Here is a 56694-nt window from a genome sequence, read left to right on the forward strand (position 1 = left end):
AAGAAGATGCCCATGAAGATCGCCGGGAAGAGGCTCGATGCGGCAAGGCCGAAGGCGAAGGCGACGACCTGCGCGACCCAGCCCGGCGGATAGATGCCGAGATAGCCCGCCACCAGGATCGCCGCCGTCGCCGCCCCGCGCGCCGCCAGCAGCTCGTTCTTGGCCGAGATGTCGGGCTTGAAGGTCGATTTGAGCAGGTCGTGGCTGACCGAGCTCGAAATCACCAGCAGCAGCCCCGCCGCCGTGGAAAGCGCCGCGGCAAGCCCGCCCGCCGCCATCAGGGCGATGACCCAGCCGGGCAGGTTCGCGATTTCCGGATTGGCGAGCACCATGATGTCGCGGTCGACGTAGACCTCGTTCTCGGTATCGGGATTGGGCGTGTTGGCAACTACCCGTTCGCCCGAAGGTCCGCGCTCGCCGGTGAATTCGGGCTTGCCTTCGAAAGCCTCGCCCGCGCGGTACTGCATGACCCCGTCGCCGTTCTTGTCCTGCCAGGCGATAAGGTCGGCGCCTTCCCAGTTGGTGAACCAGTCCTCGGCCTGTTCGTAGGGCGTGCCGTTGGTCTTATCGATGAAGTTGTAGATTCCCATCGCCCCGATCGCAGGGGCCGTGGTGTAGAGCAGCGCGATGAAAACGAGCGCCCAGCCCGCGGATTTGCGAGCATCGGATGCCTTGGGCACGGTGAAGAAGCGCACGATGACGTGCGGCAGCCCGGCCGTGCCGACCATCAGGGCGAGCGTGATGCAGAACATATCGATCGTGCTCTTGCGCCCCTCGGTGTAGGCTCCGAAGCCAAGGTCGACGAGCACGTTGTCGAGTTTCGCCAGCATATATTGCCCGGACCCGTCATTGACCTCGGACCCGAGGCCCAGCTGCGGCACGGGATTGTCGGTCAGCATGAAGCTGATGAAGAAGGCCGGCACCATGTAGGCGCAGATCAGCACGCAATATTGCGCAACCTGGGTGTAGGTGATCCCTTTCATCCCGCCGAGCACGGCATAGACGAAGACGATCCCCATGCCGATGATGACGCCCATGGTGATGTCGACTTGCAGGAACTGGGAAAAGACGATCCCGACCCCGCGCATCTGGCCCGCGATATAGGTGAAGCTGATGAAGATGAGGCAGATCACCGCCACCACGCGCGCGGTCTTGGAATAGTAGCGCGTGCCGATGAAATCGGGGACGGTGAACTGGCCGAACTTCCTGAGGTAAGGCGCGAGCAGCAGCGCCAGCATGACGAAGCCGCCGGTCCAGCCCATGAGATAGACGCTCGCGTCGTAGCCCATGAAGGCGATGAGCCCGGCCATCGAAAGAAAGCTCGCCGCGCTCATCCAGTCGGCGGCGGTGGCCATGCCGTTGACGACCGGGTTCACCCCGCCGCCCGCGACGTAGAATTCCTTGGTGGAGCCCGCGCGGCTCCACAGCGCGATCCCGATATAGAGCGCGAAGCTCGCGCCGACGAAGAGGTAGATGAGTGTCTGCGTTTCCATGGGTATTCGCCCCCTCAGTCGTCGAGATCGTATTTGCGCTCGATCTGCTTCATGCGGAAAACATAGAAGAAGATCAGCGCGATGAAGACGTAGATCGAACCCTGCTGGGCGAACCAGAAACCGAGCGGGTATCCGCCGAGCATGAACTGGTCGAGGAAGTCGCGCAAAAGGATCCCCGCGCCGAAGGAGCAGGCGAACCAGATCGCCATGAGCGCCACCAGCAGGCGCAGGTTCTCGCGCCAATAGGCACCTTCCGCCGCATTGGTCGTCCCGGTTTCGCTCTCGGGCGCAGCCTCGGTGTCCTTGTGAAGATCGCCGGGATCGGCGCCCGGCCCCGTGTCCGTCATGCCCGTGTCTGTCATGTGTCCTCCCCTGTCTCGCCTGTCGGTCGTGCCGCAGTGTGCCTTGAAGGCTAGGCGAGGCGGGACGGCGGGGGGAGAGCGACTTTAGTCTTAGCTCAAATCGCCTCGAGCGTGCCGAGCGTCACGCCCGCGGGAAGGCGCGAAAGCTGGGCCTGGAACAATTCGGCCGCCGCGATCGCGTCGGTCAGCGCGTCGTGTGCGGCGTATTCGGGCAGGCCGTAGCGCGCACGGGCTGGGCCGAGGCGGTAGGCTTCGCTGCCCGTCAGGCCGGGATTGAGATGCTGTTCGAGCCGCAAGGTGCAGATCGCGCGGGGCGGCACGGCGTGTCCGAACACCGCGCGCGTCGCATCGCCGAGCGCGGTGCGCTCGATCGCGGCGGCATGGGCGACCATCACCCGGCCCGCGAGCGCGCCGACGAGCCGTTCGATCACCTCGCCGAGCGGCTCGCCCGCCCCAGCGCGCTCCTCGCCGATGCCGTGGATCGTCACCGCCTTGCGGTCGAGTGTCGCATCGCTGCGGATGTCGCAGGAAACCGCTTCGGCCAGCGGGATGGCTGCAGCGGTGAAGGGGGTCCATCCGGCCTGCAGCAGGTGCGCGCCGCGCCTCAGCCCGTCGAGTTCGAAATCGAGCGCGAGCAGCGGCGCCTCGCGCACCGGGCAGTCCTCGCCGGGCCAGTCGGCAGCGGCATAGGCGGCGAGCGGGGCGACGCCGGACCGGGCGAGCGCCGCCAGCTCGCGCTCGAGCCGCCAGCGGGAGAAAAGGCTCACGCGATCCCGCCTGCAAGGTTGCGCCTGAGCGAATCGAGCCCGCGCCGGATCACCGCGAAGGCGTCCTTGAGATAGTCGCGTTCGAGCGGGGAAAGGTCGTCCGGGGCGATCCTGTTGGATGGCTCCTCGCCGCGCCCGATCGCGGCGGCCTGGCGCGCGATCCTGAGGTCGTTCACGAACAGCATCGCGTCGGCAAGGCTGCGCGCGTCCTCGCGGGCGAGCCGCCCGGCCGCCGCCAGTGCCTCGAGCCGGGCGATGGTCCCGACCTCCGCGATGCCCTCCGCCAGCGCGAGCGTGCGGGCAATGTCCACCACCGGCATGATCGCCTGGGCCTTGGCATCGAATACCCGCGTCCCGTCCGCCCCGCGTTCGAGCACGAGATTGCGGAAAATGCCGAGCGGCACGCGCGCGCGCAGGGCATCGCGCGCGAGGTAGCTGACGAACAGCGGGCTGGCGCGGCACGCCTCGACCACGTCCTCGCGTAGCGATGCGGCGAGCCCCGCTTCGCCGTGAAGGCAGCGAAGGTCGAAGAAGATCGTCGCTTTGAGCACCGCGTCCTCGTCGGGCCGGTCGATCCAGTGTTCGTAACGCTTGCGCCAGTCCGACAGGCGCAGCCGCTGGCGCGCCTCCTGCGCCATGATGCCGCCCTTGCAGAAGGCATAGCCGCATTGATCGAGCAGGCTGCACAACCGCCGCGCGAAGGCTTCGAACCAGTCCTCGCCGCCCGCATCGCATTCATCGGCGAGGATCAGCCCGTTGTCCTGATCCGAGCCGACCAGTTGTTCCTCCCGCGCGAGCGAGCCGAACGCCACCAGTGCATAGGCGCAAGGCGGCGGTCCGCGGCCCTCGGCTTCCATTTCGCGTTCGACGATCGCCGCCGCCAGGCGGTGGACCGCGTCGCCAAGTGCCGAGGTGAAGCGCATCGCCTGCACCGCATGGACTCCCGATCCGACCATCGCCGCGAAAGCCTGCGGGATGACCCGCGCGGCCTCGACCAGTTCGCCCGCGTCGCGCGCGCGGGCGATCGCCAGCCCCGTGTCGATCGCGCTGTTGCCGAGGCTTGCGAGGATGTCGGTCGCGCTCAGGATGCCCGCCAGCGCGCCCGAGTCATCGACCAGCGGGACATGGCGAAATCCGCCGCGCGCCATCATCGTCATCGCCTCGGCGAGCGCGCTGTCGGGCGACAGCGTCTGCGGCTGCGGGGTCATCGCCTCGCCGACAGGGCGGGCGAGGTCCATGCCCTGCGCCACCACCCGGCTGCGCAGGTCCTTGTCGGTGAAGATGCCGACCAGCGCGCCGCCTTCGCAGATCGCGAGCGTGCTGACGCCTTGCGCGTGCATCAGGCGCACGGCATCGAGGATCGAGGTCGCCGGGTCCGCCGTCACCGGCTCGCGCCGGCCCACGAGCTCGCCCACCCGTCGCGCGCCCAGCTCGAAGCCGCGCGCCTCGCGCCGCTCGTCGAGCGCGTGGCGGATGCGGTCGGCCTCGTCCGCGACGAAGAAGGCGCGGAACGCCGCGTCCTCGCCGCGCAGGGTGTGGAACAGCCCGGCGGGGATCGCGTAAAGCAGCGTGTCCTCGATTGCGCGGGCGGTGTTCCTCACCTCGCCCCCGCGCAGCAGCGAGGGATAGGCGAAGCAGGAGCCCTGGCCAAGCCGCGCGGTCAACTCCTCGCCCGCCAGCAGCAATTCGACCGCGCCCGAGCGGACGAGATAGAGCCGGTCATTGGTCGATCCCGCCTCGAGCACGGTCTCGCCGCGCTTGCGATAGCTGACCTCGACCGCGCGCGAGACGCGGGCGAGCCAGTCCTCGGCCAATTCGCCGAAAGGCGGTGTGGCGCGCAGGAAGCGGGCGATCTCGGCGATTTCCATAGGCTGTGCTGCTGCCTCCCCCGCAAACGCTGGCGCGCGAGGATAGCAGCCGCACGGGCCGGGGTCGCTAAGACTTTCGCAGGGGGACTAGTCGAGCCCGAGCGCGTCGAGGTTCATCGTCGCCGCATTGTAGCTCGCGGTGGCGAGACGCCCGATGAGATCGGCCCGGATCGCGCGGATTTGCGCGTCGGCGGCGCGCTCCTCGCGCAGGTTGACGAGGAAGAAATCGCCCGCGCCGAGGCGGAAGCGCTTGCGCTCGGCCTCGACCATGGTGGTCGCCTGTTCGACCTCGTCGCCCGCCAGTTCGGCAAGCCTCAGCGCCGCGTCGAGATTGGTGAGGATATTGTCGAGTTCGACCGAGATTTCATCGGCGATACGGCGCTGTTCGAGCTGTTTTGCGCGCAGTTCCGCCTCGGCGCGGGCCAGCTTGCCGCGCGCCTCGCGCCGCTGGAGCGGCACGGTGAAGGTGAGGCCGACGACGGTGTCGGTCGAATCGAAGCTCGGCCCGCCATCGCCCACTGGACCGAAATCGCGAGACAATTCGACCCCGAGATCGAGCCGCGGTTTCAGGTCGTTGCGCCTGAGTTCGACGCGGTTTTCCGCGCGCTCGATCGCAAGGCGCAGGGTTTCGAGTTCGGGCCGCTCCTCGATGAAGAAGCGTTCGCGGTCGGCCATCATCTGCGCCATGTCGGGCAGTTCGCTGAGCAGGTCCGCGCTCGGCAGCTGTTCGCGCGTCGGCACGAACAGGTTGCCGTCCGCATCGCGCAGGTAGAAGGACAGCGAATTGGCCGCCGTCTGGAAATCGCGCTGCGCCTCGGCCAGCAGGCTGCGGCGGCGGATGAGGTTCTGCTCGTTCTCGGTCAGCGCGATGGCCGGCAGCGCGCCTTCGCGCACCTGCCGGGCAAGGCCGATCGCGCGCGCCTCGGCGATTTCGAGCAGTTCCTCGTAGACCCGGATTTCGCTGCCCGCGGCCACCCATGTCCAGTAGGCCTGCAGCGCCTCGTATTGCACGTTGAGCTGGACGAGCAGGATGTCGAGCCGCGCCTGGCTCGCCGCGAGCCGCGTGTCCTCGAGCGCGAAGCGGCGGTCGTCGATCGTGCTGTCGCGCAGCAGCGAGAGCAGCGCGCCGACCTTGAATTCGCCCAATTCGTTGGTGTTGAAGACGTTTTCGTAAATCGGGAAGTCGCCGTCCGAAAGCTTGTAGCTGCCGAACACCTTGGCACCGAGGGGGCGCAGCGGCTGGGTCGCCTTGAATTCGGCATAACCGCCCGAATAGAACCCGCTGACCCTATCGTAGGCTTCGGCATCGAGCATCAGGTCGAATGCCCCGTCGGCCGCCAGCCGGTCGCCGCGGGCGGCCGCCTCGCGTTCGAAGCTTTCGAGAATCGCTGGGAAAGTGAGCGCGGAGGAACGCAGAACTTCTTCGGGCAGGAGCGGGCCGGTGGTGAGCGCGACCTCGATCGGGTCGCCGACCGGCTCGATGTCCTGCGCCGTCGCGGGCGAGATGAACGCAAGCGCCAGCGCCAGCGCGCACGCCGCGCCCGTGCTGCGCCGCAGGAGGCCCGGGCGCCGCCCGGCCATCGTGTCGCGCATTCGCGGCATGGTCAGGCGCCGGACCCCGCCGCCTCCGCCCCGGCGGGAAGTTCCGGCGGGAAGTTGTTGAGCTGACGCCAGATTTCGTAGCCGACGGGCACGGTTTCGAGCAGGATCCACCCGCGCACCGACGCGCCGAAGCGGGCGTAGCGTTCCTTGGGCCAGGGATGCGGGTCCGACTTGTCCTCCGCGATCAGCACGCGGAAGCGTCCGTCTGCTTGCGCCGACTGGTCGACCGCGGTGACGATCCCGCCGAAGGTTCCGACCGCAACCGAGGGCCAGCCGCTGAACTGGACGACGGGCCAGCCTTCGAACTGGACCCTTGCCTTGTCGCCGACCTGGACGAGGCCGATGTCGCGCCCGTCGATGAAGATCTCGATCACGCGCTCGGCCGATTGCGGCACGAAGGTCGCAAGAGGGTCGCCGGCATTCACGATGGTCGCGACGTCACCCGCGTTGACGCTCTGGATGAAGCCGTCGCGCGGCGCGGTGACGAGCTGCGAGGACTGGCGCGAAAGGCTGACCTGCGTGCGGGCGAGGCTGGCTTGCGCCTCGGCGACGCCCTGGCGCATCTGGTCGACACGGATCTGCGCCTGTTCATAGTCGCGCCGCGCGGCGAGCCCTTCGCGGTAGAGCTCGGCCATGCGGCGCTCGTCGATCTGCGCGGTGGCGAGTGCGTTCTGCGCGGCCTGGAGCTGGATTTCGACTTGCTGGCGTTCGGATTCGAGCCGTTCGACCAGCTGCGGGTCGATGTCGGCGATGCGGGCGATGGGATCGCCCTTTTTCACCGAACTGCCGTCGCGCACGTAGAATTCCTCGATCCGGCCCGACACCAGCGCGTTGATTTCCTGCTGGCGTTCGTTCGGGTTCAGGGTGGTGACGACGCCCTGGCCGCTGGTCGTCTGGACCCACGGCACGTAGATAAGAAAGCCCACCGCGGCGATGAAGCCGAACAGGATGAGCAGGAACACCGTGCGCATGACGCGCGGCGTCTTGACGCTTTCGAGCGCGGTGAACTGGGGGATGTCCTGGGCGAGCACGGCCATGTCCTATTCTCCCACCACGTTCGCCGTGCCGCTGGTGCCTTCGGCCTTGAGCAGGCGCGGCCCGCCGGGGCGGCGCGGCGGTTTCTGGTTCACGGCGAGGCAGAAATCCTCGAAATCGGCGAAATAGCGCTGCTGCTTCGCCTCGAGGTAGAGGAAGCGGTCGAAACCGAGGTCGATCCGCCGGTTCGAGAAGCAGATGACGGTGGTGTATGCCTGTTCGCGCAGTTCGGTGACGGCGCGGGCCAGGTTCTCCTCGTCGAGCAGGTCGAACAGGCGGGAGAGGACCAGCACGCGCGGTTGTTCGAGCAGGGCGTTGGCAAGCTTCAATTGCTGCAATTCGACCGAGGAGAGCGGGTAGCCGGTCGAGGCGATCGGGGTGTCGAGCCCCTTCTCGAAGGTCGAGATCGTGTCGACCAGCCCGACCGTCTCGAGCGCGCCGATCATCCGCTTCGTCGCGCTTTCGGGGCAGGACAGGGCGAGGTATTCGCGGATCGTCATGCCCACGAAGGTCGGCCGGTCGAGCACGTGGATGTTCTTGCGAAGATTGTGCGCCTCGATGTTCATCAGGTCGATCCCGCCCATCGTGGCGAAGCCGCTCTGGGGAAGCTCGTGCATCTTCAGGAGATTGGTGAACAGCCGCTGGATCCCGTGATGGCTCGCCGCGGCCATGACGATCGCACCGGAGGGGATTTCGAGGTTGAATTCGACTTCCTCGTGCCGGGCATGGCCGCGCACGCCTTCGAAGACAAGGGTGTGATCGTCGCCGTGGATCGGGTCGGCGCCGGCGGGTTCTTCCTGCTGCACGTCGTAGAACAGCGACAATTCCTCGATCGCGGCGCACAGGTCGTAGAAATAGGTGAGGTAGGTGCCGAGCTGCGCGACCCCGAAGAAGGCGACCGACAGCACCAGCTCGGCGGCGACCAGCTGGCCGAGCGTGAGCTGGCCCTGGATCACCAGCCACCCGCCGAGACCCAGCAGCACCGCGCTCGCCAGGGCGTAGAGCACGAGGAAGGAGATCGTCTGCGAGAAATGCTGGCGGAAATGCCGCTTGCGCTCGGTCAGGTAATTGGCGGTGAAATCATTCGTCCGGTCGAAGGCGTAGTCGATCCGGCGCTGCGATTTGAAAAACCCGTTCGACCCGCCGATCGTCTCGACCCAGGCGGCGGTCGCGTGCTTGGCATGGCTGAGGTCGATCCCTGTGCGGATCGCCTTGCTTCCCCATACCGCCCAGATCACCCAGATCAGCCCGGCCATCACCAGTGTGAAAAGCAGGAACAGCGGGTGGTAGAGCGAGACGAGGATGAAGCCCACCACGATCTGCAGCACCACGGTGAAGCCGTTGATGAACAGCACGGGCGCGGCGATCTGGACGTTGATGACGTCGAAATATCGGTTGAACAGCGAGCCGCGATTGGCGTCGTTGAAGAAGGGGTTCTGCGCGTGGACCGAAATCAGCGCGATCTCCGCCACCATGCGGGCATAGAAACGCCGCGCGAACAGCTCCATCAGGTGGACGCGCAAGGCATAGAGCAGGCCCGAAAGCATCAGGAGGCCGAACAGCGTCAGCGACAGCATGATGAGCGGCGCAGTCAGCGCGGTGTTGGCGACCGTGTTGATCAGCATCTGCACCGAAATCGGGGTCGCCAGCGAGAGCAGGCTGATCCCGATCCCGTAGACGATCGCGAGCCAGTAGAAATTGCCTTCGGGCTTCAGGATCTCGAAGAACCGGCGAAAGAACTTCACCAGCGAGATGCGATCGCCATAGGTTGGGTTATGGGCTGCCATGTACGCTGCGCTTTCGTCCGGTCCGATGCCTTGGCCTGCAATAATGCCTGAAACCATCGCTTCGCGCACCCCCAGCCGGGAAAGCGCGCCGCGAGATACGTGATATTGTCAAGTTTCGCTCCCGCACAATGACAGGCCACGCGGGGCTATCCCCGCTCCGTCCGCTCGCGCGCGGACGAATGGAGGCGAAGTGACCCTTGTGCACCTGCGAAGTGTCGCGATTCATACCGATTATCAAGCCCGGATTGAAAAAACGTACCTTCGCCGCGCGAATTCGCCCCCGCAACAGGCCACCACAACAGGCGGTGTAACACGCCGCTATCGATGCTAGGGCGAGGATTGACGATTGCTGAACCGGACCTGTCCGCGCCATCGGGGCGGGCCATGGGGACAACGAGGACCACTAGGACGAGCAGCCCGGATGACCGACACAGACCCGATTTTTTCCGCGCTTGCCGCCGCGCCGGTCGTCCCGCTGGTCGACAGCGGCGATGCGAGCGAAGCGGTCGCGACCGCGCGCGCGCTTGTCGAAGGGGGCCTTGCCGTCCACGAAGTCGTCCTGCGCCGCGACGGCGCGCTCGGCGCGATGCGGGCGATGGCCGAGCGCCGGGCGGAAATCGGCGAGGGGCTCGTCGTCGGGGCGGGCACGGTCCTGACGCTCGACCAGGCCAAGGCCGCGCGCGATGCCGGGGCGCAGTTCATCGTCTCACCGGGCCTTGTCGATGAAATCGCGCTGTGGTGCATCGAGCAAGACCTCCCAGTCTTTCCCGGCACGGCCACGGCGGGCGAGGTCCAGCGCGCTTTCGCGCTCGGCCTGCGCGCAGTGAAATTCTTCCCCGCCGCGCTCGCGGGCGGCGTGCCGATGCTCAAGGCGCTGTCCTCGGTCTTCGGCGCGATGCGCTTCATGCCGACCGGCGGGATTTCGGCGGCGAACCTGCCAGAATACCTCGCCTTGCCGAGCGTCATCGCCTGCGGGGGAAGCTGGCTGACCCCGACGGACCGAATCGCGGCAGGCGATTACGAAGCGGTGACGCGCCTCGCCCGCGAGGCGGTGGCAATCGCCCGCAAGGCGCGGGGCTGAGCGGCCCCGCCAGGTGACGGGCCCGGCAAGACACCTGCTGCTGGTGGGCGGCGGCCATGCCCATGTCGCCGTGCTCGCCGACTGGATCAGGCGCGGCCCACCGCCCGGTGCGCGCGCGAAGCTGCTGACGCCGCACCCGGCGCTGCGCTATTCGGGCATGGTCCCCGGCTGGATGGCGGGCGAGCACGAGCGGCTGCGCGGGATCGTCGACCTTGCCGGGCTGGCAGCGGCGGCGGGGGTGGAACTGGTGCTCGGCCGCGCCGGTGCGATCGATCCCGAAGCGCGCGTGGTCACGACAGGGGCGGGGGAGCGGATCGCCTTCGATGTCGCCTCGCTCGACACGGGCGGGGTGGGTCATGCCTCGGCTATGCTGGGCGAAGACCCGCGCCTCCTCGAGATTCGCCCGATCGAGGCTTTCGTCGAACGCTTCGCCGTCTGGGCCGAGAGCGCGCGCGAGCGGCCCGTGCGCGCTGCAGTGGTCGGCGGCGGGGCGGGCGGGGTCGAACTCGCTTTCGGCCTCAGGAACCTCGCCGGGGCGCGGGTGCGGCCCGAGTTGACGCTGGTGGCGGGGCACGCGGGGCTGGTTCCCGCTCTGTCGGGCGCGGTGCGGCGAACCGTTGCGCGCGAGCTGGCGCGGCAGGGCATCGCGGTGCTCGCAGAGGATGCGCGGGTTCAGGGCGGCGCGCTGATGGCGGGCGATATGTCGCTCGAACCGCTCGACATCGTGCTCGCCGCTCTCGGCAGCGCGGCGCCCGAATGGCCGGGGGCGGGAGGACTTGCGACCGATGCGGCGGGCTTCGTCGCGGTCGACGCGTTCCAGCGCTCGCTTTCGCACCCCCATGTCTTCGCCGCCGGCGATGTCGCCGCGCGGACCGACCGCGAGGTGGCGCATTCGGGCGTCCACGCGGTGTTCACAGGGCCCAAGCTCGCGGCGAACCTCCGCGCCGCGCTGGAAGGCAGGGAGCCGCCGAAGAGCTATCGCCCCAGATGGAACAACCTCTACCTTCTCACCACCGGAAACGGGCGGGCGATAGCAAGCTACGGCCCCTTCGCCGCACGGGGCCGCTGGGTGGCTCGGCTCAAGCGATGGATAGACTTGCGCTGGATCGACACCTACGCAGGGCTGGCGCGAGAAGTGTAACAATGCCGTCTTCCCGGCCGTATCCGCCATCATGGGAGCTCTGATGAAGAAAGCGATCGTCGTCGCCCTGATCGCCGCGCTGGTGGCGGCCTATTTCGCTTTCGACCTCGGCGAATACCTCAGCCTCGAGGGGATCAAGGGGCTCGCGGGCCGGGTGGACGCGATCTATGCCGAAAACCCCGCGCTGGTGATCGGCGGGTTCTTCCTTGCCTATGTCGCGGTCACCGCCGCCTCGCTGCCGGGAGCGGCGATCATGACGCTGGCGGCAGGTGCGCTGTTCGGGCTGGCGCTCGGCACCGTCATCGTCTCCTTCGCCTCGACGCTCGGCGCGACGCTTGCTTTCCTTGCCTCGCGCTATGTCCTGAGGGACTGGGTCGAGGCGCGTTTCGGTGAGCGATTGAAGGGCGTGAACGATGGGCTGGAGCGCGACGGGGCGTTCTATCTCTTCACCATCCGCATGATCCCGCTCTTCCCGTTCTTCGTGGTCAACCTCGTCATGGGGCTGACGCGGATACGCATCTGGACCTTCGCCTGGGTGAGCCAGGTCGGGATGCTGCTGGGGACCATCGCCTACGTCAACGCGGGAACGCAGCTGGCGCGGATCGAGAGTACCAGCGGCCTGCTTTCGCCCGGCCTCATCGGTTCCTTCGTCGTGCTCGCCTTCGTGCCGTGGCTGGGCAAGCTCGTCGTCTCAGTGATCCGGCGGCGCCGGGTCTATCGCGGCTTTTCGAAGCCCCGCCGTTTCGACCGCAATCTCGTCGTCATCGGCGCCGGCTCGGCCGGGCTGGTCGCGGCCTATATCGCGGCGACGGTCAAGGCGAAGGTGACGCTGGTCGAGGGCGACAAGATGGGCGGCGATTGCCTCAACACCGGCTGCGTGCCGTCGAAGGCTCTGATCAAGAGCGCCAAGGCCGCGGCGACGATGCGCCATGCCGACCGCTACGGCCTTGTGCCGGTCGAGCCGCAGCTTGCCTTCCGCGAGACCATGGCGCGGGTGCGGCGCGTGATCGAGACGATCGAACCGCATGACAGCGTTGAGCGCTACGAGGGGCTGGGCGTCGATGTGGTCAAGGGCCATGCGCGGATCGTCGATCCCTGGACGGTCGAAGTGGACCGCTCGGATGGGGGGACGCAGCGCCTCACCACCCGCAGCATCGTGATCGCGACGGGGGCGGAGCCCTTCGTGCCGCCCATTCCGGGCATCGAGGAGAGCGGCTATCTCACCAGCGAGACCTTGTGGGATGCCTTTGCCGAAATGGACGAAGTGCCGGCCCGGGTGGCTGTGCTGGGCGGCGGGCCGATCGGGTGCGAGCTGTCGCAGGCGCTCGCCCGGCTCGGCGCCGAGGTGACGCAGGTCGAACAGGGCGAGAGGGTGCTGTCGCGCGAGGACGAGGAGGTGTCGGACCTTGCCCGCACGGTGTTGGAGGAAGCGGGCGTGACGGTGCTGACCGGCCACGAGGCGGTGCGCTTCGAGGACGGGGCGCTGATCGCGACCAGCGCCGAAGGCATGGCGCGGATCGAATATGATGCGCTTATCGTCGCGGTGGGGAGGAAGGCGCGGCTGTCGGGCTTCGGGCTCGAGGAGCTCGGCATCGACACCGACCGCACGGTGAACACCGATGAATTCCTCGCGACGAAATTCCCCAATATCTACGCCGCGGGCGATGTCGCGGGGCCTTTCCAGTACACCCACGCCGCGAGCCACCAGGCCTGGTATGCCAGCGTCAACGCGCTGTTCGGCCAGTTCTGGCGGTTCAAGGCCGATTACCGCGTCATGCCCGCCGTCACCTTCCTCGACCCCGAATTCGCCCGCGTCGGCCTTAATGAAAGCGAGGCGCGCGCGCAGGGCGTGGAATACGAAGTGACGCGCTACGACATCGACGATCTCGACCGCGCCATCGCCGAGAGCGAGACGCGCGGCTTCGTCAAGGTGCTGACCGTGCCGGGCAAGGACAGGATCCTGGGCGTCACCATCGTCGCCGCCCACGCGGGCGAGCTGCTGGCCGAATACGTGCTCGCGATGAAGCACGGCATCGGCCTCAACAAGGTGCTCGGCACGATCCATTCCTACCCGACCATGGCCGAGGCGAACAAATACGCCGCCGGCGACTGGAAGCGCGCGCACAAGCCGGAGGGGCTTCTCGCCCTGGTCGAGCGCTATCACGACTGGCGGCGCGGGTGAGCATGGACCTAATCGATCAGCTGCGCGGGGCGCTCGGCATCGCGGTGCTGCTCGGCATGGCATGGGCGCTGAGCGAGGACCGCAGGGGCCACCCCGGCTGGCGCTGGATCGCTGGAGCGCTCGCGCTGCAGGGCGCGCTCGCGCTGGTCATCGTGCGCGTGCCCTTCGTCTGGGCGGCCATGGGATATGCCAACGCCGCCGTGTCCGCGATCGAGCGCGCGACGCTCGAAGGCTCGTCCTATATGTTCGGCTATCTCGGAGGTGCGCCGCTGCCTTTCGAGCTCAAGGAGGGCGTCGCCGCGCCCCCGGTCATCATCGCTTTCCAGATCCTCCCGCTGGTGATCGTCTTTTCCGCGCTCGCCGCGCTGCTGTGGCACTGGGGCGTGCTGCGCGCGGCGGTGAACGGCCTGTCCTTCCTCCTGCGGCGGACGCTGGGCGTGAGCGGGGTCGTCGGCCTGTCGGGCGGGGCCAATCTCTTCCTCGGCGTGGTCGAAAGCCCGCTGGTGGTGCGCGCCTACTTTGCCCGCATGAGCCGGGCCGAGCTGTTCCAGGTCATGGTGCTGGCCATGGCGACGATCTCGGGCGCGATCCTGATCCTTTATGCCACCACCCTGTCGGCCACCGTCCCCGATGCGGTGGGCCACATGATCTCGGCTTCGCTCGTCTCGCTTCCCGCCGCGCTGCTGGTGGCGCGGCTGATGGTCCCCGGCGTGGCGGAGGATCCGGGAACCGAGGCGGATGCGGACGAGCCGGGGCTGAAATACGAATCCTCCATCGACGCGGTCGTGAAGGGCACGATGGACGGGATGCAGCTTTTCCTCGCGGTCGTCGCGGTCATCGTCGTCGTCTTCGCGCTGGTCTCGCTCGCCGACCAGGCGCTCGCGCTGCTGCCGATGGTCGCGGACGAGCCGCTGACGCTGAAGCGCCTCTTCGGCTGGCTATTCGCGCCCTTCATGTGGCTGATCGGCGTGCCGTGGGGCGAGGCGCAGGCGGCGGGCGCGCTGATGGGAACGAAGGCGATCCTCAACGAATATGTCGCCTATCTCGAACTTGCGGCGCTCCCCGAAGGCACGCTGTCGCCGCGCGGCCTGCTGATCGTCACCTACGCCCTGTGCGGCGTCGCCAACCTTGCGAGCGTCGGCCTGCTGGTATCGACCATCGGCACGCTCTGCCCCGAACGACGGGCCGAGGCGGCGGGGCTGGGTGTGAGGAGCTGGATCGCGGGCAATCTTGCGAGCGCGATGACGGGGGCGTGGATCGGGCTGGTGACGCTTGCGGGGTAAGGGGCGCCGGGTGAGGGGAAGGGTGGCCTGCTTTCCTACGCTGGCCGCCGGGGCTAATCCTCGCCCTTGTCGCCCCCGAATGGAGTGAAACCTTGCGAAAAGGCCCCGTTCTCCCTGTCCGTCCGCTTGCGTTTTTCACGCTATTCCCGAGCGAATTCATGGCTTTGCGCTCGCGTTGGGAAAGTGACAGGGTGTCACCTTTGTCACCTTTTTTAGTGTCGGGGAGGGGGTGAGCGCGTGTTCGATGCGAAGCTCCGCCCGCTGATCGACCCGCCGCTCAACCGTGCAGGCCGCGCGCTCGCCCGGTGGGGCATCAGCGCCAATGCGCTGACGCTCGCCGGGCTCGCGCTCGGTCTTGCCGGGGCCGGGGCAATCGCGCTGGGCGAAATCGGCGCGGGGCTCGCGCTCATCCTCGCCAATCGCCTGCTCGACGGGCTCGACGGGGCGGTGGCGCGCGCCAGCGGGCCGAGCCACTTCGGCGGCTATCTCGACATCGTCGCCGACTTCGCCTTCTACGTCTCGGTCCCGCTCGGCTTCGGCGTGCTGGCCGAGGCGAACACGTTCCCTGCGCTGGTGCTGGTGGCGAGTTTCGTGCTGACGGGCGTGAGCTTCCTCGCCTTCGCCACCATCGCCGCCGAGCGCGGCGAGGAAACCGAGGCGCACGGAAGGAAGAGCTTCTTCTATTCGACCGGGCTTGCCGAGGGCGCGGAAACCATCGCGGTGTTCGTCACCATGTGCCTTTTTCCCGGCTGGTTCGGCGCGATCGCCTATGGCTATGCCGCCCTGTGCGTCCTCACCGTGTTCCAGCGCAGCATGGCGGCATGGGCGGCTTTCCGGTGAAGCGCCTACAGCCGTTCCCGGATCGCGGCGGAAAGCACGCGCAGGCGCTCGGCATTGGCGCCCAGGTCGCTCTGCCCGACCCGGCTGACCGAGCGCAGGTCGATTTCGCCGTTTTCGATCCGCGCGACCACGTCGTCCTTGAAGCCGAACCAGAAGGTTTCCGCGACGCCCTCGACCCGGCCCGCCTCGGCATCGACGCGGATGTCGGCAAGGCCAATGTCCTCCATTGCCGCGCGCACCGCCTCGATTGCCTCGCCCTGCGCCGCATCAAAGGCAATGGGTGTGAGGTCGGGATAGGCCGCCGCGATGAAATCGGCATGGCTTTGCGAGGCGAGCGGTTCTTCCGCGCTTTTCCACATCGCCAATTCGCCGAGCGGCACGGAATAGTCGTTGAGCGGATTGGCGCCGAGGCGGCTGCGCATCTCCAGCGTTGCGGGAGAGAATTGCGGCGGCTCGGCGGTGTCGGTGGCGACATCGTGGATCGGGTTCGCGCTGCCTTTCGAAGCGGCGGAAAGGCCCAGCCCGACGAAGCCGAGCGCGATGACGAGCGCGCCCAGCGCCAGCGGCCAGCCGGTGCGCGGCGGCTTGCGCAGGATCATGACGAGCGAGACGAGCGCCAGCAGCGCCGTGGCCCCGATCAGCAGCAGCCCGCCGCCGAAGGTCAGCGCGAGCAGGCCGGTCTGCCAGCTCCACACGCCGAATTTCGTGCCGAGCGCGCTGACGGCGAGATAGACCGGGATGAACAGCGCAAGGCCGAGCGCGATTCGGGCGAGACGGGGCGACTTCGTTTCCATGGGCGCCTGTTTAGCGGCTCCGTCGCCCGGGGCAATGCGGCTTGCGACTTGCAATCATTAGCGTGTCCGGGCAATCCTGCGGAAACGCATTTCAATTCATGCGTTGTCGGGTCTGAGGTTCGCGGGGGGAGAGAGAGCGCAAGGGCACCACACTCCCGCTTTCAATGGCCTTTAACTTGGTTTAATGCCCGCAGCCTCGCGGGAGGTTCTAGTCCAAAGAGGGAAAATCTATCATGAAGCGTACCACTTTCCTGAGCGCCGTCGCGCTCGCCAGCCTCGTCACGCTGTCGGCCTGCGGCGGCGGCAACCAGGAGCCCGCGGCCCCGGCCGCCGAGGAAACCGAAGCCGCCGCTCCGGCTGCGGAAGAAACGACCGCGGCTGTCGAAGAAGAGGAAGTCGCTCCGGTCCCCGAGGTCGAAGCCAACGGCACCGTGCATGAAATCCAGATGCTGACCCGCGATCCCGACGGCAGCGGGCTGCAGGTGTTCAAGCCCAACCTGATCACCGCCGAAGTGGGCGACACGATCAAGTTCGTGCCGACCGACCCGACCCACCAGTCCTCGTCGATCCCCGAAATGCTGCCCGCCGGCGTCACCGGTTGGGAAGGCGAGATCAACAAGGAAGTCAGCTACGTCGTCCCGACCCCGGGCATCTACGGCTACAAGTGCGTTCCGCACTACGCCGCGGGCATGATCGGCATGGTCGTCGTCAAGGGCGAAGGCATGACCGACAATCTCGAATCCGCCAAGGCCGCGAGCCATCCGGGTCTTGCCGGGCGCAAGTTCAACGAGCTCTTCGAAACCGCCGAAAGCGAAGGCATGCTCTCGCAGTAAGCCTGCCGCCTTCATCGAAGGCTTCGAGGGGGCCGGCGCGGGAGACCGCGCCGGCCCCTTTCGTCGGGGCGCTTCCTTTCCGGAAAATCCGCAATTCCGCAGCCGGCGCGTGAAGGGTACGAACACGCGAAGGGTCTGATAGCGAAAGGAAGAGCGGTCATGCGGATACATTCTGCCCAAGTCCCCCTCCTCGCCGGGCTGGCCGCTCTGACGGCCTGTGGCGGAGAGGCGGATCGCGAACCGGCTCCGGCTCGGACGACGACGGTTGCCTCGACGCCGACACCCGCCCCGGCGAGCGAGTCCGGGCCCGATCTGGCGGAAGTGGCTCTCGCCGATCTCAGCGGCGATGCCGCGACCGGGAAGACGCTCTTCACCAAGTGCATGGCGTGCCATTCGATCGAAGACGGGGTAAACCGGGTCGGCCCACACCTGCACGGCGTGGTCGGGCGCGATGCGGGGTCGGTCGAGGATTTCAACTACTCGGATGCGAATCGGAACAGCGGCATCACGTGGAGCCGGGAAGTCCTGTTCGATTACCTCGTTGCGCCGCAGCAATACATTCCCGGCACGCGTATGTCCTTTCCCGGCCTCAAGGATCCGCAGGACCGTGCGGACCTCATCGCCTATCTCGAGGCGAACGGAGAAATCTGAGCGGGCTTGCCGGGAAGATCAGTCGAACCGGGGATCTCGGCGGCGTTGCCGATAGTGCAACCAATTGGGGCGGCAGGTCATGGCCCACCGCCCCGTCATGCCCCTCCCGTTCCGGGGCGGTAACTCGTCAGCCCCTCAGGCCGCGGTCGCCATCCGTGCCAGTTCGCATTGCGACCAGATTTCGGACAGCGCGTTGATCAGCCGGTCGATGTCGCCGTCGTCATGCACCGGCGAAGGCGTGAGTCGCAGCCGTTCCGTCCCGACCGGCACGGTGGGATAGTTGATCGGCTGGACGTAGATGCCGTGGTTGTCCATCAGCCAGTCGCTGATCCGCTTGCACTTGTGCGCATCGCCCACCATCACCGGGATGATGTGGCTCGGATTGTCGAGATGGGGGATACCCATCATGTCGAGCTTGCGCCGGACCTGCCGGACGCGCTCCTGATGCTTCTCGCGTTCTTCGTTGCTCTGCTTGAGATGCCGGATGCTCGCCGCCGCGCCCGCCGCCACGGCCGGGGGCAGGGCGGTCGAGAAGATGAAGCCGCTGGCGAAGCTGCGCACGAAATCGACGAGGTTCGCCGAGGCCGCGATATAGCCGCCCATCACGCCGAACGCCTTGCCGAGCGTGCCCTCGATCACGGTGATCCGGTCCATCAGCCCCTCGCGCTCGGCGATGCCGCCGCCGCGCGGGCCGTAGAGGCCGACCGCGTGAACTTCGTCGATGTAGCTCATCGCTCCGTGCTTCTCGCAGACATCGAGGATTTCCGCGATCGGGGCGATGTCGCCGTCCATCGAATAGACGCTTTCGAAGGCGACCAGCTTGGGAACATCGGGGCCGTATTCGGACAGAAGTTCGTCGAGATGCTCCACGTCATTGTGGCGGAAGATCTTGTACGGCGCGCGGCTGTAGCGCACGCCCTCGATCATGGAGGCATGGTTCAATGCGTCGGAAAACACGACGCAGCCGGGGATCTTCGCCGCCAGCGTCCCGATGCCAGCCCAGTTCGAGACATAGCCGCTGGTGAACAGCAGCGCCGATTCCTTGCCGTGCAGGTCGGCCAGCTCGGCCTCGAGTTCGACATGGTAGTGGTTCGTGCCCGAGATGTTGCGCGTGCCGCCCGCGCCCGCACCGCATTCGTCGAGCGTCGCGTGCATCGCTTCGAGCACCTTGGGATGCTGGCCCATGCCGAGATAGTCGTTCGAACACCACACGGTGACCGCCTGCCGTTCCTCGCCGTCGAGAAAGCGCGTCGCGTGCGGGAAGCGCCCACGGTGCCGCTTGATGTCGGTGAAGACGCGATAACGCCCTTCCTCGCGAACGCCATCAAGCTCGCTGGCGAAAAAAGCTTCGTAGTCCATGGGCAATCCCTTTTGATGCATTCTCATGTTCTGTCGTTCCGGATCGGCGGCACGGGGGCGGCAAGCGGTGCCTCGCGGCGGCGCGCGGGCAGGGCCCAGCCCCACAGCATACCGTCGCGGAACGGCAGTGCGAGAAAGACGTGTTCGAGCGCGCCGAGCACGCATAGGGTGAAGAGCAGGCTCGCCCCCACCATTTCCGCGCTCCCGACCGGGGCCGAGATCGCAAGCACGGCGAACCAGGCGGCAAGGCCCATGATCGCGAGGATCGAGAGGACCAGCAGCACCGTCATGCGGTTCGCGCCGAAATAGGTCTTGAGATAGTCGAGATGCGGCGGGAGCATTTCGGTCGTCGTGTTCGGCACGCCCACGAATAGATTGATCTTCGACGACAGGCGCAGGCCGAACATCAGCACGAAGACCGTCGCGCCGATCTGGTTGGGCGCATCCCACGACAGCGAGATCAGCAGCAGCGCGGTGAGCGCCAGCGCGACCTCGTGGTGCATCACCGTCGCGCTTGCCTGACGGAAGCGTTCGAGCCCGCGCACGCCCGGTGCGATGGGAACGCGCCGCGGACCCGCCGAAGCGCCGGTGAGAAAGCCGATTTCGTGCCAGCCCCACACAAGCAGCGCGCCGATGAAGGCGACGTAGACCGCCAGCACCGAGACCGATTGCGAGGCGATGAGGATCACGATCAGGCCGGCAATGCCGCCCGCGCCGCCGATCGCGAGGCTGCGCGAAAAGGTCGCGCGCTCGCGATTGTCGGCCCACGCGACGAGCCCCGTCGCGATGAACCAGACCGCCACCGTCACGATGAACGGGACGACATGACCGCTCCAACTCACCATGCGGGACGCAGCCTGACCGTTTGCGGCAGGGCGTTCGGCTTGGTGCGGTGGAAATACATCCGCGCGAAGGCCCAGCCCGCGCCCGCGACACCGCTCAACCGCTTGGCAAGGCCGCCGAGCCCGCCCTGTTCCTTGCCGTCCTCGATCCGGCCAGCGGCGAGGCGCAGGTCTTCCATCCGGCGGCGGAAGGCGGGATCGTCGATGTCGAGCTCGACCGGGAAGACCTGGCGGCTGATCTGGTTGCAGATCGAGAACACCTCGTAGTCGTATTCGGTCGGATCGACCCCCAGCGCCTTGTGGAAGGCGGGCCGGGCGTGGTCGCGCACATACATGGTCGCGTAGACCGAGAGCAGGAAGAAGCGCACCCACAGCTTGTTCGCGCCCTGCAGCAGCTTGGGGTCCGAGCGCAGCAGCATGGCGAAGGCTTCGCCGTGGCGGAACTCGTCGTTGCACCACTCGAGGAACCAGTCGAAGATCGGGTGGAACTTGTGCTGCGGGTTGCGCGCGAGATGGCGGTAGATCGTGATGTAGCGCGCATAGCCGATCTTCTCGGACAGGTAGACCGCGTAGAAGATGAACTTCGGCTTGAAGTAGGTGTATTTCTTGGTCTTCGTCAGATAGCCGAGATCGACCCCGATCCCGGCATCCTTGAGGCTTTCGTTGATGAAGCCGGCGTGGCGGCTTTCGTCGCGTGCGAGCAGTTTGAAGAGCTGCTTCACGTCCGGGTTCTTGGTCCGCTTGGCGATTTCGGCATAGAGCACGCAGCCGGAAAACTCCGAAGTCATCGAGCTGACGAGGAAGTCGGTGAATTCCTTGCGCAGTTCGGGCTCCAGTCCCTCGATGACGCCTTTGAAGCTCTCATTGTGGCGGAAGTGCTTCTTGTTGGGATCGCCGATCATCTCCTCGATCAGCGCGTCCCATTCCTCGCGCACCGGAGATACGTCGATCGCGTCCAACGCGTCGAAATCCGTGGTGTAGAAACGCGGGGTCAGCATCGTTTCCTGCGTGGCGAGCGCCATCGCCTCTTCGCTGGTCATCGGCTTGTAGGCGTTCATTTGATCCTCCCCGGATTGAAGCTGACCTCGTAGAGTTCCCTGAGGTCGAAATAGGCCGCGAGCCGGGTCAGGGCGCGGCCAAGAGGCCCGGCGCGCGTGACCGTCGCGGCGCGTTCGAACACGGCGCTTTCGCCGAAGGGTATCTGGATCGGGTCGCCGTGGACGCGGACCTTGTCGCCCGGCTCGAGCTCGACGTCGCCGGCCAGTTCGACATGGGCGTGGAAATGCTCCGAGCTCTGCTCGACCGTGATCGTGCAGGGAATGTCGAACTGCCTGGCGCTCGGCACGGGATGAACCCGGGCATATTCGTCGATCGGGTGCGATGCCATCACTTAACCCCTTCGAGCATATCGGCGAAGACCTTGCGATTATCCTTGCCGAAATAGTCGAGTTCGAGCGTGCTGCCGGTCGTCTCGTCAAGCAGGGTAAGGTTGCCGTTGTCCCATTCGATGAGGTCGAAGGGCACTTCGGCCCCGATCCCGCGGATGCGGCGCTGGTGGACGAGGCTGCGCACGGTCGAGCGAACGAAACCGCCATAGCCTACTCCGAAGCGCGCGACTTCCTCGCCGGTCGCCGCGTCCTCGACCCGGACCGAGCCGTCGGCCTCGTCGAAGAAGAACAGCTGGCGCGTCGCGGTCGCTTGCGTGCCCGCCTCGGCGCGGTTCACGACCGGATCGGAGGTCCGCTCGAAGAAGCCGAGTGTCACCGAAGCGGTCATGGCGAGGCTGATCGCGATCAGGCCGCCCATCAGCATCAGGGGAACGCGGTGGACGGTGATTTCGTCGTCTTCGTAGGTGCGAACGATCATGCGGGGGCTCCTTCCAGGCCTTTGTCCGAAAGTTCCTTCGTTCCCGAAAGGGACGCGCCGGATTTCGCGTGCGCGGCAGGGCCGTTCACTTGCCTAGCGCCGGGCGTGCCGGCTTCCTTGATCTCGGTCAAATTTCGCTCGATCGCGCCATGTGCCGCGCGCGCATCGGCAAGCAGCTTCGCCACTTTCTCGGGCTCGGGGATCCCGCGCAGCATCGGCTCGGGCCGGGCAAGGCGGAACGGGCGCACGTGCGGCCACAGCAGGAGGTAGCCGAGCAGCCTTTCGCCCTTCAGCTCGAAGGCGATGTCGCCGTGCTCCTTGCCGCGCATCTTCATGTTCGCCGCGGCGATCTGCTTGAGCGGGATGTTGATCCGCGTCTCGATCGCCATGCCGATACGCATGATAAGCCGCGTGTCGGTGAGGATGTAGAGCGTGCTGCGGACGCTCAGCCAGGCGAGCAGATTGAGCACGCCGAGCCCCGCAACGCACAGCCCCGCGATGATCGCGGCGCTCTGGTAATTGCCCATCGCAAGCGAAATCGCGACGAGGGCGGCGAAATAGATCGCGACGCTGCGGGTGTGAAACGCGGTCCGGGCAAGGACCGCCCTGTCGGGCCGGCCCTTCCACAGGATCCGTTCGTCCTCGGCCGGCGTGCCCATCGGGTCGCCGTGCGCCGTGGGCCCGGCATTTTCCAGCTCGGGCGGATCGAAGCGCGGCTTGGCGTGCAGCTCCGGATCCGCCGCGGGCAGGCCCTTTTTCGTATTCAGATCCACGGTTCCGCCCTTTCCGGCGTCGCGTACATATAGCCGCCGCCATAATAGGCCATGATCTTGTCCTCTTCGTAGCGAGTGACCTGGCCGGGAGTGTCGAGCCGCGGGACGTCCGCGAACTGCTCTGACGTGATCGCCGAAATCTCGACCTGTTCGGGCTTGTCGTCGAAGAAGCCCTTCTTCTGCACGACGCAAACGAACATCGGCGCGAGCACCTTGTCGCCCGCATTGGTCTCGATCTCGAGATAGCGGATGATGTGCTCGGACTGGTCGACCCAGACATCGCTCACCTTGCCCGCGACCTTCTTGTCGGCGGCGATGACGGGCCAGCCGACCAGCGCCGGGTCATTCGGCGAGATCGAGAGTTCGTGGCTGTTGCCGATCGGCACGATGCGCGGGCGACCGTCGTGGGTGAGATCGGGATAGTCGGCGCGCTTGGCATAGGCCGCCGGGCCGAGGCCGTCCTTCATCGGATTGCCGGTCGGAACCCAGGGGGCGCCGGCGGCGTGGAAGGCCTGCACCGCGGGGATGTTGACGTCGTCGCGCGGAACATCCTCGGGGATATACACGCCGCGCCCGTGCGGCAGGTTGAAGACCTTCTTCTCGCCCTGGGTCAGCGGCCAGGTGTCGACCCGGCCGGTCTGCTCGTCCTCGAGCGGGTATCCCTCACGACGGCTCTCGCGGTTGAGATAGACCACGAGGGCGATGAAGAAGACGAAAAAGAGCAGGAAGGCCAGCTCGGCTACGTCGAGTGTCCCGACGATATATGTGTTGTTCATTTCACATTCCTCTCAAGCAGAGTGCGACCGAGACGGGGTCCCTCGCGTTCCTGTCCGGTCATGTCGGGAATTCGCGCAGGCCGAACGGCTGGCCCGAGCGCTCCCTGGAAGCGAGGGTGGTTGAGCGACCCCGGCCGACAAGCGGCCCGATCGCGGCGAGGCCTGCCAGAAGCAGCAGGATTTCGAGGAGGTAGACCGAGGTGTAACCGGTCGCCCTCGTGGCGATGGCCTCTCCCACATCGCCGGTCATGACGAGCGCCGAGACGCCGTCACGAAGTGCACCGCCGAGCGCGATACCCGCGCCCGCTGCGGTCGCCTGGACCGCGCCCCATGCACCGAGCGCGAGGCCCGCGGTGGCGCTTTCGGCAAGGCTCATCGCCTCCATCAGCGTGCCGACCGAGAACAGGCCGAGCCCGACCCCGATTCCGAAGGCCCCGATGAACAGCATCAAGGGCGCGCCGAAGGGGGCGGCGAAAACCACGAACAGGAACGCGACCACGCCGGTGACCAGCCCGATCCCGGCAAGCCGCAGCGGGTCCCCGCCGAGTCCGAGCGCGCGGCCCGAAAGCATGAAGCCGATGAGGCTGCCGAACGCCCACGCCCCGGTGAGCGAGGTGGTCGAGCCGACCGAAAGACCGAGGATTTCCCCGCCATAAGGCTCGAGCAGCGCGTCCTGCATGGCGAAACCCGCCGCGCCGATGCCGATGGCGGTCAGCAGGCGGGCATTGCGCCCGTCGCGCACGAAGGAATTCCAAAGATCGCGGAACAGCGGCGTCTCGCGGTCGTGCGCAGTCGCCTTGGGATCGCGCGCTTCCTGCTTCCAGAGCGCGACGAGGTTGAGGATGATGGTCAGCACCGCGCAGCCCTGGATGACCTGGACCAGCTTGGTCGCGGTAAAATCCATCAGAACCCCGCCGATGACGAATGCGGCGAACATCATGCCGACGAGCAGCATGACGTAAAGCAGCGCGACTGCGCGGGGACGCTTATCCTCCGGTGCAAGGTCGGTCGCGAGCGCGAGGCCCGCAGTTTGAGTGATGTGGAAGCCTGCGCCCGTCATCAGGAAGGCGACGGCTGCGGCCACCATGCCAAGGTTGAACGCCTCGGGCTTGCCGAGCAGCAGCAGGGCGAAGGGCATGATCGCGAGGCCGCCGAACTGGGCGAGAGTGCCGGCCCATATATAGGGCACGCGCTTCCAGCCGAGGAAGGAGCGGTGGGTGTCCGACTTGTGCCCGATCAGCGCGCGAAACGGCGCGACCAGCAGCGGCACCGCGATCAGCAGCGCGACCAGCCATGTGGGCACGCCGATCTCGACGATCATCACCCGGTTGAGCGTGCCGTTCAAGAGCACCATCGCCATGCCGACGCTCACCTGGAACAGCGAGAGCCGCAACAGCCGCCCGAGCGGCAGGTCGTCGCTCGCCGCATCCGCGAAAGGCAGATAGCGGACGGCGACCTGCGTCCAGGTATCGGCAAGGCGAGGGCGTTGGTTCATCCGTGCCTCACGAGTTCCAGTGCCTGCGAGGTGTAGAAACCGCTCGAGACGCGCTTCGTGCGGCCGATCGACCAGCCCGAAAGCCGCGCCAGCCGTTCACGCACTTCGGCCTCGCGCACGGGCACGATGGCAGGCGAGCGGTCGCTCTTGGGAAAGACCTTGCCGATTTCGTGCATCGCGCCGAGCAGCTTCGTGCGCGGGGCGAAGGTGAACAGGATCGAGCCCGTGCAACGCTCGGCCAGCTGGGCGAGCGCGTCGACGAGGTCTTCGGGAGAATAGTGAATCAGCGAATCCATCGCGACGACATGGGCGAAGGTGCCGAGTTCGGGGTCGAGCATATCGCCCGCCATCCAGCGGATACGGCCGTGGCCGATGAAGGAGGGCGTGCGCTCGCGGGCGACCTCGACGAGCCCCGCGGCCACGTCGATGCCGGTCACTTCCGCGCCCCGGCAGGCCGCCTCGATCGCAAGCGCGCCCGTGCCGCAGCCTGCGTCGAGGATGCGCGTGCGCCTGAGGTCTCGCGGCAGCCAGGACAGGAGCGTGTTCCTCATCTCGTCGCGGCCCGCACGCACGGTCGCGCGGATGCCGCTGACCTTCGTGTCCGAGGTGAGGTCGATCCACGCCTGTCGCGCTGTACTGTCGAAATAGTTGGCAAGCGCCTCGCGCCGCTCGGCGTAGGGGCTCGCTTCGAAGGGGAGTGGGGAACGGGTAGCCATCATTCAAATCCCAGGAAGTCGAAGATGTCGCGGTCCTTCATCGGGCTCGCCAGCTGCGGTTCGACACCGTCCCACAGCATCTGCGCGAGCCTGAGATATTCGTTCTGGGCCTCGACCACTTCGGGGTCGTCGCCCATCTCGAAAAGCGTGCATTTCTTGAGCCGCGAGCGGCGGATCGCATCGACGTCGCGGAAATGGGCCAGGCGCTGCATCCCGATCCGGTCGCAGAAACGGTCGATCTCGTCGGTCTCGCGGCTGCGATTGGCGACCACGCCGGCGAGGCGCACGTCGTAATTCTTGGATTTCGCGCCGATCGCGGCGACGATCCGGTTCATCGCGAAGATGCTGTCGAAATCATTGGCCGCGACGACCAGCGCGCGTTCGGCGTGCTGAAGCGGAGCGGCAAACCCGCCGCACACCACGTCGCCCAGCACGTCGAAGATGACGACGTCCGTGTCCTCGAGCAGGTGGTGCTGCTTCAGCAGTTTCACCGTCTGGCCGACCACGTAACCGCCGCAGCCGGTACCCGCCGGAGGGCCGCCCGCCTCGACGCACATGACGCCGTTATAGCCTTCGAACATATAATCGTCGGGGCGCAATTCCTCGGAGTGGAACTCGACCGTCTCGAGCACGTCGATGACCGTCGGCATCAGCTTCTTGGTCAGAGTGAAAGTGCTGTCGTGCTTGGGATCGCAGCCGATCTGCAGCACACGGTGGCCGAGCTTCGAAAACGCCGCCGACAGGTTCGAGGAGGTGGTCGACTTGCCGATCCCGCCCTTGCCGTAGACCGCGAAGACCTTCGCGCCCTTGATCTCGTCGCGCGGGTCCATCTGGACCTGGACCGAACCTTCCCCGTCGGGTGGGGCGAATCTGGATTTGGGGTTGTGAAGGTTCATAGCGACAATATCCCTTTGTCTGTCATTCGGCCACGAAGACGCCTTCGAGGCGGTCCTCGAGCTCGTCACTCGCCTCACGCAGGGCGGCGAGCGTTTCCTCGTCGGGCTCCCACAGGTTGCGGTCGCACGCTTCGAGCAGGCGACCCGCGACCCGCGCGGAGCTTTTCGGGTTCAGTTCGGAAAGACGGCGGCGCATCTCTTCGTCGAGGACGAAGGTCTCGCTGATTTTCTGGTAGACCCAGGGCGCGACCTGGCCGGTCGTGGCGGACCAGCCGAAAGTGGCATTCACATGGCCCTCGATCGCGCGCACGCCCTCGTAACCGTGGTCGAGCAGGCCCTCGAACCACTTGGGATTGAGCGTGCGGGTGCGCGCCTCGAAATCGATCTGTTCGGCGAGCGTGCGGACCTTGGTGTTCCCGCGCGTCGCATCGAGAATGTAGACCGGGGCTTCGGACCCCTTTGCCTTGGCAACCGACCGCGTGACGCCGCCCAATCCGTCGACATACTGGTCGACGTCGTTGATCCCGACCTCGACGCTTTCGAGGTTCTGGTAGGTGAAATCGACATCGGCGAGCACGCTTTGTAGCAGTTCGCGCTGCTGCACCGGCGCGCCCTTCACGCCATAGGCGAAGCCCTTGTTCACCTCGAAGGCGTTGGCGAGTTCGTCCGGGTCGGTCCAGGCGCCGCCGTCGATCATCTGGTTGACGTTGGCGCCGTATGCCCCTTCCGCGTTCGAGAAGACCCGCAGCGCCGCCGTTTCCATATCGCAGCCGAGCTTTTCCATCTGCGCGAGCGTGTGCTTGCGCACGAAGTTCTGCTCGATCGGCTCGTCGGCCTGGCTCGCCAGCAGGGCGGCCTCGGCGAGCATCCGGGTCTGCATGGGGAGGAGATCACGGAAGATGCCCGAAAGGGTCGCGACTACGTCGATGCGCGGACGGCCCAATTCCTCGATCGGGATCAGTTCCGCGCCCGCGAGCCGCCCATAACTGTCGCGGCGGGGACGCGCGCCCATCAGGGTCAGCGCCTGCGCGATCTGGGTGCCTTCGCTCTTGAGATTGTCGGTCCCCCACAGCACCATCGCAATGCTTTCGGGGAAGGGCTGGCCGCTTTCGACATGGCGCGCGATCAGTCGCTCGGCCTGCTCCGCGCCCTGGATGCAGGCATAGCGCGTCGGCATGAGGAAGGGGTCGAAACCGTGGATGTTGCGGCCCGTCGGCAGCACTTCGGGATTGGCGACGATGTCGCCGCCGGGCGCGGGCGGGACATAGCCACCGTCGAGCGCGTGGATGAGCGCGCCGAGTTCGTCCGAGGAATCGAGCTGCTTGCCAAGGTCGCCGCGGTCGATCCCGGCCTCGGCCATCACGGCGGCCTCGACCATTGCATCGAGCATTTCCTCGCGTTCCGAGCCTTCCGGATTCCGACCGAAGACGTGGAGCCCGTGCGGGATCAGCGCCTCTTCGAGCTCGTAGAGCCGCTCGGTCAGCGTCTCGATTGCGCCGCATTCGATGTCGAGCGCATCGCACTGTTCGGCGATGATCGCTTCGAGTTCCGCACGTTCCTCTTCGTCGGCGGAGCCGGTCGCGCGCCAGCGATCGACGCTGGCTTTCAGTTCGGAAAGACCCTTGTAAAGCCCGGCCTGCGCCAGCGGAGGGGTCATGTAGCTCACCAGCGTCGCGGCCGAGCGGCGCTTCGCCAGCATACCTTCGGACGGGTTGTTGGCGGCGTAGAGATAGAAGTTCGGCAGGTCGCCGATCAGGCGTTCCGGCCAGCACGAACTCGACATTCCGGTCTGCTTGCCGGGCATGAATTCGAGCGCGCCGTGAGTGCCGAAATGAAGCACGCTGTGCGCCCCGAAATCCTCACGGATCCAGCGATAGAAAGCGCTGAAGGCGTGGGTCGGGGCAAAACCGCCCTCGAACAGCAGGCGCATCGGATCGCCCTCGTAACCGAAGGCGGGCTGGATGCCGACGAAGACATTGCCGAATTGGGCGCCGAGAACCTGGATATGGCTGCCGTCGCTCTGCTGCTTGCCGGGGGCGGGGCCCCAGGCCGCCTCGATCTCGGCGAGATATTTCTCGCGCCGCACATGGTCGTCGGCGGGAATGCGCGCGGCGACGTTCGCATCGGCTCCGTAAAGGTCGGCATTGCCTTCGAGGATCGCGGTCCGCAGGTCGTCGACCGTCTCCGGCACATCGACCGTGTAGCCCTCGGCTTTCATCCGGGTGAGCGTCGCATGGAGCGATTCGTAGACCGACAGGAAGGCCGCCGTGCCCGTCGCGCCCGCATTGGGCGGGAAGTTGAACAGCACCACCGCCACCTTGCGCTGCGCGCGCTGGGAACGGCGGTTGCGGATCAGCTTGATCGTGCGCTCGGCCAGCGCCTCGGCGCGTTCGGGGCAGCCCTGCATCGGGCGCAGCTTTTCGGAGGCCGGGCGCGGGCACTGCCGCTCGCACCCGCTGCAGAAAGAGCCGCCTTCGCCCGCGCGCCCGCCGAAGACGCTCGGCACGATCGCCCCGTCGAGTTCGGGCAGCGCGACCATCAGCGTCGCTTCCAGCGGCATCAGGCCCTGTTCGCCCTTGCGCCATTCCTCGATCGACTGGAATTCGATCGCGTGGGCGGCGACGTAGGGCATATCGAGGTCGCCCAGCACCTTGCGTGCGGCTTCGGCATCGGCATAGGCCGGGCCGCCGACCAGCGAGAAGCCGGTGAGGTTGACGATCGCATCGACCGTGGGCTTGCCGTCCCGGTCCATGAAGAATTTCTCGATCGCCGGGCGCGCGTCGAGCCCGCTGGCGAAGACCGGAATGACCTTGAGTCCGGCATCTTCGAACGCCTTGATCGCGCCGTCGTAATGGTGGCTGTCGCGGCCCAGCAGGTAGGAACGCAGCAGGATCAGCCCGACCGTGCCATTCTCGCCGCCGCCCTGTGGGAGAAGGCGCAGGCTTTCGGAAATGCGCTGCTTTGTGCGCGGGTGATAGACGCCGACTTCGGGATATTCGAGCGGCGCCTCGGCCTTCGTTTTCCCTCGCCGCGCCATACGCTCGCCCGCGGCGTAGCGGTCGATCAGGGCGCGGACCATCTGCTCGACATTCTCGTCCGAACCCGCGAGCCAGTATTGCAGCGTGAGGAAATAGGCCCGCACGTCCTGCGCGGTGCCGGGGATGAACTTGAGGATCTTGGGCAGGCGGCGCAGCACTTTCATCTGCCCTTCGCCCGAACTCGCGCCCTTCTTGCCCGAGCCGCGCAGCTTCTTGAGCAGCGCCATCGGCCCCTTGGCCGGCGCGTCCATGCGATAGGCGCCCATGCGGGTCAGCCGTACGATCTCGCCCGCCGACATCAGGCAGACCATCGCATCGCAGCTTTCCCGGCGCGCTTCGAGATCGGGCAGGATCGCGCGGACCTGGTCGTCGATGAAGATCATCGTGACGATGACGATGTCGGCTTCGGCGATCGCCTGCTTGCACGCGGCGAGCTGGTCCGGGCAGCGCTCCCAATCGGCCGCGGCATGGAGCGAGAGGTGGATATTGTCCTTGCACAGCGCCTCGCCCGCCCGGTCGACCGCGCCTTTGAGGTGGTTGTCGAGCGTCACGATCGTCACGCGCACCGGGGAATTCATGCGCAGTTTCGTGGGCGCTTCCGCCCGGGGTGTGGGAGCCTTACCGTGCATAATGCGCCTTCGCCTCGTAAAGGGTCTCGACGTCGATCGGCCAACGGCCGTGATCCTGTGCGAACGCCTCGGTGTTGCGCCGCGCCTTGCCGCGCACGAAGAAGGGGATCTTCTTCAGCTCGCGCTCGGCCTCGTCGGTCCAGCGATGATCGGCCTCGGGCTCCACCTCCGCCTCCGCCACGGCGACAGCGGCATTGTCCTGCGGCGCGGGTTCGTCATGCACCGGGATGCGCTGGGGCGAGGGGCTGTGCGCGGCGTGGTGGCTGGGCCCGTTCTCGTCGGAGAATTCGAAATCCTCGCGGAACATGGTGAGCAGGTGCTCCTCCAGCCCCATGACGAGCGGGTGGACCCAGGTGTCGAAGATCACGTTCGCGCCCTCGAAGCCCATCTGGGGCGAATGGCGCGCGGGGAAATCCTGCACATGGACGGGTGCGGAAATGACCGCGCAGGGCACGCCGAGCCGCTTGGCGATGTGCCGCTCCATTTGCGTGCCGAGCACGAGTTCGGGCGCAGCCTCGGCGATTGCGTCCTCGACTTCCATGTGGTCGTCGGTGATGAGCGGCTCGACCCCGTGTTCTTTCGCCGCCGCCCGGATGTCGCGGGCGAATTCGCGGTTGTAGCAGCCGAGGCCGCAGACCTCGAAGCCGAGCTCGTCACGCGCGATCCGCGCCGCGCTGACCGCGTGGGTGGCATCGCCGAAGATGAAGACGCGTTTACCGGTAAGGTAGGTCGAATCGACCGAGCGGCTCCACCACGGCATGCGGGATTGGGTGTCGCCGAGGGCAGGCGTGGGATCTGCACCTGCCAGCTCGGCGACTTCGGCGATGAAGGCGCGTGTAGCGCCTACGCCGATGGGGACGCTGCGAACGGCGGGCTGGCGGAACGTGCGTTCGAGCCAGCGGGCCGCTTCGTCAGCGATCTCGGGATAGAGGACGATGTTGAAATCCGCCTCGCCGATGCGGGTGATGTCGGCGGGCGTGGCATCCAGCGGCGCGACGAGGTTCACCTCGACGCCGAGCTGGGCGAGAATCTTTGTCACCTCGACGAGATCGTCGCGGTGGCGGAAACCGAGCGCGCAGGGGCCGAGAATGTTGGCCTTCGCCGCGCGACCTTCGAGCGGAGCGCGCTCCACGTCGCGCCGGGCGAGGCCGCGCACGATCTGGTAGAAGGTCTCCGCCGCGCCCCAGTTTTCCTTGCGCTGGTAGCTCGGCAGTTCGAGCGCGATCGCGGGGCAGGGCAGGTCCATCGCTTCGGCAAGGCCGGCGGGGTCGTCCTGGATCAGTTCCGCGGTGCAGGACGCGCCGACGATCATCGCCTGCGGATTGAACCGCGCGGCGGCATCGCGGGCGGCTTCCTGGAACAGCTCGGCCGTGTCCTTGCCGAGGTCGCGCGCTTCGAACGTGGTGTAGGTGACCGGCGGGCGGTGGTTGCGCCGCTCGATCATGGTGAAGAGGAGGTCGGCGTAGGTGTCGCCCTGCGGCGCGTGCAGGACATAGTGCAGCCCCTTCATCGCGGTCGCGATCCGCATCGCGCCGACATGGGGAGGGCCTTCGTATGTCCAGACCGACAGCTGCATCCCTACACCTCCAGCCTGTCGCGGCGGCGCAGGGGCCGGGCGAAGAGTTCGGCGAGGTCGCCCGCCTGGTCGAAGCCGTGGATAGGCGAGAAAACGAGCTCGATCGCCCACTTGGTCGTGAGGCCCTCGGCCTCGAGCGGGTTGGCGAGGCCGAGGCCGCACACGGTGATGTCGGGCCGGTCCTCGCGCACGCGGTCGAGCTGACGCTCGACGTGCTGGCCTTCGCTGATGCGGGCCGTGTCGGGAATGCGGGCGAGGTCGCGGGCGCAATGCGCGCGGTGGAGATAGGGCGTGCCGACCTCGACCGGGATCATGCCCAGTTCGGTCGTGAGGAAACGGGCGAGTGGCACTTCGAGCTGCGAATCGGGCAGGAAGCTGATCCGCTTGCCCTCGAGCTGACCGCGCAGGTGCGACATCGCCTTGCGCGCGCGCTCGCGGCCCGGCGCGACCACTTTCTCGAACAGGGCCTCGTCCACGCCGAATTCGCGCGCGGCGGCGGCGAGCCAGTCGGTCGTGCCTTCCGCGCCGAAGGGGAACATCGCATCGAGTCGCACCGCCCCGCGATCTTCCAGCGCCATAGCCGTGTCCGACAGGAAGGGCTGGGCGAGCAGGTAGCGGGTGTTGGCCCCGACCGCCGGCAGGTCGCGCGAGTCGCGCGGCGGCAGGACGCGGACATTATCGATGCCCATCTGGTCGAACAGGCGCAGGAACTGGTCCTCGACGATGTCGGGGAGCGAGCCGACGACAAGCAGCTGCTTTTCCGCATCCGCCTTTGCGCGCGGCATTTCGGGGACCAGCGCGGCGAGGCAGGCGTCTTCGCCTTGCGTGAAGGTCGTCTCGATCCCGCTGCCCGAGTAATTCAGGATGCGCACGCGCGGCATATACTGCTTGCCGAGGCGCTCTGCGGCCTTGGCGAGGTCGAGCTTGATGACCTCGGATGGGCAGGAGCCGACGAGGAACAGCGTCTTGATGTCGGGCCGGCGGGCAAGCAGGCGATCGACCACCCGGTCGAGCTCGTCCTGCGCATCGACCATGCCGGCAAGATCGCGCTCCTCCATGATCGCCGTGGCGAATCGGGGCTCGGCGAAAATCATCACGCCCGCCGCCGATTGAAGAAGGTGCGCGCAGGTGCGCGATCCGACCACGAGGAAGAAGGCGTCCTGCATCTTGCGGTGGAGCCAGACGATTCCGGTCAGCCCGCAGAAAACCTCGCGCTGCCCGCGTTCGCGCAGGATCGGGCGGGGCGAATCGGTCTTGGCGGTCGCGGCATCGTTGCAGCCTGCAAGGAGGGTCGTCTCGCTCATGCCGCCACTGCCTCTCCGACAGCGGCCTCGGCCGCGTCTTCCGCTTCGGCCTGGAGCCGCGCCGCGCGCAGTTTCAGCAGGAACTGGACCGCGTTGATGACATAGGCCGCATAGGCGGCGAGCGCGACGAACATCCGCTCATCGAGCGTGCCGTATTCGCCCAGCAGCATCACGAGATAGGCCGTGTGCAGCGCGATCACGAGCATGGAGAAGACATCTTCCCAGAAGAAGGCTTCGGCGAAGAGATACTTGCCGAACACGACCTTCTCCCAGATCGCGCCCGTGACCATGATGGTGTAGAGAACGAAGGTCTTGATGACGATCGAGACATCCGCCGCGAAGGCGCCTTCGCCGGTCATCAGGGTGCGGATGACGAGGCCGAGCGACACCAGGAAGACGAGGAACTGCAGCGGGGCCAGCACGCCCTGGACAATCGTCCAGGCCGACTCGTCCCGGCGCCGGCGCTCTTCCGGAGTGTAGAGCCCCCGCCTGATCCCCTTTTGCTCGTTCACCTGCGCCGCGAGGGCTGCAGGCCCGACCGGGGAGGGTTGATCCTTCCGAGTCATCTTATGCGATAGCCTCTGCTTTCAGTGTTGGAGACTATGCTCAATGTTAGGGGGGTGTCAACAAGATTGGACGTTCATTTCTGTTGACATTGGACACGTCCTGTCGGAGCCTGTTTGCGGAAACGCCGAAAAGGGCGTAGACCTCGGAGTCGCTGGTGCAGGGGGTCTGGGAGAGGAGTGCCCTCACGTATCGGCGGCGACGCGATCCGCGCCGTTCCCGGCAGGGGACGGGCCCGAGTGGGGCCCGCACCGGGAGTTTGGGAGGGTCAATTATATGGCACAAATGAAGAGCGCGGGCGTGTTCGGTGCGAGCTCCGCCGCTTTGCGCAAGGTGATCACCAACCCCCTCTATCGCGACCGGCGCAAGGACAAGTCCGATCCATCGACCGCCGATTCCCGTTCGGGCGATGCGATCAACACGATCATCGAAGGCGAGATCATCCCGCGCCTGATGATGGCCCATTCCTCCGGCGGCGAGGATGCGGTGGCCGAAGAGCGCCCGCGCGAGATCGAGCCCGCCGACGCGGCGCGCTTCGCGGTCCTGCCGCTCGAGCTCGAGGCCGATGCCCTGCTCGCCGAGATCGACCGTTTCGTGGGCAAGGGCGCGAGTGTCGATGCGATCTATCTCGACCTGCTCGCCCCCTCCGCCCGGACGCTGGGCGAGATGTGGGACCGCGACGAATGCGATTTCATCGACGTGACCATGGGCCTGTGGCGCCTGCAGGAAGTCATGCGCGAGGTCGCCATGCGCGTCCCGGGCGACTCGCAGCCGACCCTCGGGCGCAAGGTCGCACTGTTCTCCGCCATGCCGGGCGATGTTCACTCCTTCGGCACGCTGATGATCGAGGAAGTCTTCGCCCGCGCCGGCTGGGAAAGCGAGGCCCTGGTCAAGCCCGAACGGCGCGAACTGCTCGATCGCCTGTCGCGCAAGAGCTATGACCTTGTCGGCCTGACGGTCGCGCGCGACTGTCCCAGCTCGGCTCTCGCCAATCTCATCAAGGCCATGCGCAGCGTGTCCGCCAACCCGCACATCGCCGTCCTCGTCGGCGGGCGCGTCATCAACGAAAACCCCTCCATGGTCGCCGAAGTCGGGGCCGACGGAACCGGGATCGATGCGCGCGCGGCCCTTGCAACTGCGGAGAAGCTTGTCCATTCGGCGCACGCCGACGCGCAAGAGATCTCCTAGGCTTGAAAGTCCATGCTCACCCGCAAGCATTCGATCGAGGGTAAAAACCCTTTCGGCCATGCTGCCGAACTGTTCGACACCCTCGATGCCGATGCAGCGATGAAGCTTGCCATGGTGGCGGGCGACGTCACCCTCGTTCTCGACGACACGGGCACGATCCTCGACGCCGCCTTCGATCCCAAGGACTTCCCCGGTTTCGAAGGCTGGGTCGGGACGAACTGGATCGAGACCGTCACCGACGAGTCGCGGCCCAAGATCATGGAAATGCTTGCCGCAGCCCGGCGCGGCGAGGTCCAGCACTGGCGCCAGGTCAACCACCCCACGCGCGAAGGCGAGGTGCCGATTCGCTACGCGGTGCTGAGCGTCAACAAGGGCGAGCACCGCATCGCCTTCGGCCGCGACCTGCGCGAGGCGGGCAAGCTGCAGGCACGGCTGCTGCAGGTCCAGCAATCGCTCGAGCGCGACTACCTCAAGATGCGCCAGCTCGAGGCGCGCTATCGGATGCTGTTCGAGAGGTCGCATGAAGCGGTCCTGATCGTCGAGGCGTCGAGCCTGCGGATCAAGGAAGCGAACCCGGCAGCCCACGCCCTGCTCGGCGCGCGCGCGGGAAGCCTTCCGGGCAAGAAACTGCCCGGCGTGGTCGACAAGTCGGCGCGCGACACGTTGCAATCTCTGGTCGGGGCGGCGCTCGCGTCCGATTCGGTCAGCCCGGTGCCGATCAAGCTCACTCGCGGCGGGCGCGAGGTCCAGGTCTCGGTCGCGGGCTTCACCCAGGATCGCGGCCAGTTCCTGCTGGTGCGGCTGGTTCAGGCGGGCGAACAGGCTGCGGGCGAAGCCTCGCCGGTGCTCGATCTCGTCGATCAGATGCCCGATGCCTTCGTGGTGGCCGACGTCAATCTCGAAGTGGTCAGCGCGAACAACGCCTTCGTCGAAATGGTCCAGGCTGCGAGCCTCGACCAGCTGCGCGGACGGCATCTGTCCGAATGGGTGGGACGGCCCGGCATCGATCTCGACCTGATCGAAGGCCAGATCGACCAGCACGGCGCGGCCCGCAATGTCGGCACCGTCCTGCGTACCGGCGGCGAGGCGGAGGGCGAGCCGGTCGAGCTTTCCGCGGTCCGCTCGGCGGGCGATAACCCGCTTTACGGCTTCGTCATCCGGCCGATCGGGCGGCGTCTGCGCGACCTGCCGCCCGGCTCGCAGGACCTTCCGCGCTCGGTCGAGCAGCTGACCGATCTGGTGGGCCGGATGAGCCTCAAGGACATCGTGCGCGAGAGCACCGACCTTATCGAGCGGCTCTGCATCGAGGCGGCGCTGTCCTACACCTCCGACAACCGCGCATCGGCGGCCGAGATTCTCGGCCTGTCGCGCCAGAGCCTCTATTCCAAGCTGCACCGCTATGGCCTCGGCAACCTGCCGAGCGACCCCGAGTCGTAAACGGATTTGACACTTTTCCGCTGACCCTCCTGACAGGTTTTGCAGGGGATCTACGCGAATTCGGGGTATCGGAAAAAGTGAGTGTCAAAATAATTTGACGCACTTCACTGTCAGGCATAGCCTGTCCTCATGGAAACGACCGTAGCCTCGACTCGCCACGCGCCGATTCCCGCGCCGCGCGACGTCCTGCAATTGCTCAAGCCGATCACGTGGTTCCCCCCGATGTGGGCCTTCATGTGCGGTGCCGTCTCTTCCGGGGCGGGGCTGGAGGGCCGCTGGTGGTTCGTCGCCGGCGGCGTTCTGCTGGCCGGGCCGCTGGTGTGCGGGACGAGCCAGGCGGTCAACGACTGGTTCGACCGCCATGTCGACGCGATCAACGAGCCCGACCGGCCGATCCCTTCGGGTCGGATCGCGGGGCGCTGGGGCCTTTATATCGCGATAATCGGCTCGCTGATCTCGGCGGCGGTCGCGCTGGCGCTCGGCGAGCTGGTTTTCCTCGCCGCGCTGGTCGGCCTCGCGCTCGCCTGGGGCTATTCGATGCCGCCCTTCCGCTTCAAGACGAGCGGGTGGACCGGGCCGCTGGTGGTCGGGCTTACCTATGAAGGGCTCAGCTGGTTCACCGGGGCCACCGTCATGCTCGGCGCCATGCCGTCCAGCGAGGTGCTGATCGTGCTGGTGCTCTACAGCCTCGGCGCGCACGGCATCATGACCTTGAACGATTTCAAGGCCGTCGAAGGCGACCGCGCCACCGGCCTCAAGTCGCTTCCCGTCGTCATGGGCGTCGAGGGCGCGGCGATCGTCGCTTGCGCGGTGATGGCGGCGGCGCAGGTCGTGGTCATCGCACTCCTGATGGGCTGGGGCTATAGCATCTCGGCGAGCATTGTCGGCCTTGTCCTTGTCGCGCAGTTTCTCGCCATGCCCAAACTGGTCGGCGATCCGGCGAAATATGCGCCCTGGTACAACGGCGTGGGCGTCACGCTCTATGTTCTCGGGATGCTTGCCGCGGCGCTGGGTCTCGGGGGGTATATCTGATGCAAGCGGCCTCCACCTCGACCGAAACCCTAGCCGGTGCGGCCGAGGAGCGGGGCTTCGGCTGGCTGGGCATTGTCCGCATCGGGCTGGTGCAGGCATCGATCGGTGCGCTGGTGATGCTGGTCACGACCGTGCTCAACCGCGTCATGGTGGTGGAAATCGGGCTGGTTGCCGCAATTCCCGCCGGGCTTGTCGCATGGCATTACGCGGTCCAGCTCGCCCGGCCCCTGTGGGGGCACGGGTCCGACCGGGGCAGCAGCCGGACCGCGTGGATCATCGGCGGGGTGGCGGTGCTCGGCGCGGGCGCGCTAATGGCGACGCAGGCGACCATCCTTTTGTCCTCCTCCTTTGCGCTCGGCTTCGCGCTTGCGGTGCTGGCCTACACGCTGATCGGTGCGGGCGTGGGCGCGGCGGGCACGTCTGCGCTTGCCATGCTCGCCTCGGGCGTTTCTCCCCGGCGGCGCGCGGCTGCGGCTGCAGTTACCTGGATCATGATGGTCGCCGGCATCGTCGCCGCCGCCTTTTCGGTCGGCGCGCTGCTGGAACCGTTCTCGTTCGATCGCCTGCTGTGGGTCTCGGGCGGCGTGGGCCTTGCGATGCTGGGGCTGAGTATCTTGGCGACCTTCCGGCTCGAGCGGCAGGCTGGACGCTATGGCCATGCGGCTGACGGCGGGGAAGCGCCCGATTTCAAATCCGCCCTGTCCGAAATCTGGCGCGAACAGGCTGCGCGCCGTTTCACGGTGTTCATCTTCGTCTCGATGATCGCCTTTTCGATGCAGGATCTCATCCTCGAACCCTTCGCCGGGCTTGTTTTCGGCATGGCCCCTGGCGAATCGACGCAGCTTGGCGGGCAGCACCAGGGCGGCATCCTCCTTGGGATGATTATCGCCGGGGTGGGCGGCAGCGCCTTCGCCGGGCGACTGCCGGGCGAGTTGCGGCTCTGGGTCGTTGCCGGATGCATCGGCTCGGCGCTCGCGCTCGCCGCGCTCGGCGTCGCGGCAATGCACGGGCCGGGCTGGCCGCTCGGGGTCAATGTCTTCGTCCTCGGCTTTTCCAATGGCGTCTTCGCGGTCTCCGCGATCGGCGCGATGATGGGGCTGGCCGGGGCAGGGCGCACCACCCGCGAAGGGGTCCGAATGGGCGTATGGGGCGCGAGCCAGGCGATCGCCTTCGGCCTCGGCGGCCTTCTGGGAGCGCTGGGCGTCGATGTCGCCCGGCAGGTCATGGCGCATGATGGCAGCGCCTTCCGCTTGATCTTTGCCATCGAGGCGATCCTGTTCGTGATCGCGGCGGGGCTCGCCCTGCGCACGACAGGCACCAGCGCGGCTCCGCGACCGGAACCCGCGCGCGAAACGGAGGTGTTCGCATGAGAGAGACAATCTACGATGCCGTCGTCGTCGGCGGAGGCCCCTCGGGTGCCACGGCCGCGACCGATCTCGCCCTTGCCGGGCATTCGGTGCTGCTGCTCGAGCGGGGTGGGCGGATCAAGCCCTGTGGTGGCGCGGTGCCGCCGCGTCTGATGGAGGATTTCGACATTCCGCAAAGCCTGCTGGTCGCGCGTGCGCGCTCGGCCCGCATGATCGCGCCTTCAGGTCGGGCGGTCGATATGCCGGTGGGCGAGATCGGCTATGTCGGCATGGTCGATCGCGAGGAATTCGACGAATGGCTGCGCGAACGCGCGCGCCATTCGGGGGCTGAACGGATCGAGGGCACTTTCGAAAAGATAGAGCGCGACGATGAGGCGCACCCCATCGTCACCTTCCGCCGCAAGCGCGGCGGGCCGATCGAGCGGGTCCGCGCGCGCTGCGTGATCGGCGCAGACGGTGCACGCTCGGCGGTGGCCAAGCAGTGCCTGCCCGGAGCCGAGCGGGTCCCCTGCGTCTTCGCCTATCACGAGATCATCAAGTCGCCCGAAGAGGATTCGGACGCCTACGACCACTCGCGCTGCGACGTGTTCTACCAGGGCAAGCTATCGCCCGATTTCTATGCCTGGGTCTTCCCGCATGGCGAAACCGCGAGCGTCGGGGTGGGCAGCGCGAACAAGGGCTTCTCCCTGCGCGGCGCGATCTCGACCATGCGCGCCGACCTTGGCCTGACGCGCTGCGAGACGGTCCGCCGCGAAGGCGCGCCCATTCCATTGAAGCCGCTGAAGCGCTGGGACAACAACGCCGACGTGATCGTCGCGGGCGATGCCGCGGGCGTCGTTGCACCGGCATCGGGCGAGGGCATCTACTACGCCATGACCGGCGGGCGCTATGTCGCCGAAGCGGCCTCGCAGTTCCTCAAGACCGGCGAGGCGAAGGCTCTCAGGAAAGCGCGCAGTCGCTTCATGAAGGAGCACGGCAAGGTCTTCTGGGTGCTCGGTATCATGCAGTATTTCTGGTATTCGAGCGACAAGCGGCGCGAGCGGTTCGTCACCATGTGCGACGACAAGGACGTGCAGCAGCTCACCTGGCAGGCTTACATGAACAAGAAGCTGGTGCGCGCCAAGCCGCTCGCCCACGTCAAGATTTTCCTCAAGGACACCGCTCATCTGCTGGGCTTGCGGGAGGCGACACGTTAAAACGCTCTCCATGAAAGCCACCTGGATCATCCCGGTCGTCGTCGCCACCGTGGCCGCGCTGTGCGTCGCCGCGCTGGGCGCGACGATCACGGATCTGGGACCATGGTACCAGGGACTCGAAAAGCCGGACTGGACACCGCCCGACCCGATGTTCCCGATGGCGTGGACGCTGATGTACGCGCTCATCGTGGTCTCGGCGGTGACGGCCTGGCGCGCGGCCCCGGACAGCCGCGTGTCGGAGCGGATCGTCAGCCTGTTCGCGCTCAATGGCTTTCTCAACATCACCTGGAGCCTGCTCTTCTTCCGCCTGCAGCGCCCGGACTGGGCGTTTTACGAGCTCATATTCCTGTGGCTCTCGATCATCGCGCTGATCATCTATTGCGGGCGCTATTCGCGTGGAGCGAGCCTGCTGCTCGTGCCCTATCTCGGCTGGGTCAGCATGGCGGGCGCGCTCAACTGGGCGGTGGTCGAACTGAACCCGCCCTTCGGCTGAACCGGAGCGGCGCGGGCCGTACGGATTTCGCACGGCCCCTTGGGCAGCCCCCTCGAACTATCGAGCCTCCTTCTGACTGCGAGGCTGTAGCCCGCGTCATCGTGCCCGCTGCTCCGGCGGGCTGGACAGGCGTGCGGCTCTGGCGCGGGTGGCCCCGTCTGTGGCAAGGAGCTTGCTCTGCCAAATAGGAGGGAGGCCAAGCCGGATGACCTGGCTGTTCGAAAGCGGTCACGCAGCCGACGTTATCCTTGCCGTGCTCGCGCTCGAGGCGCTGTGGCTGCGTCGCGGGGGTTGGAGCTGGATGGAGATGCTCGGCCTGCTCGGCCCTGCCGCGCTCATCGTGCTAGCGCTGCGCGGCGCATTGACCGGTGCGCCCTGGCCCGTGATCGCGCTCCCGCTCCTCCTGTCGCTCCCGCTCCACCTGCTCGATCTCAAGACGAGGGAGAAGGGCTGACGGCCCGAAAGCCCGGGATCGGGCTTCGCCGGAAGCCGAGCCCGCCCTTTGCACTTGCGCCCGGAGACGGCACCGCGCTGCCGCGCGCCGCGCCTTCTGGAACGATTCAGACCATCGTGTCCTGAAATGAAAAAGCCCGGCGACGCCATTGGCGCAGCCGGGCTTCTTCCTGAGGCCGACGGGCGGGGATCAGGCCGTAGCCGATCCCCGCCTCACGGGCGCGTCACTTGGGAGCGTAGTAGTGCTCCTGCGCCCAGAGATACCAGTTATCGACCACGGTCCCGGAGAGCAGGATGCCGATCCCGCCGGTGAGCGTGGTCAGGACCGCGAACCACCAGGCCCAGCGGTGGATCGATTCCATCGAGGCGTTGAAGCCCATGGTCCACCTCCAGAACAGCGCGGCGCGTTCGGACGCCGTCCCGCGGTCGGTGATCTGCTCGATCTCGCGCTCGCCGCCATAGCGGCCCACGGCGAGGATCGTCGCCCCGTGCATCGCGAACAGGACCGCCGATCCGTAGAGGAACACGATCGAGAGCGCGTGGAAGGGGTTGTAGAACAGGTTGCCGTGGATGAGCGAGAAGTTGTTGGTCCAGTCGAGGTGGCTGAAGATGCCGTAGGGCACGGCCTCAGACCACTGGCCGAGCAGGAGCGGGCGGATGAAGCCCAGCACGAGGAACAGCCAGATCGCGCTCGCGAAGGCCCAAGGAATGTGCATCCCCATGCCGAGCGCCTTGGCCCTCGAATAGGTCCTCGCCCACCACAATAGCACCGCTGCCGTGAGGAAGCCGCCCGTGAGGATGAACCATCCCCCCTCCTGCAGGGGCACGAACAGGCTGAAGCCGTATTCCGGACCCGGAGGATCGAGCGAGAGCCAGAAGAACTCGCGCACGAATGCCTGCGGGCTCCAGTTCACCTGGGCCCAGAAGTTGAACCCGATGATCAGGATCGCGATCGTCCCGAAGGCGAGCGAGGCGGTGCCGAGCCAGCCAAGGTAGACAGGACCGAACTGGGCCTGGCCAATCTTGCCGAGCCAGTAGTTGTTGCCGGTCGCAGGGATGCGGACGTCTTCTTCCGGAGCGAGCGGGATGCCCATTTCCGGTGGTCCGGTGACCTGGACCTGCGTGAAGATGTTTTGATAAGTCGCCATGGTTCAGGTGCTCCTCACGACCAGATCGGGATTTTCTTCCAGAACTCCCAGAACTCCGGCCAGCTGCCGACATAAAGGGTGCCTGAAATGACGATGCACACGGCGCTCCAGAACCCCGCGTTAAGAGCGAGGAAGAGCCCCACGCGGTGGATGCCCAGCGTGCCCACGGAATAGCCGATGAAGTCACGGAAATAGGTGTCTTCGTATTCCGGCGTCTTCACGTTCGTCCCGTTAGACGGATTGACCGCCGAAAGCACGAGGCCGCCATGCAGCGCGAGCGCGAGGCAGTTGGTGAAGAAGAAGGTGATCGCCAGCATATGGACCGGGTTGTAGTGGAAGTTCACGTACATATACCCGGTGTTGGAGACCCAATCGAGGTGGCTCCAGATGCCGTAGGGAAAGCCGTGGCCCCATGCGCCCATCCACAGCGGACGGATCACGTTGAGAGTCACATAGGCGAAGACGGCGAAGCTGAAGGCGACCGGAACGTGGTAGCCCATGCCCAGCTTGCGCGAGATCTCGGCCTGGCGGAACACCCATGAATAGAAGGCGACGACTGCGCAGGCCGTGATGATCTGCCAGTATCCGCCCTCGCTCAGAGGGGCGAGGGAAAGCCCGGCTTCGATCGCCGGCGGCTGGATGTCGATCAGCCAGGGGTTGAGGGTCGGCCCTTCAATGGCAGCGGCGAAGATGAGCGCGGTGCCCAGCAGCGCGCTGATTGCCGTCGTCACCCCAAAGAAGCCGACATAAAACGGCCCGACCCAGAAATCGAATAGGTCGCCGCCGATCAAGGTGCCGCCGCGCACGCGGTATTTCCGCTCGAAACTAAGGAGCGCCATAGGTCCATCCTTCCCGCCTGGACGACGGGTTTTGAAGGTTTCGTCAGAAGTGTCAGGAGGCAGGCAGGCGAACCTGCCCCCTCACATTTCGGCTTGCGTCAGCTCGCGGTCGGGGCTTCCGACAGCTCGATGGCAGCCTGGGCAGGCGCCGGGGCGCCCGGCTTGTTCTCAAGCCAGTTGTAGCGATCCGTGCTGAGCAGGATGAAGTGAATGGTGAAAGCGAGCACGGCGAGAACGACGTGCAGGCCCACCAGAGCCCGACGGATGTCGAAGTAGAACCAGATTCTCCACATGAGAATATTCCTTTCAGTATGGTCTCTTGATTGCCTGTCTTTCCGGCGCGAGGCCGGTCAGCCAGTCGATCAGAGGCCGAAGCCGCCGCCGAACCAGGGCTTGTAGGCCCACATCAGCGCATGCGCGACGAGCGCGATGACGACATAGAGGGTGAAGGTCGACATGAAGCCCTTGTGGATTTCCTGGGCTTCTTCGGGCGTGAGGTAGGTTCCCACCCGCTCACCGCCGGGGTTCGGATCAGTCATTGGTATGTCTCCGTTCAGTTGGGTTTGAGTGGGAGCCCGAAGGCCCCCGTCGGCATCCCCGCGTGATCCCCCACGTGGATTTGGTCGCCCGCTTGCGGGCATTCTGTTGCGCCGGCGCTCTGGCCTGTTGCAGGGTCGAGGCGGCTGCGTGCGTCACGCATTCTCCCCCTGCAGGCGCGCCTCGGCGAGGCAATCGATGGTCACCACCAGCTCGCCCTTGCGGCGGGCGGTCCGCTCGGCCGCGTCGCGCAGGCGCTTGGCGGCGGAAATGCGGATCAGGACCGGCTGTTCTTCGACGAGCCTATCGAGTTCGGCCTTGGCGTCCTTGTCCCAGGTCAATTCGGGCTCGTTCTTCGCCGGCGTCGCATCGACCTTGTCGAGATCGGTGCCGAGCGGGAGGATGTAGAACAACGCATCGAACAGCGCGTTGCACACCTCCTGGACGAGATAGGTCGCCCCCGCATAGCCCATGAAGGGCGTGCCCGTGTGGCGGCGGATCGCCGCGCCCGGGAAGCTTGCCGGGATGAACATCCCCCGCGCCCCGCACTCGGCCATGTACATGCGTTCGTTGTAGCTGCCGAACATCACGAGCGGCGGGTTCGCCGCGATCTGCTCGCGCACATCCTCGTTCTTGGGCTTGACCCCGGCGCAGCGCGACACCGCCATGGTGCAGGGCAGGCCCATGTCGTCCTCGAGGAAGTGGCGGATGCCGCGGGCATAGGTTTCGTTCGCGACGATCCCGAAATTGGCCGTGGCGAAGAAATCCTGCGTGACCGAGCGCCACAGATCCCACAGCGGCTTGATCGTGGTGTGCTTCTCGCGCTCGATGAAGGGTTCGGGGTCGAGGTCCAGCGCCTCACCCAGTGCGCGCAGGAACTTGGTTGTCGAGGAAAGCCCGATCGGAGCCTGGAAATACGGGATTTCCAGCGTCTCGCACAGGTTCCGGCCGAACTCGCGATACATACAGATGTTCGCATCCGCCGTGCCGAGCTGGCGGATGTCGGCGAGGTGGCTGCCCAAGGGAAAGACCATGCCGACTTCGGCGCCGATCCCTTCGACCAGCCGCCGGATTTCGGCGAGGTCGGACGGCATATTGAACATCCCGTAGGACGGTCCGATGATGTTGACGACGGGCTTTTGGCCTTCCTTGCGCGGCTTCTTCGCCGGGACTTTCTTGGGGCCGAATTCGGTCCAAAGCCAGGTCAGCGCGCGGTCGGCGCTCTGCCATTGGTCCTCGTCGATGGTGCGCGGCAGGAAGCGCTTGATGTTGGTGCCTTCGGGCGTGACGCCGCCGCCGATCATCTCGGCGATCGAGCCGGTCACGACGACCGCGGGCAGTTCCGGGTCGAGCGTTTCCCAGGCCCGCTTCATGGCGCCTTCGGTCCCGGTCTTGCCGAGCTCTTCCTCGGCAAGGCCCGTGACGACGATGGGCAGTTCATGCGGGGGCAGGGCGTCGGTGTAATGCAGCACCGACGTCACCGGCAGGTTTTCGCAGCCGACGGGGCCGTCGATGATGACCTGCAGGCCCTTCACCGCCGTGAAGACATAGGTCGCGCCCCAGTATCCGCCGGCGCGGTCATGGTCGAGAACGAGTGTCATGTGCCGATCGCCTCCGATGCCTTGCGCGCCGCCTCGTTGAGGGCCGCGTATTTCTTGCGGAATTTCGGACGATCCACGGGCGTGTCTTCCCAGACGCCAGCAGCGTGTTCGCTACCGACACCTTCGAAGAAGTCGCGCATCGTGTCGAAGCGCTCCTTGTTGTGAAGCGCGCCGTTGATGACCGTGGCGAGGCTGCCCGCACCCGCCGGCCCCATCAGCGGCCGGGCCGAGATGAGGTTGGTGAAGTAGAGCGAGGGGATCGCCTTGGTCTTCGCGTGCTGGACGACCGGGGTCGTGCCGATGGCGAGATCCGGGCGGAATTCCTCGATCGCGGCGATGTCCTGTTCGAGGCTGGCGCGATAGTTCACCCGGCAACCGCGCGCCTCGAGCCATTCGCGGTCGGGGTCCGACCACTTGGTCCGGGGGCAGGCGCTGCCGACATAGGGCACTTCCGCGCCGCTTTCGACGAGCAGGCGGGCCACCAGCAGTTCGGAGCCTTCATAGCCCGAAACGGTGATCCGGCCCTTGATCTGGGAGCCGGCCAGCGCGCCCTTGACCGCGCCGATCATGGCGTTCTTCACGCCATCGACCTTCTCGCGCGGCAGGCCCATGACCTCGCCGATCGATTCGAGCCAGGCGGCGGTGCCGTCCGCGCCGACGGGGGCAGAGCCGATGATCGGGCGGCCCGCAGCTTCGAATTCGCGGATCGCGGCGGTGTAGAAGGGGTGGATCGCGGCGACGACCGACCCGTCGAGCGCCGAATAGAGCTCGCGCCATTCGCGGGTCGGGACGACCGGCCCGGCGGCAAGGCCGAGCGGTTCGAGCATCTGGCCGATCACCACCGGATCTGCCGGGAACATTTCGCCCAGCAGGGTGACGGTCGGCTTGTCCGTGCGCTCGCGCGGGGCGGCGACGGGGCCTTGCTCGGCCTCCTCGCGGGCGTATTTGAGCATCGCGCCGGCGAGGATGTCCTTCGCCTCGGCATGGGTCGGCACGCCGAAGCCGGGCACGTCGATGCCGATGATGCGCACGCCGTTGATCTGCTTTTTAAGGAGCCGCAGCGGCACGCCCGATGCGGTCGGAACGCAAAGGTTCGTCACCACGATGGCGTCGTATTTCTCCGGATCGGCGAGATCCTCGACCGCTTCCTTGATGTCCTCGAACAGCTTGCCGGTGACGAGCGTTTCGGAATTGAACGGGACATAGCCCACCGTGCGCCGCGCACCGTAGAAATGCGAGGTGAAGGTCAGGCCGTAGACGCAGCAGGCCGAACCCGAGAGGACGGTCGCGGTGCGCCGCATCCTGAGGCCGACGCGCAAGGAGCCGAAGGCCGGGCACATGGACTGCGGCTGGTCGTGCGGGCCCGCATTGGGATCGACCGGGTAATCCTTGGCGTATTGGTCGAGAATGTCGCTTTTGCCCGCGGCCTTCGCCGCTTCGAGCATCCGCTCCTTGCCGCCGTGGCAGCCGCTTCCTTCGGCCACCGGCGATTCCGGCGCGGTGTCGAGGTCGATGCGGTCGGGAGCACGCTCCTCGTCGCCGCGGGTCTCGGGGGTGGGGTTGAAGTCGCTCATCGTCTTACACCTCGTCGTAGATCACTTCGAGGGAGGGCTTTTCTTCGAACACGCCGCCGCGCATATCGGCCTGAGTCGCAGGGATCAGTTCGACATTGCCGCCGGTGTCTTCCGGGCTGAACAGGCCGAGCAGGCCGTCCTGGTCGAGCGGGGCGGGGCGCACCGGCGGAGCCTCCGCGACATTGGTCGCGAGTTCCTCGAACAGGTTGCCCCATTCGCCGCCGGGATACCCGATGATCTGGTAATTCGCGGATTTCCGGCGAATGTCCTCGTGCGCGGGGATCGCGGTGAGCACCGGGATGCCGACCGCTTCGGCGAAAGCCTGCGCCTCGCCCGTGCCGTCGTCCTTGTTCACGATCATGCCGGCGACGCCGACATTGCCGCCCATCTTGCGGAAATATTCGACCGCGTGGCAGACGTTGTTCGCCACGTAGAGCGACTGCAGGTCGTTCGAGCCGACCACGATGACCTTCTGGCACATGTCGCGCGCGATCGGCAGGCCGAAGCCGCCGCACACCACGTCGCCGAGGAAGTCGAGCAGGACGTAGTCGAAGCCCCAGTCGTGGAAGCCCAGTTTTTCAAGGGTTTCGAAGCCGTGGATGATCCCGCGACCGCCGCAGCCGCGGCCGACTTCGGGTCCGCCGAGCTCCATCGCGAAGACGCCGTCGCGCTGGAAGCACACGTCCTCGATGGAGATTTCCTCGCCCGCGAGCTTCTTCTTGGAAGATGTCTCGATGATCGAGGGCGTCGCCTTGCCGCCGAACAGCAGGCTGGTGGTGTCCGACTTCGGGTCGCAGCCGATCAGCAGCACGCGCTTGCCCTGCTGGGCCATCATGTAGGAGAGGTTGGCGAGCGCGAAGCTCTTGCCCGAGCCGCCCTTGCCGTAGATCGCGATGATCTGCGTTTCCTTGGTCACCTCGCCGGTGTGGACCGGGTCCGGTTCCTGCGACGCCTCTTCACGAAGCGCGGCATCCTGTGATTCGAGCATGGTCATCGGCAATCCCTCCAGTCCAGAACCATTTTCAGGCAACCGGGATCGCTGAAAGCCTGCGGATAGGCTTCCGTAGCATCCCGGGCCGGACGGCGATTGGTGACCAGTCCGGCAAGGTCGAGACGACCCGTTTCGATGAGGTCGTGCGTCTGGGTGATGTCGTCCGCCTGCCATTCGGCGGCGATGCGAAGCCGCGCCTCCTTCATGAAGGCGGCGGGAAAGGCGAAGCTGACACGGTCCGAATAGAAACCGGCAAGGACGATTTCCCCGCCCTTGGCCATCCGGCCGACCAGCGTGTCGACGATGTTCGAATCGCCGCTCGCGTCGTAGATCGCGCGGTAGTCCTTGCGCTCGTCGGCCTCGGGATGGACCGCTTCGTAGCCGGCCGCACCGTGGCAGCGATCGGGGTTGGTTTCCCAGACCGTCGGGGCCTCGCCGCCGAGCGCCAGCGTGAGCCGCGCGAGCAGCCGACCGAGCACGCCGTGGCCGATGATGAGATCGGGCAGGTCGCCGCCGTTGATCGCGTGCAGCGCGGTCGCGGTGAGCGCGCAGAGCACGCCCGCCTCGCCGAGATGTTCGGGAACCGGCAGGACGCGCGCCGAGGGAACGATGACCTGGCTCGCCGTGCCGCCGAACAATCCGCGCGCACCGGAATAGCAGTTCGCGCCGGGCACGAAGACCCAGTCGCCGATCCGGCCCTTGGCCTCTTCGCCCGCATCGATGATCCGGCCGACCGATTCGTATCCGGGGACGAGCGGGTAACCCATTCCGGGGAAGGGCGGCATGGCGCCGGTCCAAAGCAGCTTTTCGGTGCCGGTGGAAACGCCGCTCCAGGCGATTTCGACCATCACGTCGCCGGGCTGCATCGGCGTCAGCTCAAGCGAGCGGAGCGCCAGACGCTCGGGCCCTTCGAGAATGACTGCCAATGTGTCCATCCGGCTCGCTCCTGCTTGCCTCGACTTGAGAGCGGCATGGGGCCGACTCGATTGGGTCGAGAACCACCTGCTCCGCACTGTCTGTTAAGCCTTACGTGTAGGACTGTCAAATTTTTTGGACAACGCCAATCAGGCAGTCGCGACAACGATGCTGGCGATCACCGGCTGGGGGGTGGGAACGGTTTTCGAATGCGAAAATCCGGCCTCGGCGAGCATGGCGCGGATCTCCTCGGCCGAGCGCGCCCGGCCCGACCCCATCGCCCACAGGTAGAGCCCGAAAAACGCCTCTCCCATCGCCTCCGCGCCGGGCACGCGGGCCATGGGCTCGGCGATCATCAGGCGCTTGCCGGGATCGAGCGCGCGGCGGATGCTGCGCAGCAGGTCGAGCGCCGGGCCGTCGTCGTGATCGTGCAGGATGCGCACCAGCGAGACGAGGTCGTATCCGGCGGGAATCGTGTCGCGGAAGAAGTTGCCCGGATGGAAGGACAGCCGCTCCGCCCCGAACTCCGCCGCGAGCGGTTCCTGCGCGTTTTCCACAACTTCCGGCAGGTCGAACAGGCCGAGTTCGAGCCCCGGATAGGCCGAGCCGACATGGCGCAAAAACGCGCCGTGTCCGCCGCCCACGTCGAGCAGCCGCCCGCGCGCGGGGAAGCGGAACGCGGCGAGCACCTGGTCGGCGACGAATTGCTGCGAGGTCGCCATGAGCTGGGAATATTCGCTCGTCTCGGTTCCTGCCTCGGCCGCGCCATGGAGCGCTCCGGCATAGGACCAGAAGCGCGACAGCTCGGTGGCCTCGGCACGGTCGGCGCGCAGCAGGTCGAGCGGCGATTCGAGATCGCGGTAGAGCAGGCGGTGGTGGCGAATCATCGCCTGCGTGCCCTGATCCGCCTGCAGCACCGCGCCCTGCTGGCCGAGCATCCAGCCGTCTTCGACCACTTCTTCGGCGAGGTCGAGCGCGCGCGCAGCGCGCAGCAGGCAAAGCCCTGCCTCTTTGGACAGCCCGACCCGCGCGGCGATCGCCTCCGCGCCCAGCGGGCCTTCCTTCAATACGTCGAGCAGGCCGCTTTCGACCACAGCACGCAGGATCTGCGAATAGGAAAAGCCGACCACGAGATCGAACATCGTCCCGGCGCGGTCGCGGGCGATTCGCCGGATGAAGGGCAGCCGTGCCGCCCAGTACTGGAACCTCGGATTCGCGAAGACGGCGTTGCGCCGGGCGGTCCAGCGGACCTTGAACGGCGTGTTCGCCATCAGGAAATCGGGAATTGAGGTGTCATATGTCCAAACAATTGGACAGATGCTGTGACAAGGTCAATACTGTCATCCGGGCAACGACATTCGGGGAGGACGGGTGAGCGCGCGCATCGTCATCATCGGGGCAGGGATCGGCGGGCTGACCAGCGCCGCCATGCTCGCCGCGCGCGGCCACGAGGTCACGCTTGTCGAGAAGGAGTACTGGATCGGCGGGAAGGCGCGCCATGTCGAGGTCGACGGCGCGAAGGTCGCCGCCGGGCCGACCGTCTTCACCATGCGCGACGTCTTCGAGGGCCTGTTCCACGCCTGCGGCGCGCGGCTCGACGATTTCATCAGCGCCCGCCAAGCCGGGATCATCGCCCGTCACGCATGGGACGATACCGGCCATCTCGACCTGTTCGCCGACCCGCTGCGGAGCGAGGAGGCGATCGGCGATTTCGCCGGAGCGAAGGCGGCGGCGGGCTTCCGCTCCTTCCGCAAGGAGGCGCGGCGCATCTACGAGGTTCTCGACGAACCTTTCCTGCGCGGTGACAGCGCTTCGACGCCGCTGCCGATGATGTGGCGCATCGGCCTGTTCAACATTGGCGACATGCTCGCCATGCGGCCCTTCGACAACCTGTGGAAGGCGCTGGGCGAGCATTTCGAGGACCCGCGCCTGCAGCAGCTTTACGGGCGCTATGCGACCTATTGCGGCTCGGACCCGTTCCGCTCGCCCGCCACGCTGATGCTGATCGCCCATACCGAGGCGCGCGGCGTGTGGCTGATCGAGGGCGGCATAGCAGCGCTCGCACAGGCGATCGGCGCCCTCGCCGAGCGCAAGGGCGCGCGCATCCGCACGGGCGAGGGGGTGACGCATATTCTCGCATCGAATGGCCGGGCGAACGGGGTGCGGCTGGCGAGCGGGGAGATGCTCCCGGCCGACGTGGTGATCTGCAACGGCGATCCCGCCGCGCTCGCGGAAGGGCGCTTCGGGCCCGATGCCGCGCGCGCCGTCCCGTCCATGCCGACCGCCAAGCGTTCGCTTTCGGCGCTGGTGTGGTTCGCCCATGCGAAGACCTCCGGCTTCGACCTCACCCATCACAACGTCTTCTTTTCGCGCGATTACGCACGCGAATTCGAGGAAATTCGCGCAGGCAGGCCGCCGAGCGAGCCGACCGTCTATCTGTGCGCCCAGGATCGCGGCGCGAACGACACGGGCGAGGATTACGATGGCAGCCGCGAGCGCATCCAGATCATCGTCAACGCGCCCGCCAATGGCGACACGCACCCCTATCCACCCGAGGAGAGAGAGCAATGCACACGGCAGATGAGGGCGACGCTCGCGCGCTGCGGCCTCGAACTCGAGGACCCTATGCCCCACGAACTCGCGACACCCGCGAGCTGGGAGCGGCTGTTCCCGCAAACCGGTGGAGCCCTTTATGGCAGGGCGTCGCACGGCTGGGCGGCCTCCTTCCAGAGGCAGGGGCCGAGGACGCGGCTGAAGGGGCTCTACTGCGCGGGCGGGGCGACGCACCCGGCGGCCGGCGTGCCCATGGCCGCCTTGTCCGGACTGCTGGCGGCAAGGACGATCGCATCGGACCTCGCTTCGACGCGGAGGTTCCTCCCGGCGGCTACACCTGGTGGTACGTCGATGCGATCAGCGACGACGGGCAGCACGCCCTGACCATCATCGCCTTCATCGGCAGCGTCTTCTCCCCCTATTACAAGCGCAGCGGGCGCGGCGACCCGCTGAACCACTGCTCGCTCAACGTCGCGCTTTACGGGCCGGAGGCGCGCTGGGTGATGACCGAGCGGCCGCGCGGCAGCGTCACGCGCGAGGCGTCGAGCCTCGTCATCGGGCCGAGCCGGGTCGAATGGACGGGAGATGCGCTCCACATCCATATCGAGGAACGCGACACGCGCCTGTTCAATCCGGTGCATCGCCCGGTGCGCGGCGTGGTGAAGGTCCATCCCGAGGCGCTCAACCCGACAAGCTTCGCGCTCGACCATGACGAGCGGCACATCTGGCATTGCCTCGCCCCGCGCGCGCGGATCGAGGTCGAGATGGAACGCCCCGGCCTGTCGTGGACCGGCAAGGGCTATTTCGACCACAACCGCGGGTCCGAACCGCTCGAGGACGGCTTTCGTGTCTGGCACTGGTCGCGCGCGCATACGAAGCGCGGGGCGCTGGTGTGCTACGAGGGCGAGCGGCGCGACGGCTCGCTCTTCGCGAGCGCGATCCGCTTCGACCGGGAGGGCGTGGCCGAGGATGCCGAATTGCCCCCCATCGCCCGCCTCGAGCGCAGCAAGTGGCGGGTGGAACGCAGCGCGCGCTCCGAAATCTCGGTCGCAAGGGTGCGGCGCACATGGGAGGACACGCCTTTCTATGCCCGGTCCGAGCTGTCCTCGCATCTCGACGGTGAGGAAGTCGTGGCGGTGCAGGAAAGCCTCGACATGAGGCGTTTCGCATCGCCCATCGTGCAGTTCATGCTGCCCTACCGGATGCCGCGCCTGAGGAAATAGCGCGCGCTCAGGAGGCGTCCTTGTCGCGCTCGGCCGCCTCGCGCGCCTCGCGTTCGGCGCGGGTGCGTTTCAGTTCGCGGTCAGTCTTCATCACCTGCCACACGCCGAAACCGATCGCGATGCCGTAGAAGAAGACGAGTTCGATCCAGCCGAAATTCATGGGGTGCTCTCCTCCTGCCGGGCGAAGCTGCGGATCAGTGCGGCCGCACGCTCCGGCTCTTCCTCGTGGGCCAGGTGGCCCAGCCCCTCCATCACCTCGAGCGAGGCATCGGGCAGCCATCCCGCCGCCTCGCGCGTCCAGTCGAGCGGGATCGCCGCGTCTTTGTCCGAATGGACCAGCAGGACCGGGTTCGCCACCTCGCTGAGCCGGGCCTTGAGCCGCGGCAGGTCCCAGTTCGCCATCATCGCCAGCGCTCCCTTGGCGTGGCGCGGATTGCGCAGCAGCGCCGAATAGCAGGCGAGCCCCGTCTCATCGAGCCGCGAGCCGGTCGAGCGCTTGAGGAAGCGGCTCGCCTCGCCCGGCAGCGTGGTGGTGGCGGAAAAGATGCGCGGGACCAGCGGGTTGACGAACAGCGCCTTGGCGAGCGCGGGAAAGACCTGCGCGGCCGGGCCGGGAAAGGGGCGCAAGGCGGAATTGAGGCCGATGATCGGGCCGGCGTAGCCGTGGTCGAGCGCGAGCTGGATCGCCAGCGCCGCGCCCGCCGAATGGCCGATGATCGCGGCGGGGGCGAGGTCGAGGTCGCGCACAAGCCCCGCGATGCGCGCCGCCATGCGGGGAAGCGAGGTGTCGGAAAGGTCGTGCCCGGCGGTGAAGGCGTGGCGCGGCAGGTCGACCGCGATGCAGTCGTGGTCCTCGGCGAGCAGCGGCATGACATCGCGCCACGAATGGACCGAGGCGCCCGTGCCGTGGAGCAGGAGAAGCTGCGGCGCGCCCGGCGGCCCCATGCGCTGGACGTGCCAGCTCGCCCCGCCCGAGGGTACGAAGGCGCTCGCCTCGCGGTGGGGCCAGAGGCGGCCTTCGCGGTCCCAGTCGAGCGCGCGGCTCACGCGGCGGCCTTCCCGGCTGCCTGGATCGCGCTCTGGAGCGTCTTCGCATCGGCGCGGGGGAGGGCGAGGAAGCGCCCGCGCATCGCCTCGGCCAGCTCGGGGCCTTCGCGTGCAGGGCGCGGGGAGATGTCGACCACCAGCGCCTCGATCCCGCGCGCGGCGATGGCTTTCGCGGCGACCTCCGCATCCTCGCGCGCTTTCCCGCGCCCCGGTTGGCCGTTCGCATCGATATTGCCGCGCCCGTCGGTGAGTATGACGAGGCTCGCCGTGCGGCCCTTGGCGATGACGCTTTCGGCGCATTCGCGCGCTGCGTTAAGCCCCAGCGCGAGCGGCGTCCCGCCACCGCCCGGCAGGCCCGACAGCGCCCGCTTGGCGCGGGTCAGCGAGCGGGTCGGCGGCAGCAGCAATTCGGCATTGTCCCCGCGAAAGGCCACCAGCGCGACTTCGGAGCGGGTGACATAAGCCTGCGCCAGCATCAGCTCGACCGCGCCCTTGGCCTCGGCCAGCCGCGCGGCGGCAGCGGAGCCGGAGGCATCGACCGCGAAGATCGTGACGCGCGGGGCTTTCTCTTCGTAGCGGCGGATGCGCAGGTCCTCCTTGCGCATCAGGATCGGCGCTTCGTCGGTGCAGCCCTCCATCGCGCGTTCGCGGCGGCGCACTTCCTGCCACGGGACGGCGGCGCGCAGCGTGTCGATCAGCGCAAGCCGGTTGCCCCCGCGCGGCATTCCGGGCCGTGCGCCCAAGGGCTTGCCGCGCATTCCCGCCTTCTTCTTCTGCCCGGTCCCGCTCGCGCCCCCGGTGCGGCGCGGGGCATTGCCCTTGGCCAGCTGTTCGAGCAGGTCCGCCGGGATCGCCGCCTCGGCCGCCTCGACCAGCATTTCCTCGAGTTCGTCCTGCTGCTTCTGGCGTTCGTCCTCGCTGCGCTCGTCCTCGCCGCTCTCGGGAGGATCGCCGGCGTCGTCCTGCGGCGGTTCGGGCGGGGGCTGGTCGGGCTGTTCCTGCTCCTGCTCCTCTGGGGGCTGGGGCGGCAGGCGGGTCGCGCGCGGGGCGAGGACAAGGCGCGCGGCGGCGGAAAGGTCGGCCTCGATCGCCTCGGTCCGTCCGGCGAGTGCGGCATGGGCGCGCGCCGCCTCGCTCGCGAAGAGCAGCGGGCGCAGCGAGGCCACGCCCAGCGCTGCGGCGGTCGCGGCGAGCGCGCCCAGCGCCTCGTCCGAAAGCGGCGCGACAGCGGCAAGGTCGAGCGTTTCGTCGCCGGGGAGGGTGACATCCTGCCACATCCGCGAATTCGCAAGGTCGCAGGAAAAGGCGAGTCGCTCGATCAGGCTGATCGGGGGGCATTCGTCGGGATCGGTGCTGTCGTCGAGCAGGATCAGCGCGGGTGCCTTGCCTCCCTCGTCGTCTCCCTCGTCGAGCGCCTGCGCCAGCCGCCCGGCGACCCCGTCCTCGATCCGCTCGGCCATGGGGGCGACCAGAGCGCCGCCCGCGGCTTCTTCGATCAGGCCCGACTGCGCGACCGGCTTGCCCGCAGCGAGGCTCGCCGCGATGTCGATCCCGCCGAGCAGGCGTTCGTCGTCGACATGGCCCGGCATCCGCCGCCACGGCCGCCCCTCCGCCGCCATCCGCTTGCCGAGTGCCGCGACCAGCGCATCGCGCGCCGGACCGCTTCCGCGCAGCACCATGCCGCCGAAGCGTGCAGGCGCGGCGAGGAACAGGCGCGCGGCGAGGAGCGCATCCTCCATCGGGTCTGGCGGGTCGGGGGCGGCGCCCGCAAGTGCTTGCGGATCGCCTTCGCTCATCCGAAAAGTTCTTCGATCGCCCGGTTGATGCGCGTGGTCGAGCCCGTCTCGTCGAGCACGTCGCGGCGCAACCGGTGGCGCAGGGCGGACGGGGCGACTTCGACAAGGTGCTCGCGTCGCACCTCGCGCGCGCCTTTCAGCGCGGCGAGCGCGCGGGCCGCGCGCATAAGGGTAAGCTCGCCGCGCAGCCCGTCTGCACCGACCGCAAGGCACAGCTCCGCCGCATCGCGCAGCAGGTCTTCGCCGGGCACGAGCTTGGGCAGCTTGTTCTTGCCGCGCGCGATCTGTTTGAGGATCTTCTCGTCCTCGCTCGCCCATTTTTCGGAGAAGGCTTGCGGGTCGCTCTCGCGCTCGGCGACGAGGCGCATGATTTCGATCCGGGTGTCGATTTCGGACGGGGTTCGCACTTCGACCGACAGGCCGAAACGGTCGAGCAGCTGCGGGCGCAATTCGCCTTCTTCGGGATTGCCGCTGCCGATCAGCACGAATTTCGCCGGGTGGCGCACCGACAGCCCCTCGCGCTCCACCACGTTCTCGCCCGAGGCGGCGACGTCAAGCAACAGGTCGACGAGGTGGTCTTCGAGCAGGTTGATCTCGTCGATGTAGAGAAAGCCGCGATGGGCTTTCGCCAGAAGGCCCGGTTCGAACCCCTTTTCGCCCGAACGCAGCGCCTTTTCGAGGTCGAGGCTGCCGATCACCCGGTCCTCGGTCGCGCCCAGCGGCAGGTCGACGAAAGGCACCGCGCGCTTTCTCACCGGGCCGCTGCCGCAGACGTCGGGATAGCGTGTCGCCTCTTCCTTCGAGCAGCCGTAGGGGCAGTTCTCGATCGCGGAAATCGGCGGGAGCAGCGCGGCCAGCGCGCGCGCTGCCGTCGACTTGCCGGTGCCGCGGTCGCCGAAGACCATGACCCCGCCGACGCTCGGATCGACCGCTGCGATCAGCAGCGCCTGTTTCATTTCGTCCTGACCGACGATCGCGGAAAAGGGAAAGCGTGCCATAAGGGCTTACTCTTAGCCCAAGGGCGCGTCCCCGCAAGGCCCGATGGGTGGCCCGGCGCGAGGATTTCCCCTTGGAAATGAAAGCCCCTCAGCGCCGCGCGGTGCGATGCAGCAGGATCACCGGCACGATGCCCGCCGCGAGCAGGATGAGCGCGGGGATCGAAGCCTCGGCGAGCCGCTCGTCGCTGGCGAGGCGATAGGTGCGGGTGGCGAGGGTTTCGAGATTGAAGGGCCGCAGGATCAGTGTCGCGGGAAGTTCGCGCAGGGTGTCGATGAAGACGAGCGCAGCGGCGCCTGCAAGGCTGGGCGCGAGCAGCGGGGCGAGGACGCGCCTCAGCACGCGGCCCGGCCCCGCGCCGAGCGAGCGCGCGGCGGCATCGAGATTGGCCGGGATCGTCGCCATGCCGCTTTCGACCCCGTTATAGGCGACCGTCAGGAACCGCACCGAAAGCGCGTAGATGAGGACGAGGCTGGTTCCGGTCAGCAGCAGGCCGCCCGGCGCATGTCCCAGCGAATCGCGCGCAAAGCGGGTGAGGCCGACATCGAGCGCGCCGAGCGGGGCGAGCAGGCCGACCGCAAGCAGCGCGCCGGGCAGGGCATAGCCGAGCGTCGCGAGCCGGATCGCGCCCCCCACCAGCGGGCTGGCCGAACGGCGACGCGCGAAAGCGAGCAGGAGCGCGGCGGCGAGGCAGGCCAGCGCGGTGACGAGGCCGAGCCACAGGCTGTCCGAGGCATAGGCTCCGAGCTCGCGCG

The 56694-nt window shown here is 67.0% G+C and carries 52 protein-coding genes (2 of these 52 cut by a window edge); 16 read left to right on the top strand and 36 right to left on the bottom strand.

All coding sequences use genetic code 11. The annotated features are described in order from the left end of the window. From G9473_RS00975 to G9473_RS01005, 7 genes are all read right to left on the bottom strand, one after another. Positions 1-1493, bottom strand: partial view of a sodium:solute symporter family protein gene (locus G9473_RS00975; protein ID WP_291135103.1) — the 5' portion only. Its footprint begins 283 nt before the window's first position; the window shows 1493 of its 1776 coding nt (coding positions 1-1493); the start codon lies at positions 1491-1493; its stop codon lies beyond the left edge, outside the window. A 14-nt stretch (positions 1494-1507) separates the two neighbouring features. Beyond that, positions 1508-1855, bottom strand: a complete 348-nt coding sequence (locus tag G9473_RS00980; RefSeq protein WP_291135104.1) for a DUF4212 domain-containing protein — start codon at positions 1853-1855, stop codon at positions 1508-1510. Positions 1856-1950: 95 nt separating this feature from the next. Beyond that, entirely contained in the window at positions 1951-2622 is a 672-nt protein-coding gene (locus G9473_RS00985; protein ID WP_291135106.1) for an exonuclease domain-containing protein, read from the bottom strand. Continuing rightward, complete coding sequence (locus tag G9473_RS00990) at positions 2619-4490, bottom strand: putative nucleotidyltransferase substrate binding domain-containing protein (RefSeq protein WP_291135108.1); 1872 nt, start codon at positions 4488-4490, stop codon at positions 2619-2621. Before G9473_RS00990 ends, G9473_RS00985 begins: the two co-directional genes overlap by 4 nt. Positions 4491-4577: 87 nt before the next feature. After that, a complete protein-coding gene (locus G9473_RS00995; RefSeq protein ID WP_291135110.1) occupies positions 4578-6092 on the bottom strand; it encodes a TolC family protein in 1515 nt (504 codons plus the stop codon). Positions 6093-6094: 2 nt separating this feature from the next. Continuing rightward, positions 6095-7129, bottom strand: coding sequence for an HlyD family efflux transporter periplasmic adaptor subunit (locus G9473_RS01000; protein ID WP_291135112.1), 1035 nt, complete (start codon positions 7127-7129; stop codon positions 6095-6097). Positions 7130-7132: 3 nt separating this feature from the next. Beyond that, positions 7133-8914: an ABC transporter ATP-binding protein gene (locus G9473_RS01005; RefSeq protein ID WP_291135114.1), complete on the bottom strand. Its 1782-nt coding sequence runs from the start codon at positions 8912-8914 to the stop codon at positions 7133-7135. A gap of 421 nt (positions 8915-9335) precedes the next feature. Between G9473_RS01005 and eda the strand changes: the two genes are divergently transcribed. The 5 genes from eda to G9473_RS01030 all read left to right on the top strand — a co-directional run bounded on the left by eda (position 9336) and on the right by G9473_RS01030 (position 15441). Continuing rightward, positions 9336-9995 carry a bifunctional 4-hydroxy-2-oxoglutarate aldolase/2-dehydro-3-deoxy-phosphogluconate aldolase gene (gene eda / locus G9473_RS01010; protein ID WP_291135116.1) on the top strand — a complete coding sequence of 220 codons (660 nt, stop codon included), beginning with the start codon at positions 9336-9338 and terminating at the stop codon, positions 9993-9995. Positions 9996-10008: 13 nt separating this feature from the next. Next, a complete protein-coding gene (locus G9473_RS01015; RefSeq protein WP_291135118.1) occupies positions 10009-11136 on the top strand; it encodes an FAD-dependent oxidoreductase in 1128 nt (375 codons plus the stop codon). A 43-nt stretch (positions 11137-11179) separates the two neighbouring features. Beyond that, positions 11180-13318 carry an FAD-dependent oxidoreductase gene (locus tag G9473_RS01020; protein WP_291135120.1) on the top strand — a complete coding sequence of 713 codons (2139 nt, stop codon included), beginning with the start codon at positions 11180-11182 and terminating at the stop codon, positions 13316-13318. A 2-nt stretch (positions 13319-13320) separates the two neighbouring features. Continuing rightward, positions 13321-14601, top strand: coding sequence for a nucleoside transporter C-terminal domain-containing protein (locus G9473_RS01025; RefSeq protein ID WP_291135122.1), 1281 nt, complete (start codon positions 13321-13323; stop codon positions 14599-14601). Between the two features lie 237 nt (positions 14602-14838). After that, complete coding sequence (locus G9473_RS01030; protein ID WP_291135124.1) at positions 14839-15441, top strand: CDP-alcohol phosphatidyltransferase family protein; 603 nt, start codon at positions 14839-14841, stop codon at positions 15439-15441. A gap of 5 nt (positions 15442-15446) precedes the next feature. Here G9473_RS01030 and G9473_RS01035 read toward each other — a convergent pair whose 3' ends face one another. Continuing rightward, positions 15447-16235, bottom strand: coding sequence for a DUF1499 domain-containing protein (locus G9473_RS01035; protein ID WP_291135126.1), 789 nt, complete (start codon positions 16233-16235; stop codon positions 15447-15449). A 233-nt stretch (positions 16236-16468) separates the two neighbouring features. Between G9473_RS01035 and G9473_RS01040 the strand changes: the two genes are divergently transcribed. Together G9473_RS01040 and G9473_RS01045 are read left to right on the top strand one after the other, a co-directional pair. Then, positions 16469-17068 carry a pseudoazurin gene (locus G9473_RS01040; RefSeq protein ID WP_291135128.1) on the top strand — a complete coding sequence of 200 codons (600 nt, stop codon included), beginning with the start codon at positions 16469-16471 and terminating at the stop codon, positions 17066-17068. Positions 17069-17227: 159 nt separating this feature from the next. Further along, complete coding sequence (locus tag G9473_RS01045; protein ID WP_291135130.1) at positions 17228-17719, top strand: cytochrome c family protein; 492 nt, start codon at positions 17228-17230, stop codon at positions 17717-17719. Between the two features lie 135 nt (positions 17720-17854). On the opposite strand, the gene hemA is transcribed toward G9473_RS01045, so the two are convergent. The 14 genes from hemA to bchF are packed head-to-tail and all read right to left on the bottom strand — an operon-like array spanning position 17855 to position 33501. Then, on the bottom strand, positions 17855-19078 hold the full coding sequence (hemA, locus tag G9473_RS01050) for a 5-aminolevulinate synthase (RefSeq protein ID WP_291135132.1): 1224 nt from the start codon (positions 19076-19078) through the stop codon (positions 17855-17857). A gap of 23 nt (positions 19079-19101) precedes the next feature. Continuing rightward, on the bottom strand, positions 19102-19923 hold the full coding sequence (puhE, locus tag G9473_RS01055) for a putative photosynthetic complex assembly protein PuhE (protein WP_291135134.1): 822 nt from the start codon (positions 19921-19923) through the stop codon (positions 19102-19104). After that, complete coding sequence (gene acsF / locus G9473_RS01060; protein WP_291135136.1) at positions 19917-20978, bottom strand: magnesium-protoporphyrin IX monomethyl ester (oxidative) cyclase; 1062 nt, start codon at positions 20976-20978, stop codon at positions 19917-19919. The genes puhE and acsF overlap by 7 nt, the downstream gene beginning before the upstream one ends. Beyond that, positions 20975-21307 (bottom strand): hypothetical protein, encoded by a 333-nt coding sequence (locus G9473_RS01065; RefSeq protein WP_291135138.1) that lies wholly within the window; start codon positions 21305-21307, stop codon positions 20975-20977. The genes acsF and G9473_RS01065 overlap by 4 nt, the downstream gene beginning before the upstream one ends. Further along, positions 21307-21786, bottom strand: coding sequence for a photosynthetic complex assembly protein PuhC (gene puhC, locus G9473_RS01070; protein WP_291135140.1), 480 nt, complete (start codon positions 21784-21786; stop codon positions 21307-21309). The genes G9473_RS01065 and puhC overlap by 1 nt, the downstream gene beginning before the upstream one ends. After that, complete coding sequence (gene puhB, locus G9473_RS01075; RefSeq protein ID WP_291135142.1) at positions 21783-22559, bottom strand: photosynthetic complex putative assembly protein PuhB; 777 nt, start codon at positions 22557-22559, stop codon at positions 21783-21785. The genes puhC and puhB overlap by 4 nt, the downstream gene beginning before the upstream one ends. Next, positions 22550-23335: a photosynthetic reaction center subunit H gene (puhA, locus tag G9473_RS01080; RefSeq protein ID WP_291135144.1), complete on the bottom strand. Its 786-nt coding sequence runs from the start codon at positions 23333-23335 to the stop codon at positions 22550-22552. The genes puhB and puhA overlap by 10 nt, the downstream gene beginning before the upstream one ends. A gap of 58 nt (positions 23336-23393) precedes the next feature. Beyond that, the gene (locus tag G9473_RS01085; protein ID WP_291135146.1) at positions 23394-24830 is read right to left on the bottom strand and encodes a BCD family MFS transporter; all 1437 of its coding nucleotides are present in this window, start codon (positions 24828-24830) and stop codon (positions 23394-23396) included. Further along, on the bottom strand, positions 24827-25546 hold the full coding sequence (gene bchM, locus G9473_RS01090; protein WP_291135147.1) for a magnesium protoporphyrin IX methyltransferase: 720 nt from the start codon (positions 25544-25546) through the stop codon (positions 24827-24829). Before bchM ends, G9473_RS01085 begins: the two co-directional genes overlap by 4 nt. After that, positions 25546-26442: a ferredoxin:protochlorophyllide reductase (ATP-dependent) iron-sulfur ATP-binding protein gene (bchL, locus tag G9473_RS01095; protein ID WP_291135149.1), complete on the bottom strand. Its 897-nt coding sequence runs from the start codon at positions 26440-26442 to the stop codon at positions 25546-25548. Before bchL ends, bchM begins: the two co-directional genes overlap by 1 nt. A gap of 22 nt (positions 26443-26464) precedes the next feature. Beyond that, positions 26465-30058: a magnesium chelatase subunit H gene (locus G9473_RS01100; RefSeq protein WP_291135151.1), complete on the bottom strand. Its 3594-nt coding sequence runs from the start codon at positions 30056-30058 to the stop codon at positions 26465-26467. A gap of 40 nt (positions 30059-30098) precedes the next feature. Continuing rightward, positions 30099-31685, bottom strand: coding sequence for a ferredoxin:protochlorophyllide reductase (ATP-dependent) subunit B (gene bchB, locus G9473_RS01105; RefSeq protein WP_291135152.1), 1587 nt, complete (start codon positions 31683-31685; stop codon positions 30099-30101). Positions 31686-31687: 2 nt separating this feature from the next. Next, complete coding sequence (locus G9473_RS01110) at positions 31688-32989, bottom strand: ferredoxin:protochlorophyllide reductase (ATP-dependent) subunit N (protein WP_291135153.1); 1302 nt, start codon at positions 32987-32989, stop codon at positions 31688-31690. Next, positions 32986-33501: a 2-vinyl bacteriochlorophyllide hydratase gene (bchF, locus tag G9473_RS01115; RefSeq protein ID WP_291135155.1), complete on the bottom strand. Its 516-nt coding sequence runs from the start codon at positions 33499-33501 to the stop codon at positions 32986-32988. The genes G9473_RS01110 and bchF overlap by 4 nt, the downstream gene beginning before the upstream one ends. A 328-nt stretch (positions 33502-33829) precedes the next feature. Between bchF and G9473_RS01120 the strand changes: the two genes are divergently transcribed. The 7 genes from G9473_RS01120 (at position 33830) to G9473_RS01150 (ending at position 40720) form a co-directional block, all read left to right on the top strand. After that, positions 33830-34741: a cobalamin-dependent protein gene (locus G9473_RS01120; protein ID WP_291135157.1), complete on the top strand. Its 912-nt coding sequence runs from the start codon at positions 33830-33832 to the stop codon at positions 34739-34741. 12 nt (positions 34742-34753) lie between these two features. After that, positions 34754-36178, top strand: coding sequence for a transcriptional regulator PpsR (ppsR, locus tag G9473_RS01125; protein ID WP_291135159.1), 1425 nt, complete (start codon positions 34754-34756; stop codon positions 36176-36178). A gap of 129 nt (positions 36179-36307) precedes the next feature. Continuing rightward, positions 36308-37210, top strand: coding sequence for a chlorophyll synthase ChlG (gene chlG, locus G9473_RS01130; protein WP_291135161.1), 903 nt, complete (start codon positions 36308-36310; stop codon positions 37208-37210). Then, on the top strand, positions 37210-38580 hold the full coding sequence (locus tag G9473_RS01135; RefSeq protein WP_291135163.1) for a BCD family MFS transporter: 1371 nt from the start codon (positions 37210-37212) through the stop codon (positions 38578-38580). Before chlG ends, G9473_RS01135 begins: the two co-directional genes overlap by 1 nt. Beyond that, positions 38577-39773: a geranylgeranyl diphosphate reductase gene (locus G9473_RS01140; protein ID WP_291135165.1), complete on the top strand. Its 1197-nt coding sequence runs from the start codon at positions 38577-38579 to the stop codon at positions 39771-39773. Before G9473_RS01135 ends, G9473_RS01140 begins: the two co-directional genes overlap by 4 nt. Positions 39774-39783: 10 nt before the next feature. Then, positions 39784-40266: a TspO/MBR family protein gene (locus tag G9473_RS01145; RefSeq protein ID WP_291135166.1), complete on the top strand. Its 483-nt coding sequence runs from the start codon at positions 39784-39786 to the stop codon at positions 40264-40266. A gap of 205 nt (positions 40267-40471) precedes the next feature. Beyond that, positions 40472-40720 (top strand): hypothetical protein, encoded by a 249-nt coding sequence (locus G9473_RS01150; RefSeq protein WP_291135167.1) that lies wholly within the window; start codon positions 40472-40474, stop codon positions 40718-40720. A 223-nt stretch (positions 40721-40943) separates the two neighbouring features. Here the strand turns inward: G9473_RS01150 and pufM are convergent, their stop codons facing one another. The 9 genes from pufM to G9473_RS01195 all read right to left on the bottom strand — a co-directional run bounded on the left by pufM (position 40944) and on the right by G9473_RS01195 (position 49595). Continuing rightward, on the bottom strand, positions 40944-41867 hold the full coding sequence (gene pufM, locus G9473_RS01155) for a photosynthetic reaction center subunit M (RefSeq protein WP_291135169.1): 924 nt from the start codon (positions 41865-41867) through the stop codon (positions 40944-40946). A 14-nt stretch (positions 41868-41881) separates the two neighbouring features. Further along, complete coding sequence (gene pufL, locus G9473_RS01160) at positions 41882-42706, bottom strand: photosynthetic reaction center subunit L (RefSeq protein ID WP_291135171.1); 825 nt, start codon at positions 42704-42706, stop codon at positions 41882-41884. Between the two features lie 98 nt (positions 42707-42804). Then, positions 42805-42999: a light-harvesting antenna LH1, alpha subunit gene (gene pufA, locus G9473_RS01165; protein ID WP_291135173.1), complete on the bottom strand. Its 195-nt coding sequence runs from the start codon at positions 42997-42999 to the stop codon at positions 42805-42807. A gap of 69 nt (positions 43000-43068) precedes the next feature. Continuing rightward, complete coding sequence (pufB, locus tag G9473_RS01170) at positions 43069-43245, bottom strand: light-harvesting antenna LH1, beta subunit (protein WP_291135175.1); 177 nt, start codon at positions 43243-43245, stop codon at positions 43069-43071. 153 nt (positions 43246-43398) lie between these two features. Then, positions 43399-44844, bottom strand: a complete 1446-nt coding sequence (bchZ, locus tag G9473_RS01175) for a chlorophyllide a reductase subunit Z (RefSeq protein WP_291135177.1) — start codon at positions 44842-44844, stop codon at positions 43399-43401. Next, on the bottom strand, positions 44841-46418 hold the full coding sequence (bchY, locus tag G9473_RS01180; RefSeq protein WP_291135179.1) for a chlorophyllide a reductase subunit Y: 1578 nt from the start codon (positions 46416-46418) through the stop codon (positions 44841-44843). The genes bchZ and bchY overlap by 4 nt, the downstream gene beginning before the upstream one ends. A gap of 4 nt (positions 46419-46422) precedes the next feature. Further along, a complete protein-coding gene (locus G9473_RS01185) occupies positions 46423-47412 on the bottom strand; it encodes a chlorophyllide a reductase iron protein subunit X (RefSeq protein ID WP_291135181.1) in 990 nt (329 codons plus the stop codon). Then, on the bottom strand, positions 47409-48344 hold the full coding sequence (bchC, locus tag G9473_RS01190) for a chlorophyll synthesis pathway protein BchC (protein ID WP_291135183.1): 936 nt from the start codon (positions 48342-48344) through the stop codon (positions 47409-47411). The genes G9473_RS01185 and bchC overlap by 4 nt, the downstream gene beginning before the upstream one ends. A 129-nt stretch (positions 48345-48473) precedes the next feature. Beyond that, positions 48474-49595, bottom strand: a complete 1122-nt coding sequence (locus tag G9473_RS01195) for a methyltransferase (RefSeq protein ID WP_291135184.1) — start codon at positions 49593-49595, stop codon at positions 48474-48476. 100 nt (positions 49596-49695) lie between these two features. On the opposite strand from G9473_RS01195, the gene crtD reads away from it, so the two are divergent. Continuing rightward, positions 49696-51261: a 1-hydroxycarotenoid 3,4-desaturase CrtD gene (gene crtD, locus G9473_RS01200; RefSeq protein ID WP_291135186.1), complete on the top strand. Its 1566-nt coding sequence runs from the start codon at positions 49696-49698 to the stop codon at positions 51259-51261. Positions 51262-51380: 119 nt separating this feature from the next. Next, the gene (locus G9473_RS01205; RefSeq protein WP_291135188.1) at positions 51381-52100 is read left to right on the top strand and encodes a hydroxyneurosporene dehydrogenase; all 720 of its coding nucleotides are present in this window, start codon (positions 51381-51383) and stop codon (positions 52098-52100) included. Positions 52101-52107: 7 nt separating this feature from the next. Here G9473_RS01205 and G9473_RS01210 read toward each other — a convergent pair whose 3' ends face one another. The 5 genes from G9473_RS01210 to G9473_RS01230 all read right to left on the bottom strand — a co-directional run. Further along, positions 52108-52260: a hypothetical protein gene (locus tag G9473_RS01210; protein ID WP_291135190.1), complete on the bottom strand. Its 153-nt coding sequence runs from the start codon at positions 52258-52260 to the stop codon at positions 52108-52110. Beyond that, positions 52257-53147, bottom strand: coding sequence for an alpha/beta fold hydrolase BchO (gene bchO, locus G9473_RS01215; protein ID WP_291135192.1), 891 nt, complete (start codon positions 53145-53147; stop codon positions 52257-52259). The genes G9473_RS01210 and bchO overlap by 4 nt, the downstream gene beginning before the upstream one ends. Beyond that, positions 53144-54943, bottom strand: a complete 1800-nt coding sequence (locus G9473_RS01220) for a magnesium chelatase subunit D (protein ID WP_291135194.1) — start codon at positions 54941-54943, stop codon at positions 53144-53146. Before G9473_RS01220 ends, bchO begins: the two co-directional genes overlap by 4 nt. Continuing rightward, a complete protein-coding gene (gene bchI / locus G9473_RS01225) occupies positions 54940-55941 on the bottom strand; it encodes a magnesium chelatase ATPase subunit I (RefSeq protein ID WP_291135196.1) in 1002 nt (333 codons plus the stop codon). Before bchI ends, G9473_RS01220 begins: the two co-directional genes overlap by 4 nt. Positions 55942-56029: 88 nt before the next feature. Then, on the bottom strand, positions 56030-56694 hold the final stretch of the coding sequence (locus G9473_RS01230; RefSeq protein WP_291135198.1) for an iron ABC transporter permease. It continues 1024 nt past the right edge of the window; 665 of the gene's 1689 nt are visible here — the last part of the coding sequence; the start codon falls outside the window, past its right edge; its stop codon occupies positions 56030-56032.

The sequence above is a fragment of the Erythrobacter sp. genome (assembly GCF_011765465.1).
Classification (GTDB): Bacteria; Pseudomonadota; Alphaproteobacteria; order Sphingomonadales; family Sphingomonadaceae; genus Erythrobacter.

Coding starts and splice junctions, on each gene's coding strand:
- G9473_RS00990 (WP_291135108.1), bottom strand. CDS start 4,490: ATGGAAATCGCCGAGATCGCCCGCTTCCTGCGCGCCACACCGCCTTTC.
- G9473_RS01110 (WP_291135153.1), bottom strand. CDS start 32,989: ATGAGCGAGACGACCCTCCTTGCAGGCTGCAACGATGCCGCGACCGCC.
- G9473_RS01100 (WP_291135151.1), bottom strand. CDS start 30,058: ATGAATTCCCCGGTGCGCGTGACGATCGTGACGCTCGACAACCACCTC.
- G9473_RS01220 (WP_291135194.1), bottom strand. CDS start 54,943: ATGAGCGAAGGCGATCCGCAAGCACTTGCGGGCGCCGCCCCCGACCCG.
- pufL (WP_291135171.1), bottom strand. CDS start 42,706: ATGGCGCTCCTTAGTTTCGAGCGGAAATACCGCGTGCGCGGCGGCACC.
- pufM (WP_291135169.1), bottom strand. CDS start 41,867: ATGGCGACTTATCAAAACATCTTCACGCAGGTCCAGGTCACCGGACCA.
- chlG (WP_291135161.1), top strand. CDS start 36,308: ATGGAAACGACCGTAGCCTCGACTCGCCACGCGCCGATTCCCGCGCCG.
- G9473_RS01005 (WP_291135114.1), bottom strand. CDS start 8,914: ATGGCAGCCCATAACCCAACCTATGGCGATCGCATCTCGCTGGTGAAG.
- G9473_RS01025 (WP_291135122.1), top strand. CDS start 13,321: ATGGACCTAATCGATCAGCTGCGCGGGGCGCTCGGCATCGCGGTGCTG.
- bchM (WP_291135147.1), bottom strand. CDS start 25,546: ATGGCTACCCGTTCCCCACTCCCCTTCGAAGCGAGCCCCTACGCCGAG.
- G9473_RS01195 (WP_291135184.1), bottom strand. CDS start 49,595: ATGGCGAACACGCCGTTCAAGGTCCGCTGGACCGCCCGGCGCAACGCC.
- G9473_RS01000 (WP_291135112.1), bottom strand. CDS start 7,129: ATGGCCGTGCTCGCCCAGGACATCCCCCAGTTCACCGCGCTCGAAAGC.
- G9473_RS01150 (WP_291135167.1), top strand. CDS start 40,472: ATGACCTGGCTGTTCGAAAGCGGTCACGCAGCCGACGTTATCCTTGCC.
- G9473_RS00995 (WP_291135110.1), bottom strand. CDS start 6,092: ATGCCGCGAATGCGCGACACGATGGCCGGGCGGCGCCCGGGCCTCCTG.
- G9473_RS01135 (WP_291135163.1), top strand. CDS start 37,210: ATGCAAGCGGCCTCCACCTCGACCGAAACCCTAGCCGGTGCGGCCGAG.
- bchI (WP_291135196.1), bottom strand. CDS start 55,941: ATGGCACGCTTTCCCTTTTCCGCGATCGTCGGTCAGGACGAAATGAAA.
- G9473_RS01145 (WP_291135166.1), top strand. CDS start 39,784: ATGAAAGCCACCTGGATCATCCCGGTCGTCGTCGCCACCGTGGCCGCG.
- G9473_RS01210 (WP_291135190.1), bottom strand. CDS start 52,260: ATGAATTTCGGCTGGATCGAACTCGTCTTCTTCTACGGCATCGCGATC.
- puhC (WP_291135140.1), bottom strand. CDS start 21,786: ATGATCGTTCGCACCTACGAAGACGACGAAATCACCGTCCACCGCGTT.
- G9473_RS01045 (WP_291135130.1), top strand. CDS start 17,228: ATGCGGATACATTCTGCCCAAGTCCCCCTCCTCGCCGGGCTGGCCGCT.
- G9473_RS01185 (WP_291135181.1), bottom strand. CDS start 47,412: ATGACCATGCTCGAATCACAGGATGCCGCGCTTCGTGAAGAGGCGTCG.
- ppsR (WP_291135159.1), top strand. CDS start 34,754: ATGCTCACCCGCAAGCATTCGATCGAGGGTAAAAACCCTTTCGGCCAT.
- eda (WP_291135116.1), top strand. CDS start 9,336: ATGACCGACACAGACCCGATTTTTTCCGCGCTTGCCGCCGCGCCGGTC.
- bchC (WP_291135183.1), bottom strand. CDS start 48,344: ATGGACACATTGGCAGTCATTCTCGAAGGGCCCGAGCGTCTGGCGCTC.
- puhE (WP_291135134.1), bottom strand. CDS start 19,923: ATGGTGAGTTGGAGCGGTCATGTCGTCCCGTTCATCGTGACGGTGGCG.
- G9473_RS01140 (WP_291135165.1), top strand. CDS start 38,577: ATGAGAGAGACAATCTACGATGCCGTCGTCGTCGGCGGAGGCCCCTCG.
- bchY (WP_291135179.1), bottom strand. CDS start 46,418: ATGAGCGACTTCAACCCCACCCCCGAGACCCGCGGCGACGAGGAGCGT.
- G9473_RS01205 (WP_291135188.1), top strand. CDS start 51,381: ATGACCGAGCGGCCGCGCGGCAGCGTCACGCGCGAGGCGTCGAGCCTC.
- G9473_RS01035 (WP_291135126.1), bottom strand. CDS start 16,235: ATGGAAACGAAGTCGCCCCGTCTCGCCCGAATCGCGCTCGGCCTTGCG.
- G9473_RS01085 (WP_291135146.1), bottom strand. CDS start 24,830: ATGAACCAACGCCCTCGCCTTGCCGATACCTGGACGCAGGTCGCCGTC.
- G9473_RS01020 (WP_291135120.1), top strand. CDS start 11,180: ATGAAGAAAGCGATCGTCGTCGCCCTGATCGCCGCGCTGGTGGCGGCC.
- G9473_RS01120 (WP_291135157.1), top strand. CDS start 33,830: ATGGCACAAATGAAGAGCGCGGGCGTGTTCGGTGCGAGCTCCGCCGCT.
- G9473_RS01065 (WP_291135138.1), bottom strand. CDS start 21,307: ATGGCATCGCACCCGATCGACGAATATGCCCGGGTTCATCCCGTGCCG.
- G9473_RS00980 (WP_291135104.1), bottom strand. CDS start 1,855: ATGACAGACACGGGCATGACGGACACGGGGCCGGGCGCCGATCCCGGC.
- bchL (WP_291135149.1), bottom strand. CDS start 26,442: ATGAACCTTCACAACCCCAAATCCAGATTCGCCCCACCCGACGGGGAA.
- G9473_RS01040 (WP_291135128.1), top strand. CDS start 16,469: ATGAAGCGTACCACTTTCCTGAGCGCCGTCGCGCTCGCCAGCCTCGTC.
- bchZ (WP_291135177.1), bottom strand. CDS start 44,844: ATGACACTCGTTCTCGACCATGACCGCGCCGGCGGATACTGGGGCGCG.
- bchB (WP_291135152.1), bottom strand. CDS start 31,685: ATGCAGCTGTCGGTCTGGACATACGAAGGCCCTCCCCATGTCGGCGCG.
- hemA (WP_291135132.1), bottom strand. CDS start 19,078: ATGGACTACGAAGCTTTTTTCGCCAGCGAGCTTGATGGCGTTCGCGAG.
- pufB (WP_291135175.1), bottom strand. CDS start 43,245: ATGACTGATCCGAACCCCGGCGGTGAGCGGGTGGGAACCTACCTCACG.
- pufA (WP_291135173.1), bottom strand. CDS start 42,999: ATGTGGAGAATCTGGTTCTACTTCGACATCCGTCGGGCTCTGGTGGGC.
- puhA (WP_291135144.1), bottom strand. CDS start 23,335: ATGAACAACACATATATCGTCGGGACACTCGACGTAGCCGAGCTGGCC.
- acsF (WP_291135136.1), bottom strand. CDS start 20,978: ATGAACGCCTACAAGCCGATGACCAGCGAAGAGGCGATGGCGCTCGCC.